This window comes from Tractidigestivibacter sp. (assembly GCF_050946515.1).
Taxonomy (GTDB): domain Bacteria; phylum Actinomycetota; class Coriobacteriia; order Coriobacteriales; family Atopobiaceae; genus Tractidigestivibacter.
In genome coordinates, this window is sequence record NZ_JBMNUX010000007.1 from 1 (window position 1) to 57,671 (window position 57,671).

The following is a 57,671-nucleotide window of genomic DNA, read 5'->3' on the forward strand; positions in this document are numbered from 1 at the left end:
CGACTGGTACTACACAGGCATCAACCAGAGGGCAGCCTAGATGAGAAGGACTACGATAGGGACACCATCAGGCATGGGCTTTCGCTAGCCAACGCTCGTTCGTGTCGAAGGATCTCAGCCAGTTCACTCCACGTGGAGGTTTCAATCCACGCGCCCGCGAGGGGCGCGACTTAATGATTAGCAGCAATCCGTCGTCGGTCACATAGGTTTCAATCCACGCGCCCGCGAGGGGCGCGACACGAGCTGCAATATCCCGGTTATCGCCTTCCATGCCATGTTTCAATCCACGCGCCCGCGAGGGGCGCGACCCGAGGCGGAGTTGCTGCTCGACCGCTGGACGCTGTTTCAATCCACGCGCCCGCGAGGGGCGCGACTCGTGCGACACGTGTCGCGCAATTGCTCCAAACAAAGTTTCAATCCACGCGCCCGCGAGGGGCGCGACGAGCTCACGGCCGCAGTGGCGCCAGCGACGATCGGTTTCAATCCACGCGCCCGCGAGGGGCGCGACGCGCGATTCCGGTCGCCCATCTCTGAGGCGTCGTGTTTCAATCCACGCGCCCGCGAGGGGCGCGACATGTAGACGTGTTGACATCCGTGCCGTTGACGAAGTTTCAATCCACGCGCCCGCGAGGGGCGCGACGAGCTGTTCTGCACAATCGAGGTGTGGGACGAGCAGTTTCAATCCACGCGCCCGCGAGGGGCGCGACTCGACGCGAGGTCGGCGGTCTTGGTGTAGGAGCCGTTTCAATCCACGCGCCCGCGAGGGGCGCGACCGGTAGACTTCGCCGCATTCGCCGTGCTGCTTGCAGTTTCAATCCACGCGCCCGCGAGGGGCGCGACGTGAGGGCTATGGAGCATTACGGCTGGACAATTGATGTTTCAATCCACGCGCCCGCGAGGGGCGCGACACGGACTCGGGCTGCTGGCGACGAGCGGGGACATGTTTCAATCCACGCGCCCGCGAGGGGCGCGACAAGAGGACACCCAGAGCCTCAACAACGACTTCCAGTTTCAATCCACGCGCCCGCGAGGGGCGCGACAAGGTCCCGGTCGCGTCCTCTCCCCACGCCTGCTTGTTTCAATCCACGCGCCCGCGAGGGGCGCGACAGGAAATAGCGAGATTGAAGTACGTGGAGGGCGAGGTTTCAATCCACGCGCCCGCGAGGGGCGCGACACGCCCAGGTGCTCGCGCTGCTCTCAAGCATCGCGAAGTTTCAATCCACGCGCCCGCGAGGGGCGCGACACGACCTGTACAGCGCGGCGGCGATCCTGCATAGGTTTCAATCCACGCGCCCGCGAGGGGCGCGACTCGCTCACGAACCCGGACACGGCACCCTGCTGCTTGTTTCAATCCACGCGCCCGCGAGGGGCGCGACGTGGTCCCCTCGTCGATGGTCGAGCGGATCTGCTCGTTTCAATCCACGCGCCCGCGAGGGGCGCGACGGGTTCCCGCCGAGAAGTGCAACATCAGGCAGGGGTTTCAATCCACGCGCCCGCGAGGGGCGCGACGCGACTCGCGCTCGGCGGCGGGGACTGACTAGGAGTTTCAATCCACGCGCCCGCGAGGGGCGCGACCGTACACGCCCAACGGCACTGACGCGCAGCAGTGGTTTCAATCCACGCGCCCGCGAGGGGCGCGACAGACGCCGAAGGACGCCTCGCCGTCCACATCGGCGTTTCAATCCACGCGCCCGCGAGGGGCGCGACACCATCATGTCCTGCATTGCAGACTACTCTCTAGTTTCAATCCACGCGCCCGCGAGGGGCGCGACTAGAACCGCTCCCCGATGAGCACTACCTCGTCGCTCAGTTTCAATCCACGCGCCCGCGAGGGGCGCGACGTTGCACCTCCTTACCAACATTCTTTTACAAGGAGTTTCAATCCACGCGCCCGCGAGGGGCGCGACGCCCTCGACCGCATGGTGAGCGCGACCGGGCGAGGTTTCAATCCACGCGCCCGCGAGGGGCGCGACACCACCACCGAGGTCTACACCAGCAGCGCAGATGTTTCAATCCACGCGCCCGCGAGGGGCGCGACCATGACCGAGCCCTTGTGCCAGTCGTCCGTCTTGTTTCAATCCACGCGCCCGCGAGGGGCGCGACCAGCGTGCGCCCGGGATACCCGCCCTTCTTCCCTGTTTCAATCCACGCGCCCGCGAGGGGCGCGACTTGGGGTTGGTCTCTCGCACCTCGTCATCATCAAGTTTCAATCCACGCGCCCGCGAGGGGCGCGACGAGAGTGAGCAGTCCGACACCGAGACGGACCAGCGGTTTCAATCCACGCGCCCGCGAGGGGCGCGACGAAGAGGAAGAACGGGATGTCGCGCGCCATGTAGTTTCAATCCACGCGCCCGCGAGGGGCGCGACCGCCACAATCGAGAGCCTGAGCGACGTCCCACGGGTTTCAATCCACGCGCCCGCGAGGGGCGCGACTAGAGGATCTTCTCGCCCTCGGCCACGATGCCATAGTTTCAATCCACGCGCCCGCGAGGGGCGCGACAGTACAGCACCAAGGACTGGCAGGGCCCCCAGCCGTTTCAATCCACGCGCCCGCGAGGGGCGCGACTCGGCAGCGAGAAAACGTCACTTGAAGCTGCGTTGTTTCAATCCACGCGCCCGCGAGGGGCGCGACGTGACGAGCGCCTTGTACTGGTCGGACTTAAGTGTTTCAATCCACGCGCCCGCGAGGGGCGCGACCTATGCGGTCGCCATCCAGCGCGACCCGTCGAGGTTTCAATCCACGCGCCCGCGAGGGGCGCGACCCATGACCGAGCCCTTGTGCCAGTCGTCCGTCTTGTTTCAATCCACGCGCCCGCGAGGGGCGCGACCAGCGAGGTCATCAGAGGACGTGCCCATGAGCGAGTTTCAATCCACGCGCCCGCGAGGGGCGCGACGAGGGTTCGTCGCGCTTGGTGCGCCCTTGAGATAGTTTCAATCCACGCGCCCGCGAGGGGCGCGACAAGGAGCACATCATGAGCACCACCACCGCAGATGTTTCAATCCACGCGCCCGCGAGGGGCGCGACTAGCCGCTGGACTCCAGCTCGTCGAAGACAAGCGGTTTCAATCCACGCGCCCGCGAGGGGCGCGACCTGCACCCACTCAGTGCCGCTCCATCGGTAGCTGTTTCAATCCACGCGCCCGCGAGGGGCGCGACCTGCGTTCTGCCAGCACGCTCCCGCGATCATGCGGTTTCAATCCACGCGCCCGCGAGGGGCGCGACCTGCTGCCGAGGAGCTGCATGGGAGACATGAGGTCGTTTCAATCCACGCGCCCGCGAGGGGCGCGACCCAGCACGTCGCGGCACGACAAGTTCTGCACATCGTTTCAATCCACGCGCCCGCGAGGGGCGCGACCCACGAGTCAGTGGCGGGAGAGTCACGCCATGACTTGTTTCAATCCACGCGCCCGCGAGGGGCGCGACCTCGGGTGCGGGTACTGCCTTATCTCGCAGCCGAGTTTCAATCCACGCGCCCGCGAGGGGCGCGACCGTTCGCCCAGAACGTCGCGGTCGCCTTCGTGTAGTTTCAATCCACGCGCCCGCGAGGGGCGCGACCACGTCGGTCTTGGTGGCGTAGGTGGCCTTTGCGGTTTCAATCCACGCGCCCGCGAGGGGCGCGACAAGGCCCAGATGCCCCACGAGCACCACTCGGTAGGAGTTTCAATCCACGCGCCCGCGAGGGGCGCGACTTGAGGCTTACGACCGCATCGAGCGGCTTGAGGCTGAGTTTCAATCCACGCGCCCGCGAGGGGCGCGACGAGCACCACCACCGAGGTCTACAGCAGCGCAGATGTTTCAATCCACGCGCCCGCGAGGGGCGCGACAAGCTTGCGAACGCCGTGAGCGACGGGCAGAACAGGTTTCAATCCACGCGCCCGCGAGGGGCGCGACCTGGTGGAATCAACGTCTACGCATTCGGCGATGACGGTTTCAATCCACGCGCCCGCGAGGGGCGCGACCTCGGCCACGTTCGGAGACGGCAGGGACGTCACGTTTCAATCCACGCGCCCGCGAGGGGCGCGACGCGGCCCGTAGACGTCAAGTCGCTGGGCGCACATGTTTCAATCCACGCGCCCGCGAGGGGCGCGACACGCGGTTCCGGCGAGGGTCGAGAGCTTGTCGAGTTTCAATCCACGCGCCCGCGAGGGGCGCGACAGTAAAAAGATACTATAAATATTTATAATATAGATATATTGATGCAATTTTCAAGGTTCCAAACAAGACCAACTCGATGGGGCGAACTGATTAAGCGTCTTATCAGGAAAATGACAAGCGCGAACCTGCTTGCTATTTGCCACAGCTTGACCTTCGCGCAGTCTCAATCTAGCCAGCGTTACTAAATAATCAATGCCTCTTCAGGATCGTAAGACACATTAAGACCGACGCTCTCGACTCGATGATGCCAGTTGTCTCCCAAGTTATAGAAACGAAGGCTGTCTCGTTGTTCATCAATAATCCTTGTGAGCTTGTGTTTTAGCTCCTCATATTGAGCCGGATTGACCTTACACTCGAAAACCGATTTCTGCACTCGTTGACCAAATTGAGTACAGGTTTTTGCAACTCTTCGAAGCCTCCTAGACCCGCCAATATCGCTGCTGGCTACATCGTATGTAACGAGAACGTACAAGCGGCATCATCTCCAAAGCATTGCGGGATAATCATCTAAATCGCCTCTTAAATATCTTGCAAGAAGCTGCGCTTGCAGAAATGGGATTAGACCGAGTTCAACCCTATCCCCCGTAAATGGGTGCAGAATTTTTTCTTGCTTTTTCTCCTGCCACAAGCCGATGGCTTTTTTCAAAGAGGTCGAAGTAAAGCGAACGTCTTCCCCCTCTTTCTTAAAGTCGCCCGAATCAAGCTGTCTTCTATTAAAGAGTGAGATCACGAAACGATCGACTACCGGCGACCTCAGCTCTTCCATCAAATCGAGCGCCAAACTATATCTTCCAGGTCTGCTCGCGTGTAGGTATCCCCTCTGAGGATCGAGCCCGACTGAGTGACACGCTGTAGCCTCATCTCTACTAAGCAGCGTATAAAACAGAGACAATGCTGCATTAACAGGGTCTCGCGGGGGACGTCGGGACCTTCCGCCAAATGCTATCTCGCTATCGGTTACTCGCAGCAAGTGACCAAATGACGAAAAGTACGACCGAGCAGCCAGTCCTTCTGTTCCTCGGAGGTTTTCTATCGTGCAAGCCGAGATAGCGGCTTGCCTCGCTTGCTCCAATTCATTCAATGTTGAATCTACTCCGACGCTCTTGAGCTCGGGGTAATCGCGCAAATAGTGCTGAAGCACAACCTTGGAGTTGTGAATCTTGGCAACGACGAAACGTCTCGCTAACGACAAGCACCATGAGTCTGAAGCCGCGACTCGATATTGCGCTTCGCGAAGCAGAATATTCCCACTCGTCGGTCCTTCGACACGCGCCTTGTACCGTCCCGCCTCATCAAGAAGCACCACGCTCAGTCCCTTGTCTGCACACGTAGCAAGGAAAGCCGTGCTGCACCCAACGTGCCCAAATAGGACTACGCCATCCAATAAATGGAAGGGGACGCTCATTGCTGTCTTGCCGTCGAGTTTTACCTCGATTGCATCGTCCTTCTTGTGAAGATAGGCCTCAGGGTTAGTGACATACAAGGTATTAAGCAAGCACCTCATAGGCAATCAATCCCCCAAGCTTTCTCCAAATGACATCCAGTATCTTGAGACATCGTTTTGAAAAGCTTCCGGCAAACAAATGTTCTTGAGTGAGCACCTTTTACATCGAGCTTTTCGGTCAGGGGGAGGGGTAAGTCCCAAATCAAACAGTTCGTGCGCCTTTGCTGATAGGCTCCTTACACGTGTCCGCAGTCCTTCGTCGATTTCGACTTTTTCCCTTCGCCTTGTTTCACCATAAAAGAGATATCCAACGGCTATTGACGTGCCGGACATCTCTTCAAGACACATGGCTTGAGCACCGAGTTGAATCCGATCCCAATCTTCCAGCTTCGGAGCTCCGACTTTGTACTCGACGGGCCACAGCTGCAAAGAATCGTTCTCGAGAGACTCGACAATATCCGCTATTCCGTAAAGACCGAGCTCATGGCTCACGAGCGAAACGGCTCGCTCAGAACGGACACCGTCGGCACATGAATAGCCGACGGTGTCCACCCTTTCATGAAACCAGCTACCCCGTAGCGTATCTGCGCTATCCTCCCACGCCTGCTCGACATGTATCAGCGCCCACTGTCTTTCACAGAAGGCAAAATGTTGAAGCCCCGACAATGAGAGAAGATCGTCATCGCTATAGTGGGCAATGCCGGAATTCACGGGATTACCGTTCTAATCAGCAGGGGCAATGTAGTCAAAAGTATTAACAGATACACCAGACGGGACGTTGTCTGTGTCGACTTCAATCTGATAGTCGGAGAAATGGCGCGCATACCCGTCAGTGACTCTTTCAGCCTTCACTAGGTCAAAAAGCTTATGAGCGGGCGCATTGCCAAGACGACTGTCATGTTTGAAAACGATAAGCTCGCGTGACGTCATAAGACCGCGCGAAGCACTCCTGTCATTCTCGAACATGTTCATCAGCGCTTCCCAAAGAATATCAAGGTCCTCTTTAGAGAACCCAGACTTCTCAGCCAAGGGAGCCGAGACAAATCCCTCGAGACGGTAAAGACCGTAAGGAATGTACTCCTTGCGCCCCATGGTCTTTGCCTTTTCGATATCTTTGATGTTCGTGACTGCCATTCTTGTAATGCTCATCTCGGAGGGCATGACGGGCTCAACCGACTGAGAGAAGCAGAGCTGAACCGGCCCGCGAACCTGGCCGCAGTTAACCTCTGTAGTCATTACGGCACCAAAAGTTCTGATGTCATAAAAGTTGTCGCACATGAACTTAGTCACAGCGATCTGGTCTTCAATCTTCTTGGGGAGCTTTTTATCAACGGGCTTCAAATTAAGACCCTCATATGCTTCGCGGTTCAGCTCGTTTAGCACAGAGCCGTTTTGGACATAGATGCGATAGCCAGTTTTGCCAAAGCGCGTAAGGTCGACATAGTTTCTAATCTTCCGCTTGATGCACACGTCGGACACAATGCCGATGCCAGTTTCAGAGTCGATGCGGGGCATATTCCCTGCATCGGGATCGCCGTTGGGATTGCCATTCTCCACATCATAGAAAAACACGAAATCGTAACGGTTGCTAATGGGCTCCATCCTAGTTCCTCTTCTCGTCGCTCGTGGTGCTGACAGGTGCATCCTTCTTCTGGTAAAGCGCCTCTTTTTGCTGGTAGTAGCCTATGTAGAATTCGCCTTGGTCGTCATATGAGAGTGTTCTTGGGAACCCTTGGTCGTTAACGCTTCCCATAACTTGAGCAACTATTCGATCGATGCGTGCACCGTACTCGCTCTTGCTAATATGATGCTGCGCAAGCCTCAATAGCTGAGGAAACACTCGAGCAGGGGTAGTAGAAGCTGCCCCCATGTAACGGTCGCGAATGCCCGCGTTAACAGAGCCAATGGCATCAGCCTGCACCTTCTCCAATAGCGCAAAAAGACGTCCAAGCAGGTAGCCCTGGTTGGTATTGTTTTCATTTAATGCCACGGTGAGTTCCCTCTCTTTCTCTCTCCCCTGCTCTGTCCCCAGAAGCCGGTCTTTTCTAATCAGGCATGCGCGAAGAATGGCCGCGCGGGTCCCCATATCCCAGGACTTTCGTGAAGCATGGTCAACACGAGTTCTCATGACAATGTCACGAAGCAGAGTCTCTGGAAATGCCGTTCCATGTAGCAGCGCCCGCATCGAGGAGGTGATGAGAGACTTCGGGATATTCTTCCCTTCGCCTTGGGCAGCGGTCTGTGCGAGATATTCTCTCAGAGAACAGTAGCGAGCCCCCACCATCTCAGTATCATTCAGGAAGAGCTGGACGTTTTTTTGCAATGATCCCAAGCTGCCAGTCTCGAAGAATCGAACTGAAAGCCTCGCTTGGTATGGGGCAATGCCGAGCATGTAGTACTGCGTATCAGGTGGAATAGTAATGGGAGGCTTCCCTTTTGCGAGAAGGCGAAGAGACTCTTGGACAGCGTCACGAACGCTAACGTCTTCACCTCTTGCAGCAATTACAGAATTGTTCTCATCAATTCCGTCTGGATCCGCATAGAAAGCAAGGCAGTCATCAATCACTGGGTTGGCAGCATTTGTCCAGAAGCAGACGAAGTCGTCTCCCAGCTTTACATAATGCCTGCTGTCCTTGAGAACATACGAAAGGGCGGCTCCTGCTTTCTCAGCCGCTTCCGCAGAGATGGGCCCAGCAGTAGAGACTTTCTGACCGTAGGAGCAGAATGCATCAGCATTGCAGCTAACGAGCGCCGCGCCCGAGCTTTGCGCACCTGGAAGACCAGTGACCTGTGGAAAGAGCTTTGCTCTAGGTGCGATTTTTCCAGTAACAAGACAAACGCCGGACTCCTGTTGCTGCTCTAATGATTCAGCGTAATGATTCCAAGCGGCGCGAATGCCCGGGCGGTCTTGCAAATAGGAGCTATCGCCGAGAAGTCGAAACACCATGTTTGATTTTGGGTCACTCGAAAGAAACTCAGCACAAGGCTCCGGCAACGCACCAGTAGGATACTTCTCAAGCATTGAAAGATATGCACGAGCCCCTTCGTCATCCACTCCTTGGAGAACATGTTTGTGTAAATCTTCATGCATCTTGCGAAGAGTGCTACGGAATTTGTTCTCGCCAATTCCAAAAACATGCTGGGCATCGTCACAAAGGAATCCTGGAGCAGGCTTCTGACCAGACCTAGAAACGTATGCCATAGGGACAACGAGACGCAAGCCGAGTTTTCCAGAGTCATTTGTAAGGGGGATACAGGAAAGAACTTCTCCGTCAGCATTAATGACAAGCTCGTACGCAACGTTCATAGGGCACCAGTGGCGCGGGGGCATCGCGTTTGGGTCCGTTTCCTGCTTAAGGTCATACAGATCGTAGAGGTCACTGAGAATCATGCGACCACCTCTGCGCGAGAAGCAGCAACGTCAATCACTCCGTTATGCATTGAAGCCCTGAAGAAGAGCGGAGTCGGCTGAGATGGAGTGGAGAAATCCATGTCGTAGAGCATGTAGCCCAGCTCATGGTTGTCTTCGTCCGCATAGTACGACTTGGGTATTTTCTCCCCATCATCGACAAGCTCAATCGTCGCGGGAAATTCTCGACAGCCTAAATATGGATGATTGAAGCATTGACCGTTCCGAAGTCGCCTTAATGCAATGTTGTAGTGCTTGGCCTCGGTATCGCTTTCGCCCGCTCGCTCGGGGATAATCTCAAAGTGAGCGTCCACGATATAGTCGACATCGACAAGATAGAGCGTGTTCCGTTGCTGACGATCAGCTGTCGCATCAATGCCCAAGAGACCTTTTTTCTTTGATATTGCAGTTTTTGCGACACGGTAGGACGCTTTTGAAGAAACCTCATTTCTCCTTATGGTGTCGAATTTGATTGGGTTCAATACTTCGATACGATCAATCACCCATCTGATAGCCGGCTTCCAATACACAGCTTCGAGAATTCCCCTTGCTGCTGAAGGAGTAATCACGTCGTAGCTCGTTCGTTCAACATGCATCTCTGGTCTTGTAAAGCAGGCTCTCGATCCACGAATGCGTACTTTTATGCCGTATCCCATATGTCCTCCTTTCGTCATTGCGAAATCTCTAAGCATGACTTAGATAATCGCTGTCTCAATCACCCCCTCATCAACATCAAGAAGTCCGAGGTTGTCGTCGTAGAGGCGACGAGCTCCATTCCGAGTTTCAAGCACGGGAACAGGGAAGGTCCCGATTCTCCTAATACACCCAGCTTCTTCGTACTTCTTGTACTCCCACATCCGGACACTAATTGAATGTCGCTGTATACGCTGATAGAGTGCCTGATCTGAAGAATTGCGGGCTTCGATTTCTTGGAGCAGCGCCTCCCCCGTGGCACCCCATGGGACAAAGATGCTCACAGTTTCTTCGTTAATAAACTTGTAGGAGTCAGAGATTTCCTTGTATGGAAATGCGCCATTGGCAAGGTGATGCTTCAAATAATCTTGCGATGTAATAAGACCGTAGATTGGTCTGCCTTGGAATCCATCAAGAGAATCATCCACATGTCCGCTCGATTGATATCGTCTTTCATAGAAATAATCGATGCCCTCGTCAGAGAACGGGTCTTTCCCAAGGTCTTTGAAGTATTGGATTGTCTCAGTGCCGAGCGCCCTCATTCTGGAGAGCCATCCAGGCTTCTTCGGACGATTAGCGTCAAAGTCTGGGCACTCAAAAACGACAACTCTCCCTGGATGCCCAAGCTTTCCCTCGCGATTGCAGCGACCGGCCGCTTGGAGTATTGAATCAATTCCCGTAATCTCCCTATAGACAGTCGGGAAATCAATGTCCACGCCAGCTTCAATAAGTTGAGTAGAGACAACGTGGCATGGAAGCCTTTCGCTTAGGCGCTGCTTGATATTTGCGATAACAAGGGAGCGATGCTCGGGAACCATCATGGCGCTCAGATGGAAAAGACCCTCAGAATCACCCTGATAGTCGCCAAGAGCCTCATACAGCATTCCAGCAGCTTTTCTTGAACTAACGATGCAAAGTGACTGCTTGGACTCCATCAGCTCTTCGACCAGCTCAGAAAGAGCAAGCCCTTCCCCATTGCCCACGTGTTCGACATTGATGGTTGCCCGTCCGTTGAACACGTCCCTGTGCTGAGCTTTATTGTCTATGATCTGAGTCACAGATGCTGTAAATGGCCAACATTGCTGAAAGCGCGGCTGAGTAGCCGTACAGAGAACCACGCTAACATTTGCCATGGAGACAAGCGCTTCGATCATCGCAAGTGTAGGACGCAAGAGCCTGTCAGGAAGGCTCTGGACCTCGTCGAGAACGATGACGCTTCCGGCAATGTTATGGACCTTTCTGGACTTTGCAGTTCGATTGGAGAATAGGGACTCAAAGAGCTGAACGTTCGTCGTCACGACAACTGGCGCGTCCCAGTTCTGGGTGAGCTCCTTCTCCCGCAAGCTTCTCTCATTGGACTCGTCATCTTGATTAGCAGAAAAGCCATAGTCATAGCTGGAGACGTGTTCGAGTACGTTATCCGCTCCAAGCACATCTTTGAATATCTTTGCATTCTGTTCGACAATGCTCATAAAGGGGATGGCATAGATGACGCGCCTCATCCCGTTGCTTAATGCATGCCTAAGAGAGAAGTCGAGCGATGTCAGAGTCTTTCCGCTACCCGTAGGCATTTCGAGAGAGAAAATCCCTGGTTTCAAGGAAGCCATGGAGCGAGCGTGATTGAGCATGTCAGTCCTAGCGGAGTTGACGGCAGATTGGGGAGCAGAAGAGGTAACGCGGGCAAGATGTTGCTCCAGCCTCTCAAGAAGCTCTTGCAGCGAAAGCTGATGTTTGTGAGCTTCCAGACGTCTGCGATAGTTTTCCGGGCTCATCATGCGTTCTGTGTCGATCCAATCGGCATCAACAAGAGCGCTAAACAATAGATGCTCGAGAAGAAACATGTTGAAGGTTGCTTCTCGATACATCTCTTGAGAATCACGAGAAGTGTTAGGTCTTGTAGCGACCCGTCCATCGCTGCTTTCAGAAGGCAGCAAATGTTTGTAGTCAGCGAAACGATCCTCTAGCTCTTCCAGACTCGTTACGCTGGCATCTTGTTCGCTACGAGCTGTCAAGTCGCCCGAATCCGGCAGTCCAGTATGATGACCAGCAATAATCGGAGCGAGGGGTAAGCCCTCGTTAATTCGATCGTTGGGGTAATAGGCCGCTGCCAGCCTTGCACCGGCAATGGAATGATCGATTGGCGGATGTTTCCCTTCTAGACGCTGTTGAAATTCCGGACACGCTTTTCCCGCATCATGAAGCACACCCGCCGTGCGTGCCCAACTTGAAGCATGAAATGGGGCAGCGAACTTGGCAGCAAGTTCTCCTACGCTAGCAAGATGATCTTCAAGCGTCTGCCAATCGCTTTTGTCAGGCATTGAACCAGAGTGAGCAAAATACATTGGATCCAGCCTCCAATGAGATGCTGATTGTTTGCTGAAACTAAGTATAGTTGTTCACGTTACTTGTTGTAAAAGGAAGAAGGCTCCCATCCGATAAACGGTAGGGAGCCTTCTCCAAGCGTTGCAAAAAATAACCACAAGCAACGTGTTTCAATCCCCGTCGCAGAAATCCTACGACGACGCAACTCATTATCCCTCAGCAACTAGCTGACCTTACTTCACGCAATACAAAGAAGAGAATCTTAAAGAAAAAGACGAGGACAGACAGCTGGAATTCTTCAACCTGAGCTATCAAAGATTGCCGGCCTCGTCCGTTTTCTCGGAGCCCGCCGCTACGACCTTCTCGTAAGCCTCCGAGCGCGGCACGCCATACTGCTTTGACAGGCGCTTGGCCAGGGCGCTCTTCGACTCGCCGGAGGCGAGGCCTTCCGCAATCGCCTCGTCAAGCGGCATGCCTGCCGTTGCGTCTGCACGGCGGCGCGCGGAGAGCTCGCCTTCGCTGGGGGCAGAGATCACGATCACGCACTCGCCCCTTACCTCGTCGCGCTCCGCAATCTGCCTGGCAAGATCCGCCGCGCGGGCGCGCACGACCTCCTCGTGCACCTTGGTGAGCTCGCGCACCAGCGCAACGTCGCGCTCGGGAAGCGCCTCCGCTATCGCGTCGAGGGTCTTTGCCACGCGCTTAGGCGACTCGTAGAGCACGAGCGCGCCGGGGACCGCGGCCAGCTCGGAGAGCCTTGCAATCTGCTGCGAGCGCTTCCGCGGCAGGAAGCCCTCAAAGAAGAAGTGCTCCGACGAGAAGCCCGACGCAACAAGCGCGCAGGTCACGGCACTCGGCCCCGGCACGACCTCGCAGCGAACGCCTGCGTCGAGCGCGGCGTCCACCAGGCGCTGGCCGGGGTCGGAGATTCCCGGCATGCCGGCGTCGGACACAAAGGCAAGGTGTTCGCCCGCAAGCAGGCGCTCTACCAGCACAGGCACGCGAGACAAGATCACGTTCTCGTCGCAGCGCTCAAGCCGCTTTGCTCGCACGCCTAGCGCCGCCAAGAGCTTTCCGGTAACGCGCGTGTCCTCGCAGAGCACCGCGTCCGCCGCCCCTAGCGTCGAAACCATGCGGGGCGAGGCGTCAGAGAGGTTTCCGATGGGCGTGCCGACAACGGAGAGGAGCCCTTCTGTTGGGCGTGGGCAGCTGCTCTCCTCTGCCATCAGACGATCATCCCGCGCTCGAAGGTGGCGAGCGTCACGCGAGCGTCCCAGCTGGCAAGAAGGCCGGACGTCTTCCACGTGTTGAAGAACCATGCCGGGCGCTTCCCATAGAGCGCAATCTGCTCGGACGAATAGATGCGCTCGAGCGCCACGCGCCCCTCGGGAGTCATGTCAGAGTCTGCAAGCGGAAGCGCAGACGACCATTTGCCCACCATGACGGGCATGCCCGTGCGCATGGCGGCGCGGATGTGCGCGTTCTGCGCGTCCATGACCTTTCGGATGCCAGAGGGTCCCCCCACGTCCACGCCCTGCGGCGGGTTGTCCAGCTGCACGTCAAGCCACACGTTCTTGTAATGCGTCTGGGCCATGAAGCGACCCCACAGCGCTGGCACGCCGCCATCGGGCAGGATGACCAGCACGTCGTCGCCGCACGCGTTGCGAACGACCTCGTATGCGTCGCGATAGTAGTTGCGAAGCCTGTGTGCCGGAACGCCGTCGGTCACCATCAGACCACGCCTGACCTGTGGCACCACTGCGTCCGCTACCTCTATGCCATAGAAGCCCATCCTGAAGGCATACCGCTTGCAGAAGGTGCCTATCACGCGAAGGATCTCGCTGCGCGGCACGTGGCAGTCGGCAAGGTCGGGCGAGATGCCGTTTCCCGAGTTCGGCGCGCCCGCGTTGATCACAAACGCAAAGATAACGTGCAGGCCAATCTCCTCGGCCCAGTCAAGCGCCTGGTCGACGTAGTCGATGCAGCCTTGGTAGGGACCGGGCTCCGGACCCTTGCGGCCAAACACGTACCACGGGACGGGAAGGCGAACGGCATTGAAGCCTCGCGACGCAATCTGGACGAAGTCGTTGCGCTGGATGAAGCTCGAGCGGTGCGCGGAGACGACGTCGGCATAGCGACGACGGCCGAGGTTTCTGGCAAGGGTCTCCTCATCGAGGGAACCAGACTGGGCGAAAAGCTCGGGGGTGACCCATGGCTCAAGGGTAAGCCAACCTGTCAGGTTTACTCCATGAAGATGACCGTCAGCCATAAGACACCTCCGTCCCGCGGCTTGCGCCGCCAATCAAGCCCAGTTCAGCTACCTAACGAGTATATTCCTTGAATCAAACTGTTAGTCAATCTCGTAGATGGCACAGTTAAGCGGGGTTTCATAAACTTCCACCCGCGAGCAGGGAAGCCCTGCCTCGTGCAGGCGGTCGAAGAAGTAGTGAGCCAAGTTCTCGGAGGTGGTCCTGAAAGGCAGCATGGTGAGCGAGAAGCCCTCCTCCTTCAGGCACTCGATGGTCTTGTCCATGAGCGTTCCCTCTTCGACGAGGAAGGTATGGTCGAGCTCGTCAGCGAGTCCGCGCAGGACGCGCTTGAACTCGCCAAAGTCCATGACCATGTCACGCTCGGTGCCCGAATCGCCCAGCGAGTCCTGGCGCAGATAGGCAACCACCTTCCAGCGGTGACCGTGAAGGTTCTCGCACTTCCCATGGTAATCGGCCAAGAAATGCGCCGAGTCAAAGTATGCCTCGCTCTTCAGTCCGTACATGGTTCTCCCCTCAATAATGAACGTGGCCAATCGCGCCTCAGAGCGATCGACCACGCCTCTCCTACTGTTCGCTCGGAGCGCCTCCGTTGCCCTTGGCGCCCTGGCTATTGTTCTCTTGACCCTGCTGGCCGCCCTTGCCGCGACCGCGCCCTCCGCGATGCCGATGGCGCTTCTTTGGAGCTCCTCCGTCCTGCTGCTTCGTGGAGTCAGCGCTCGCGGCGCCGGTGCCGGCGTCCTTTGGCTGTGCCATATGCGCGGGCGGCTTCTGTTGCCGCTGCTGCTGCGCGGCAGCGCCACCGTGATCTCCCGGATGGCGACGGCGCGTGCGCTTGGGCTGCTGCTGAGCCTGCCGCCTCTCCTCTTGCTGGCGCTCGGCGCCCTGCTCGGCTGCGGTTCCGCTCACAGAGGCCGCGCGGTGATGGCGGCGGCGCGAGTTCTGGCGAGGAGCGGGGGCCGACGTGCCAGCGGAAGGCGCGGACGCGGTCCGGGCAGCGCCAGCGCCACGCGTGGAGGGCTTGCCCTGCTCGCCAGTGGCTTCAGGCGTCGCAGCGGCAACACGGGCGGCGCGACTCTTGTGGCGGCGGCGCTTGCTTACCGGAGCGCTCACCACATTGCCAGAGCCCCTAGCGACTCTCGAGGCAGCCGCAGCGCCATTGCCCTGCTTGGGCGCATCGGCATCTGTGGCCTCGTCGCCATGAGTGGCATGGCGACGGCGCTTGGGCTTCTCGACGAAGATGTCATTCGCGTCGACGCTCTCCTCTTCGGGCACCACGCCGTTCTTGCGGTCGAGCTCGGCAAGCGCCATCTGCACGTCAGGAGAGTCGAGCTTCTCGAGCATCTCGCGCGAGACGGTGTCGGGACGGCAAGGGCAGCCGAGCTCCTCGGACTTCTTGACCGCAGCGTCAGAGGCGGTCATGCCGGCCAGGGGCACACGAATCTGCTTGCCGTTCTCAAGGCGCAGGCACAGCTCCTCCTTGGGCGTGTCGTATTCGACGATCTTGCCCTTGCCGATGGGCGTGTTGATGACGGCGTTGCGCTTGGGGGCACGGCTCTTGAAGTCGCGGTACGCCTCGAACTCGTAGCGCAGGCAGCACATCAGGCGACCGCAGGTGCCCGAGATCTTGGTTGAGTTGAGGGGCAGGTCCTGCTCCTTTGCCATGCGGATTGAGACGGGCTCAAAGGTCAGCCCGAAGCGCGCGCAGCACAGCTCTTGGCCGCAGTGGCCATAGCCGCCCATGATGGCGGTCTCCTCACGAACGCCAATCTGGCGCATGTCGATGCGCTCGTGAAGCTCGCGGGCAAGCTCGCGCACGAGCTGGCGGAAGTCCACGCGCTCCTCGGCAGCGAAGTAGCAGACGACCTTTCCGCCATCGAAGAGGTACTCCACGCCGACGGGCTTCATGTCGAGCCCGCTCTCCTTCACCAAGCGGCGGAAGGTGGGCATGGCGTCCTCGCCCTTCTGGGCAAGCTCCTCGGCCTGGGCCAAGTCCTCGTCGGTCGCCACGCGAAGGACTGGCCTGAGCTGCGCGTTGTTTGTCTCTTCGTCCAGCTCGTCCTGGCTCATCTCGCGGGCGTCGCCCGTCGCGATGCCAATCTCGTGGCCACGCTCTGTGGCGCAGATCACGTGGTCTGCCTCCTGCGCCTCGGTGCCTGCGACGTCAAACCACAGGTCACGGGCTGCATACTTGAATTTCACCGGGATGACGGTGGGCATGTAAGTGCCTCCTTGATACCAAGAAGCATGACCTCAAGGGTCAGCTGGGATGATACGTTTTTTGCAATGCTGCCAGCGGCCTGAGACACTTCGCCAAGCGCCCGCAGGACCCCTGCCGTGCTTGCCTGGGCGGCAATGCGGTCGACGATGTCAGAGGCATCCTCGTTCACGATTGGCTCGTCGACTCCCTCGATGCGCAGCAGGACGTCGCGAAGAAGCGAGTCTGCCGCTGCGAGGACTTCCATGATATCCGAACGGCCACGCGCCGTGAGCTTGCGCTTGTTGGCGCTCTCAAGGCGCTTGCGGGCTGCCGCCGAAAGGTAGTCTGACTGCTCGGCCACTTGGTCGGTCAGGTCCTTCTCGAGCAGGCTCTGCGGGACCTGCACCTGATCGAGCAGCTCTTTGGCCGAGCAGAGCACGTCCCACGAGTCGTCGCGGGCAAGCCCGTCGATGACGCGCAGCATCATGCGGCGAGACTCTCGGCGCGGCGTGGACGCGAGGAAGTCGCAGGCGCTCTTTGGGCTTCCCGTCAAGGCAAGCGCGATGCGCGCGTCTCTTCTTGGCGATCCGCTCTTCTGCATGACCTCCGCCAGAGCGTCGTCAGCGGCAATAGTACGGAAGGGGACCACCTGGCAGCGCGAGACGATCGTGGGAAGCATGGCCTGCACCGAGCGCGCGATGAGGATGAACACCACGCCCTCGGGCGGCTCCTCGATGGTCTTGAGCAGGGCGTTTGCAGAGGCTCCACGCAACAGGCCCGCCTGGCGGATGATATAGACCTTCCCTTTCGCCCGCTGCGGGGTGAGCGCGACGTCGCTCACGAGGTCGCGAATCTGCCCGAACAGGTATCCGCTCACGCCGTCCGGGTCAAGCCAGTGCACGTCGGGATGGGTGTGATGCGTCACGCGGCGGCATTCGTCGCAAGTGCCGTCGCCGCCATTGGGGCAGACGACGCACTTGGCAAGGGCGCTCGCAGCCTCCTCCATGCCAGCTCCCGGCGCGCCTACGAAGAGGTACGCGTGGCTCAAGCGCCCTTCTCGCACGGCACCGCCCAACAGCTCGCGAACGCGAGGCTGGTCGGCAAGCACGTCAAGCGCGGCGGGCACGCCTTCGGCCTTTGCTCGGACGCCCGCGCTAGCCATTTGAGCGCTCCTCCACGCAAGAAAGCGGAAGCACGTCGGCAAGTGCCTGCGAGATGCGCGAGAAGACTTCCTCGACGGTGCCCGAAGCGTCAACGACGCGCACGCGGCTGGGATCTTCGTCTGCAAGCTGCAGGTAGCTTTGGCGGACGCGGTTTTGGAAGGCAAGCCCCTCTCCCTCGAGGCGGTCTGCCCCGCCCTTTGTGGCACGCGCAAACGCGAGCGAGGGCTCGAGGTCAAGCACGATGGTCCTGAGCGGAGATACGCCACAACTGCCAAGCGTGTTTGCCAGGCGGACGAGCTGCGCGTCAATCCCGCGGCCTCCTGCCTGGTAGGCAAGCGTCGAGTCATAGAAGCGGTCGCACAGCACGATGGCGCCGCGCGCCAGAGCAGGGTCAATCACCTGGCGAACGAGCTGAGCCCGAGCGGCCTCGTACAAGAGCAGCTCGCAGTCATCGCTCATGTCGGAGTTTGCAGGGTCAAGGAGAAGGGCGCGGATCTTCTCGCCGATGGGCGTGCCGCCGGGCTCGCGCAAGCGCACGACCTTGCGACCGGTGGACTCAAGCTGTGCGGCGAGAAGCGCCGCCTGCGTTGTCTTTCCGCAGCCGTCGATTCCCTCGAGCGTGACAAAGCAGCCGCGCGATGGCTCCGCCTGCCCCATAGCCTTCCTCTGCACCTCCCGCCATAGCGTTGTCAGATGAACTTTTTTACTCTAGCAGGTTGACATGTCAAGTTGATGCGCAGGTTTCGCAATGGCCAAATCGCAAGACCGCCGCGCGGCGCTTTGCAAGCGTGCAGGGCAAGCAAATGCCCCCACGTCTCTGCTGCTGGCAAATAACGCGGGGGCATGTCAGATGACCTTACTTTTCCTTGCGGCTGCTCGCTGCCTTTCCTGCGGACTTGCGGGCGCCTGAAGACTTCGCAGCCGACTTGCCCGACGCCTTTCGGCTGCCGCTCGTCTTGCTCGCGGCCTTAGAGCTGCTTGCGCTCCTGCCGCGACCACGACCACGCACAGAGGATGCCTTCTTCTCCCTGCTCGGGCAGTCCATGTTCACGCAGATGCGCCACGGACCCCGCTGCGTCACGACCTCAACGATCGGAGCACCGCACTCGGGGCAGGTCTCGCCCGTCGCATGCAGCTCGCCTCGCTGAGGCAGCGGGTAGCTGGTGCCGCACTCCTCGTAGTTGGTGCAGCGGATGAAGCGCTTTCCGGTCTTCTCTGACTTGTGCGCCACGAGGTCGCCATGCTTGCCGGCAGCCTTGCAGGCGGCGCACTCCCCCACGATCACGTCCGGCTCGCGGTTTGTGGGGCATGCCGGGTTGATGCAGGTCTCGTAGGCACGGCTGCGGAACGGATGCACCTTGATGCGCGGGGCTCCGCACTCGGGGCACACGCCTGCGTCGCCCTCCAAGGGCTCGATGCGCCCCTTGGGAAGCGGGTAGGTGACGTCGCAGTCGGGCCAGCCCATGCAGCCGACGAAGCTCCCGCGCGTCTTGGCCGAGGTCTTCACCACCAGGTCCTTGCCGCACTTAGGGCACACGCCAATCTTGGCGTCGGCGGTCACGGCGTCGGCAATCGCATTCGAGAGGTCTTCCTTGTGGTCAATCAGCCCGCCCATCATGCCCGCGAGAAGGGCACGCGAGTGCGTAACGACGTTGGTCTGCGTGTCGGAGCCCTCGGCAACCTTGGACATGTCGTCCTCGAGCTCGGAGGTCATGTCGGGCGTGGTGATGCGCGGCGCGTACTGGGTGAGCGCATCGATGATGGCCATGCCAAGCTGGCTGGGCTCGGCGGGGTCGTTCTTCAGATACTTAACGTCGTACAGGCGCTGGATAATCGACGCGCGCGTGGACTTGGTGCCCAGGCCGCGCTTCTCCATCTCCTGGATCAGCTTGCCCTGGCTGTAGCGCGCTGGCGGCTCGGTCTGCTTGGCGTCAAGGCCAATCTTGTTCACGGCGCAGACGTCACCCTCGGCAAGCTCGGGAAGCTGGTCGTCCTTGCGCAGGCCAAAGGGATAGATGGCGCGAAAGCCGGGCTTGGCAAGCACGTTGCCCGTGGCCGTAAAGGGCTCTCCGTTGATATCGAGCGAGACCTTGGTGCCCTCGATGGTCGCAGGGCCCATGAGCGTGGCAAGGAAGCGGCGCGCAATCAGGTTGTAGAGCTTCCACTCGGCAGGCTGGAGCCTGTCAGGGCTTGCGGCCGCGGTGGGATAGATGGGCGGGTGGTCGGTGGTCTCCTGCTTGCCACGCGTCGCCGTAATCTTCTCCTGACCAAGAATCTGGCGGCAGACGCCGGCATATTGGGGTACCGAGGAGAGCGTGCGCACGCATCCACGCAGGTCAAGTGACTTGGGATAGACCGTGTTGTCAACGCGGGGATACGAAATCAGGCCGTCCATGTAGAGGGACTCGGCAAGGCGCATGGTGCGCGCTGGCGAGATCCCCTCGGAGGCGGCAGCGGCCTGAAGCGACGTCGTGTTGAACGGCGCGGGCGGACGCTGGGTGCGGCTCTTCTTCTCTACTGCCTTGACCGCTGCGGTCTTGGCGCCATCCACGTGCGAGAACGCCGTCTCCGCCGCATCGTGATCGGTAAAGCGGGCCGTGGCGTGCGTAATCTTGAAGGGAGTGTCGTCGTGCTCGGCCTCGCCAGAGATGACCCAATAGTCCTCGGGCACGAAGGCCATCCGCTCGCGCTCTCGCTCGACCACCAGCGCGAGCGTCGGGGTCTGGACGCGACCTGCGGAACGGATGTTGCCAAGGCCGCTGAAGCGCGCCATCGTGAGGTAGCGCGTCAGCACGGCGCCCCAGATGAGGTCGATGTACTGGCGGCTTTCGCCTGCGTCGGCGAGGTCTTGGTCAAGCTCGACCAGGTTGTCAAACGCATGGTCGATCTCCGCCTTCGTGAAGGCCGAATAGCGGGCGCGCGAGACCGGAACGTCCGGGGCCACAGAGCGCACTTGCTTCAAGGCGTCGGAGCCGATGAGCTCGCCCTCGCGGTCGAAGTCCGTCGCGATAACGACGGCGTCGGCCTTTTTGGCAAGGTTCTTGAGCGAGCGGATGATTTCCTTCTCGGCGGGCTGCTTCTCGATGGGTGCCCACACAAGGTATGGCAGGCTGGGAATCTTCCAGCCCTTGATATCGATGCCATTTGCAAGATAGGGCTTGCGCTTGCTCGAGAAGGGCGGCTTCTGGAGGCTGTCCGGCACGTTTGCGGGCAGGTGCTCGCCGTCGGCGGTCAGACCGTACCAGCCCTCCTCCTTGCTGTAGTCAAGCTCGGGCGGAAAGTCGGGTTGCATGATATGACCGCGCAGGCCAATGGTCACCCAATCATCGCCGCCCTTGCGGAAGCGATAGATGGGCGTGTTGTATACCTTGTCCGCCTTCGGCTTGCCCGACTCCGAGAGGAGCCTCGCAATCTGTTGGGCGGCGTCATTTTTCTCGGTGACAACCAGAATCAAAGCAAAAAGCCTTCCTCGTTACTCCTTATTGAGTTCGGCGTTCTCATAGTCCTCGCGAGTCCACTTGAGCGCCTGCTTGCCGTCACGGGCAATGATGATGTAGCGCGCAATGGCAAGCGCGATCTCATACAGGCCGATAAGGGCAGCAAACATGAGCGCCATAGTAACAGGAGAGGCGTCCGGCGTCACCATGGCAGAGAGAATCAGCAGACCGACATAGACGTAGCGCCACTGGGAGCGGAAGGTCTTGTACGGGACAATGTGCAGGATCGAGAGATAGAAAATAACAAGCGGCAGCTGGAAGGCAATCCCAAAGCCAATCTCGAGCAGCATAAAGATATTAAGGAAGTCCTCTGCGTTGTTGAGCTGGTTGGCGAACTCGAAGGTCTGGTCGAGCATCCAGCCGAAGGCTGCCTGCTGAATCACGAAGTAGCAGAAGATCATGCCGAGGAAGAACAGCACGACCATGGCCGCCACCGTCGGGACGACCCACTTGCGCTCATTGGGCTTGAGAGCCGGAAGGATGAAGGCCATGGCCTCCCAAATGATCAGCGGGCTGCAGATGATAATCGCAAAGAAGAACGCCACCTTGAAGCGAATCGTGAAGCCGCCAAGCAGGGTGGTCACCACAAGCTCAGAGTTGCGCATGGCCTCGCGGATGGGGTCGAGCATGATATCGATGAGGGTTGGCGTTGCAAAGTAGACGATGACCGCAACCGTGAGGACGGCAACGATCACGATGGTGAGCCTTCTGCGCAGCTCACCAAGGTGGTCGGTGAGCGGCATGCGTGCTGGTCCGATAGGCATATGTTTGTTGGGAGGCGGGCTCTACGCCTGCGTGCTCCCGTCCTCCTCTCCAGTTTCGTCGGTTGCTTCAGTCGCGGCAGGAGCTGCGGCGGGCTCGGGCTTGGCGGACTCTGCGGCGGGCTCGGGCTTGGCGGACTCTGCGGCGGGCTCGGGCTTGGCGGACTCTGCGGCGGGCTCGGGCTTCTCCTCGGGCTTGTCCTCGACGTTCTTCTTGGGCCTCATGGCATAGAGGTCTGCCGCCGTGGCGGGCTTTGAAGGCTCAGGCTTGGCGGCCTCGGCCGTCTTGGGCGCCTCTGCCTTGGGAGCCTCCGACTCAGAGGCAGCGGCGGACACGTCAGCATCGGAGTCGGCAGCAGCGTCGGCGTCTTCAGCAACGGCTTCCCCGGGCTGGGCATCTTCGCTCTGACCGCTTGCCGCGGCTGCGGCCTCAGCTTCGGCACGCTCGCGCTCAAGGCGCTGCTTTCGCTCGGCAAAGGTCTCGGTCTTGCGAGACTTTGGCGTCGCGGAGCCATCGTCGATATCGGCGTCATCGTCAGACTCGGAAGCGCGGTCTCGGTTGGGCTTCTTGGGCGTGTCGCTCATCGCCTCGGTGGCGGGGTCGACGATCTCAGTCTGGACGACCTTCGTGAATCCCTCCTGTGCATTTCTGAACTGACGAAGGGCGCGACCGACAGTTCTGCCAATTCCAGGCAGCTTGTCGGGCCCGAAGATCAGGAACGCAAAGAGCAGGATGATTACCAGCTCTGTTTCTCCGATGCCAAACACAGGCGATTCCTCCAGTGTCCTAAATTCGATGCGACAAAAACCAAACGAAGCCGCGCGGGCTAGCCACGCGGGCTCGCATTACTGCTGAGGGTCAATGACGTTCAGGTCGGCGCCGACGCCCAAAAGCGAAAGGACGCGTGCGACGTTTCGCTGTGGGCGCTCGACCGAGAAGGCGCAGCCGCCCTCGGCGGCGCGGTGCGCGGCGCCTACGAGCACGCCGATTCCCGTTGAGTCGATGTAGGGGACCTGAGAAAGGTCAATCGCCAGGTTCTTCACTCCCCCGTCAAGCTCTTGCGTGATTGCTTCGCGCAGCGCAGAGGCGTTCGACACGTCCACTTCTCCAGAGACGCTTACGCGCCTGCCCTGCTGAGTGTCTGCCTTCGTAATATCAATGCTCATGGTTCCCCCAATGCTTAAAGAGACGTTCCGGAGATGCTGCCGAGCGTTTCCGACAGACCCTGCGCTCCGCTGCTCGTCGTGCTGGTAGAGGTGGTCGTGCTGGTGTCGGTGCTCGTGGTTGTCGTGGTAGAGGACGAGGAGTTCAAAGAGTCCAGGCGCTCTTGTGCATAGGTCTTAGCGCCATACTCGTCGTCGGGATCGTTGTCGATGGCCTTCTGGTAAGACTCCTTCGCGGCGTCGGTGTCGCCCTGGCTTTCCTGCACCATGCCAAGGTTGGCCCAGCCGGGAGCGTAGTCAGGAGAGTTCGTGGTCAGCTCTTCGAGCTCGGTCAGCGCTTCGGTGGTATCGCCCTCGTAGAACTTGCAGAGCGCGATGTCCACCCTAACCGCATTGGAGTCCTTGAGCTCGAGATACTGGTTGTAGTAGTCAACGGCCTTCTCGAGAAGCTCATTTCCATGCGTGGTGTCTTCGTCGGTCGTCGTGCTATAGAGCACGGTGACGCCCCAGCGCATGTAGTTCTGTCCGAGGTTCAGAAGCGTTGCGAGGTTGTCTGGGTCTTGAGAGTACTTCTCCTCGAGCGAGCTCACGATGCTCTGGTACTCGTCGTCGGCGCTCGACGTGCTGGAGTCGTCGCTGGAGTCGCTGGAGTCGCTGGAGTCAGACGAGCTGTCCGAGGAGCTGCTGCTGTCCGAGCTCGAGGAGCTCTCGTCGGACTGGCTCTCCTCCTGCTGAGCGTTCGACTGGGAAATGGCAGTAGAGAGCGTGGGCAGCATCAGCGAGACCACCATGAGAAACGCGAAAACGATGGCGGCGATTTTGATGGGGGTGGAGACGGTCCCCTTCTTTGCCTTCTCCTTCTTGTCAGCTGCCTGGCTGGCGCGCGCCTTGTCAGCTGCCTTGTTCTTCTTTGCCGCCTTATTCGTAGGCTTCTTAGACATCTGCCTCGTACCTTTCCACTTTCAGCAAGAGCGTTACTCGGTGCCTCTGGTCCCGCGACTCTTTAATGTATGACACATCGCCCATGCGTAGCGAGACCGATGCGCGCGAGATATGATTCTACAAAACTCGCGTGCACAGAGGGCCCACGAGAAGAACGTTCTCGTTCAACTAATGCTAGACGTAGCAGATAGAAAGAAATAATACATTTCAAACCCGGCTTCCATATAAGTTTTATATGTAATGGCGAGAAGTCCGAACACTCTCGATGCTATCTGACGGTCTCCATCCTCCCCAGCGACGCTTCTGCAGAAAAAGCGGCGCCCGAGCAGAGCGCCCAGACGCCGCAGGATGCGTGCTTGTGGGGAAAGGTGGCGCTACTTGCGCTCTTCCATCGCCAGACGGGCGGAGACCAGCTTGACAGCCACGACGAAGACGTCGAGCGCGCTGCCCAGATCGTCGAGCGTGGGATAGGTGGGGGCAATGCGGATGTTGCTGTCGTTGGGGTCCTTTCCATAGGGCCACGTTGCGCCGGCGGGAGTCAGCTTGACGCCCAGCTGCGCAGCCAAGGCGACCGTTGCCTTTGCGGAGCCCTGCGGACCATCAAACGAGACAAAGTATCCGCCGTTCGGGTTGGTCCAAGTGGCGCAGTCAAGGCCATCCAGCCCCTCGTGAAGCTTGGACTGCACGAGGTCAAAGCGCGGTCGGACGATCTCGGCATGCTTGGCCATGTGGGCTTTCACGCCATCGAGGTTGCGCAGGAACTTCACGTGCGCAAGCTGCGAGATCTTCTCGGGAGAGACGCGCATGACCGAGAAGGCGGCGCGGATGTCTGACATGTCTGCGGGGCTCGCCGTCATGAACGCCATGCCTGAGCTGGGGAACGTCACCTTGGCCGTGGAGCCAAACTCGTAGACAAGGTCGTCCTTGCCGGTCTCCTTCAGCGCGTCAAAGATGTTGAGGAGCTCCTCGCCCTCTCCCCTGAAGGTGTGAACAACGTACGCGTTGTCCCAGAAGATGCGGAAGTCAGGCGCAGCGGGCTCAAGCGAAGCGAACTTGCGCACAACGGCATCGGAATAGACCGCGCCGGTGGGGTTGGCGTACTTGGGCACGCACCAAATGCCCTTGACCGAGGGGTCGCCCTCGACAAGGCGCTTGACCATGGCCATATCAGGGCCGTCCTCATTCATGGGGATGGGCACGTTTTCGATGCCATAGTGCGCCGTCACCTTGAAGTGGCGGTCGTAGCCGGGAGAGGGGCACAGGAAGCGGATCTTTCCCTGCTGGCTCCACGGCTTGTTGCCGCCGATGCCGTGCGTGTAGGCATGGCAAATGACATCGTGCATCAGGTTAAGGCTCGAAGACCCAATGACTACCACGTTCTTGGGGTCGACGCCCAAGATCTCTGCAGCCAAGGCCCGCGCAGAGGGAAGACCGTCGGGCGCGCCGTAGTTGTCGACGGCAACGCCTTGGTCAGTGAGGTCAGAAGAGGAGTTCAGCAGGTCAAGCATCGGCTTTGAGAGCGCCGTCTGCTGAGGGCTGGGCTTGCCGCGAGCCATATCAAGCTTGAGTCCCTTGGCGCGAAGCTCGTCGGCTTGGGACTCAAGGGCGGCAATCGCCGCGGATAGTTCTGCGTCAGACATGCGCTCGTATGCGGTTGGCATAGCTCCTCCTATAGGCCACCAGTAACTGTGTGGGAAAGTATAGCGCGCGCAAGTTAGTGAATAACGAACCTGACATCAGCTGTTACCATAGCAACATGATGAAACGACATGACACACACCAAACGCCCCGTTCGGTCACCCATGGCAGCGCTCGCTCCGAGGAGTACGGCGAGCTGCAGCGCTTGGTGAACGAGCTCTACGCGCACAACATGTCTGGGTCTATCTCCAAGATTGACATCCTGACGCGCGCCGAGATGGACGACCTTTGCGACGACCTCATGGAGGTCGTCGAGCTGCTCCCCGCCGGAAGCTACAAGCGCGTACGCCTTTGCGACCAGCTGAACTCCATCATCACGGCCCATGGCTGGGGATACGTGTACGGCACGGTGGAGTAGGCCTCTCGCTCGCGACGCAAGGCGCAAGCACGCGCAAATAGCCAGCTCATACATATATGAAGAGTAGGCCCGCTTTCGCAGACAGCAAAAGCGGGCCTCGTTATGCAAGCCGTAGCTGGCAGCCTCCTTTAGGCTCCGGCAATCTCTTCGGGAGAGCGCTTGCCGTCGTCGTGGCCGCCATCCTTCTCGCCGCCTTTCTTTCCGTTCACAATCGCGCTTGCGACGTGGACAAAGAGGAGCCCCAGGATGGCGCTCGTGACAGAGGCGGAGAGAATGGCCACCTTTGCGGCCATGACCTCCTTGGGGTCAACGAACGCAAGGCCGCTGATCAGGATGGACATCGTGAAGCCAAGGCCGCCCATGATGCCGACGGCAATGATCTGCAGCCAATCGACGTGCTTTGGAAGCTTGGCAAAGCCAATCTTCACCAGAAGGAACGTCACGAGGATGATGCCGATGGGCTTGCCCAGAACGGCGCCAAAGTAGACGCCTCGGGTGACAGGGTCGGCAACGACGGCGCCAAGGTCAACGCCCACAAGCCTGATCTGCGCGTTCACGAACGCAAAGATAGGAAGGATGACAAAGTTAACCGGCACCGAGATGTACTGCTCCATGCGCTGCAGAGGCGGGGTCACGTGGTGCATCACGCGCTCGACGCGCTTTGCGGAGCTGGTGAAGTCGTGCTGGCCAAGAACGTGGCTCTCGTCGTCGTAGTTGTCGTCAAGCTCGCGAGCGCGGGCGTCAAGCCAGCGAGAAAGGCTGGAAAGGCGCACGTCAGAGCGAGAAGGCAGGAAGAACGCCAAGATGACACCTGCCAACGTTGCGTGAATTCCCGAGTTGTACATGCAGACCCAAAGGACAAAGCCCACAAGAACGTACGGCTTCAGAGAGTAAACGCGGGCGCGGGAGATTCCCCAAAGAACGACGACGACGCCAAGCGTTGCCGCGCACCAAGAGATGTTTGGAGTCTGACCGTAGAAGAGCGCAATCACGACGATGGCCAAGATGTCGTCGGCAATGGCCAAGGTCTGGAAGAAGACCTTTGTAGCCGGAGAGATCCTGTCACCCAGAAGCGACATGACGCCCAAGGCAAAGGCGATGTCCGTTGCGATGGGCGTGGCCCAGCCATGCGTGGCGCCGCCCCAGTTGATCAGCAGGTAGATGATGGCGGGCATGGCAACGCCGCCAACGGCAGCCAGCATGGGCAAGGCGGCTTGCCTGGGCTTTCTCAGCTGGCCGACAGTCATCTCGTACTTCAGCTCGATGCCAACCAGCAAGAAGAAGATGGCCATGAGGAAGTCGTTCACAAACGACTCGACGGTAATCGTGGCCACAAACGGCCCGATTCCCACGGAGAGCGGGGTGTGAAGAACTGCCTCGATTGCCTCGTAGGCATCGGAGTTCGCCGTGATTACCGCCAGGATTGCGCCGAGCACCATAACGGCTGCGGCGATGGTGCCGTTGGAGGTCACCTTGCGCAGCGTTCCTCGACGCTCCGCGCGCCTCACGACGACGGGGTCACCGTAAATGCTTGCCATATTTGTTCTCTTTCCAAAGAGAGGTGTGACCCGAATGACGGGCCCTCGTTACCTTGTTGCGCCGCAAGTCAGCCGGCGCTTGTTGCTGCCTTCAATACTACTAAGGCGGCGGACAGTTTCCAACGTTTCCTAGTTGGAGCTGGAGTCGGTGGAGTCGGTGGCCAGAAGCTGGTCGACATAGATCTTTGAGGCAAGGCTTACGACCGAGGCCTCAAGCGTGCGCTCAAGCAAGGTGAGAGACTTTCCCTCATGCTTTGAGACAAGATGGATCTCAGGCTCGACTGCCGGAACCACAAACTCGGGGCTGACGGCAAACTGCTCGGCCAAAGAGCATTCAAGCGCCGAGCAAAGCTCGTCGTAAACCTGAAACTCGTCGACGTCCTCGCGCGAGACCATGTGAACTACCTTGGCAACCTGCGAGATGGAAAAGACGCGCTTGAAAGCGCAGACGCAGATAAGAACTGCCACGTGCTTGCGCGTGTAGCGGTGCTTGATGGGCGCCGGCAGCACATGAAGCTTGACGTAGTTGTTGACCATTGAGCCCGTCACCAACGGTCCCTCGTCGGGGAGCTGCATGAACGAGAGCTCTTGCGAGACAAAGCTCAAAAGCTGGTCAAGGTAGAGGTCAAGACGTGGCAGCTCTGACGAGCGCGAAATGTGAAGCTGGGACATGCGCTCGGCCAGGGCGCGACGACGCTCTTCGGCACGTTGGTCTTCATCGACAGCCTCTGTTCCCTCATCTAGGACGGGCGTTGCGCATTGCTCCTTCATCTGACCTCCTTAAGTATTTTTGAGAATTACATTATCTGGTTTTCAAAACTAGATGCTGTTGTTATAGTAGTACAAAGCTTGCGAGACTGCTACTGTGGTTCTCGTGAAGAAGGGTTTGGAGGGACTGTTGAACAGCCAGCGCATCGCCGTCATCACTGATTCGGGTACCGACACCCCGGCGCAGTTTGCGCGCGAGCACGACGTTCGTATCGTGCCGCTGCGCATCAACTTCTCGGACGGCTCCAGCTATGAAAGTGGCGTCACCATTACTGGTGCTCAGCTGATCGAGCGCCTTCAGCACGAGATTCCTACGACGTCTCTCCCCTCGCCGGCCACCATCCGCCAAACCTTTGACCGCGCAAAGGAAGACGGCTACGAAGGCGCCGTCTTCGTGAGCATCTCGTCTGGGCTTTCTGCCACAAACAACACTGCACGTATGGTTGCCGAGCAGATGGAGAATTTCCCCGTCGTCGTGATTGACACCAAGAGCATCGGCATCGGCGCCGGCATGCTGGTTATGGAGACCGTCCGCGAGATCGAGGCGGGCGTGCCGCTTTCGAACCTTGAGGCAACGGTTTCGCTTGTCGCTAGCAGAAGCTCCATTTTCTTCTCGGTCAAAAGCCTTGACTACCTGCGCGCCGGCGGCCGCATCTCCGAGGCCGTCTACCGCATTGGCTCTGTCCTGAACATCAAGCCTGTCATCACGTGCAACGAGGAAGGCCGCTACGTTGTCGCCAAGAAGTCGCGCGGCTGGGAGCGTTCCATCGACACGCAGGTTTCTCTGATCGAGCAGGAAGCGCGAAAGTACAACAAGGTCCGCATTGCGCTTTGCTGCTCTGACGCTTGCCAGATGTTTGACGAGCTAGAGGCAAAGGTCAGCCGCCAAGTTGACAACGCCGTCGAGTTCGTGCGCTCTGGCGTCTCGCCCGACCTTCTTGTGCACACCGGTCCCTACCTGGTGGGCATTGGCATTCAGCCGGTTGCTTAGCCGGCATTCGCAAGGCCTGACAGCAAAGCGGGACGCACCCTGACGGCTGCGCCCCGCTTTCTTTTTTGATATGGCTTTTAGCTACAGGCTTTCAACCATGCGCTGGACGATGGCAGCGCAATGGTGGGCTGCCTTCTCCTCAAAGACGGCGTACTCCACGGGCGTCGTGCTTCCCACCTTGTCGGAGATTGCCCTGACCACAACAAAAGGCACGTTGTTCAGCCAAGCCGCTTGCGCAACTGCGGCGCCTTCCATCTCGCAGCACATGCCGCCAAACTGGGCTGCCAAGCGGCGCTTGTCATCGTCGGTCGAGATAAATTGATCGCCAGAGACGACCCTTCCCTCAACGGCGTTGACCTCAGGCGCAACCTCATGGGCCGCAGCAAGAGCGGCCTCGACAAGAGTCTGGTCGGCCTCGAAGAAGCGGCGCTTAAGCCCAGGGACCTCGCCCGGCTTGTAGCCAAAGATCGTGGCGTCCACGTCGTGATAGCAAAGGTCGCGAGAGACAACCAAGTCTCCCACGTCAAGCGATGCGTCAAGGGACCCGGCCACGCCCGTGTTGATGACGCGCGTCACGCCAAGGCGGTCTACCAGCACTTGCACGCAAATGCCAGCGTCAACTTTGCCGACGCCGCACTTCACAACGACGACGTCAGTCGAGCCCAGCTTGCCCGAGACAAAGTCCATGTTTGCCACCGTCAGAGTGCTGGGGTCCTTGAGGGCGCTCTTCAGAAGGGCAACCTCAACGTCCATCGCCCCAATGATGCCAACGCGGCCCGCCTTTTCGGGGCGGTCGGCTTCAGTCTTATTGCTCATCAGTTGCCTCCGGATATGTCATGTGAGCCTCGTCGATGTTCTCCAGCGTCTTCGAAAGGTAATGGCGAGCCCACCACTTTGCTTGCACAAGGTCGGAATCGTGCCAGTTGCCACACTCCGCCGGGCGGGCGCCAGGAATCTGACCCTCAAAGTCGCGGATGAACTCGAAGCAGCGACGGACGAGCGGCACGATCTCTTTGGCGGTGCACTCGCCAAAGACAAGCAGGTAGAAGCCGGTGCGGCAGCCCATGGGGCCAAAGTAGACAATGCGGTCTTTCCACTCTTCGTCGGCGCGAAGGAACGTAGCGCCCAAGTGCTCGATTGCGTGCGCCGCTGCCGTGTCCATGACCGGCTCGCGGTTGGGAGCGGTCAAGCGCAGGTCAAAGGTGGTGACGACGGCTCCGCTAGCAGGGTCTTTGTCAATGCGGCTCACGTAGACGCCGGGCTCAAGCAACAAGTGGTTCACCGTAAAGCTTGCAATCTTCTCCATAGCTGGTCCTTCTTTCAAACCTAGCGCCTACTGACGCGCTTCTTCGTCTTGACCCTTGCAGAACCAAGGGCGAGAAGACATGGCGCGAATAAGCTTGTCCTTCTCGACAGAGAAATTTGTCCCATCAACAAGATGCATGTGAGCAGTGCCTTGGATGCCAAAGGCGGTGACTTCGCTGAACTGCACCTCGGTCTCAAAGCCTGGAGCCATCACGGAGCCGCTGACCTTCTTGGCAAGCTCGGCCACCTCTTGGGCGCAAGCGTCCAAGTCTGTCGAGGGGCTCACTAAGAACGAGACAGCGCAGTCTGTGACGGACCAATCGGTCAAGCGCGTGAGAGCCGTCTTGTTCAGAACCGAGTTGGGGATCACTTGGATGCGGCCGTCGCGGTTCTTGACCGTCGTGGAGCGCCAACTGACGTCCTCGACAACGCCATCAAAGCCGCCGACGGAAACTTTGTCGCCCGGCATAACGACATGTCCAGCCATAAGGCCGATGCCTGCCACCACATTCGAGACGGTGTCTTGAAGGCCGAACGAGATGATCACCGAGGTGACGCCCAAGGCTGCCATGAAGGCCGTCGGCTCAATTCCAAAGACGGGCTCCAGCACCGCCAGCAAGGCAAAGAGCCAAATGATGGTTCTGACGATGTTGATGAAGATGGACGCCTTTGGCATGCCGGACGCATCAAGCGCACGGCGCATGGCACGCACCACGATGCGCTGCACCAGAAGCGCGATAAGAACGACCACAACAAGGAAGATGATCTTTCCTACCAGCGCGGACGTGTCGATGTCAGCAAGCAAGTCTTCCATCTAGCCTTCAATCTTCACGATGGGCGCAAAGCCCTTCATGAGCTTCTTCGTCTTTCCCGTGCGCGTAAAGCGAACCTCGATGGTGTCGCCCTTGGCGGCAATCACGACGCCGGGGCCAAAGGTCTTGTGCGAGATGCGGTCGCCGGGCGCAAAGGTTTCTGCTGCCTTTGCGGCGTCGCGCTTTGGCGCTTGGGTGCGCGGGCGGGCGGCAGGTGCCGCAGATCCACCGGTAGAGCGCGTGTGCGAGCCAAAGACGTGACCGCCGTAGACTTCGGAGCCGCGGCCGCTGCCAAAGGTGCCATGGCGGTCGCCGCGCTTCTCCCAGCCCACGCCGCCAAAGCCGGAGGAGCCCACGCCCACAAGCTCGACGTCTGTGGAGGGAATCTCCTCAAGGAAGCGGCTGCGCGGATAGGACTGCACGGAGCCAAACATGTGCCTGGTAGTTGCATACGTCAGGTACAGGCGGCGGCGGGCGCGGGTGATGGCCACGTATGCCAAGCGGCGCTCTTCCTCAAGGTGGCCCGGGTCATCGGATGAGGTCAAGTGCGGGAACACGCCTTCCTCCATGCCCGAGACAAAGACGACGGGGAACTCCAGACCCTTTGCAGAGTGAATCGTCATGAGCGTGACGGCGCTTGAGGAGCCAGCAAGGGAGTCAAGGTCAGAGCGGAGAGCAAGCCACTCAAGGAAGGCGGGGAGCTTCTCGGCAGCGACGGGCGGAAGGTCGTTTGCGGCCGGGGCAGTGGCAGCGGCGGGCTGGCTTGCCGGCTGGCCGTCGGAAGCGACGCCTGCAGCGCGAAGCTGGTCCATGCTCTCAAGGGCCTCGACGGTGTCGTCGTGCGTCTCGTCAAACTCGGCGGCGACGCTGTAGAACTCTTTGATGTTGTCGATGCGGCTGTCCGCCTCAACGGTCTGCTCTGCCTCGAGCGCCTTGATGAGGCCGGTCTTCTCGATGACCATCTCGACTACCTTCGAGAGGTCGCCCGAGAAGTGGCGCCCGGCCTCGATGGCGCCCACAAAGTCGCCAAGGCCGCGGCGGACCCTGGGAGTCAGAAGGCCTTCCTCCCCTATGCAAGACTCGCAAGCCTCAAAGAACGAGAGGCCGTGCTGGCGCGCGAAGCTTGAGATCTTGGCAATTGAGGTGGAGCCGATGCCACGGCGCGGCGTGTTGACAACGCGCATGGCCGAGACGTCGTCGTTCGGGTTCACGACCAGTTTCAAGTACGCCATGACGTCACGGATCTCGGCGCGGTCGAAGAAGCGCGTGCCGCCCACGATCTTGTACGGAACGCCGGCGCGCAAGAACATGTCTTCGAGGATGCGGGACTGGGCGTTGGTGCGGTAGAAGACTGCGATGTCGTCGTAGCTTGTGCCCTTGTCGTGCAGCTTCTCTATCTCGGCGCCAATCCAGCGGCCTTCGTCGCGCTCGTCAGAAGCCTGGAAGACCCTGATCTTCTCGCCATCGCCGGCGTCAGTGAAGAGTCGCTTGGGCTTGCGGTGCGAGTTGTTAGCAACGACGGCGTTGGCCGCCGACAAGATGTGACCGGTGGAGCGATAGTTTTGCTCAAGCTTGACCACGTGGGCGTCGGGATAGTCCTTCTCGAAGGAGAGGATGTTCTTGATGTCGGCGCCACGCCAAGAGTAAATGGACTGGTCGTCATCGCCCACGACCATAAGGTTGCGGTACTTGCTGGCAAGCAAGTTGGTGATTGCGTACTGGACGGCGTTGGTGTCTTGGTACTCGTCCACCGAGATTTGCTTGAAGCGCTCTTGGTAGGCATTCAAGACTTGCGGGTTCTTGTAAAGAAGCTCGTAAGCCTTGATAAGGAGGTCGTCGAAGTCCATGGCGTTGGCTCGCGCAAGGCGAATCTGCAGCTCGCGATAGACCTTGGCGGCCTTTTGGTCCAGCGGAGAAGAGGAGCTTGACAGCTCGTCGGGACCAACCATGGCGTTCTTGGCGGACGAGATGCGTGCGCGGATTGAGCGAGGCGGGAACTGCTTGGGGTCGATGTCCAAGTCGTTCATGATGCTGTTGACCAGGCGCTTTTGGTCGTCCTCGTCATAAATTGAGAAATTCGGCTTGTAGCCAACCAGCTCGGGGTCGTCGCGAAGCATGCGAACGCACATGGCGTGGAACGTGCAGACCCACATGCCGCGAGTGCCGCCAGGAAGAAGCTGCCCCAGACGGTCGCGCATCTCGGCTGCAGCCTTGTTGGTGAAGGTGATGGCCAGAACTTGCCAAGGAGCCACGCCTTCGTCGGCAATCATGTGCGCGATGCGGTACGTAAGCACGCGCGTCTTGCCGGAGCCGGCGCCTGCAAGAACCAGCAAGGGCCCGCGCGTGCAAAGCACGGCGTCTCGCTGAGCAGGGTTCAGACCGTTGAGGTCAATGATGGAGGATGTTGCGTTCTGCTGCGAATCGAATGGCATGCGTCTTCTCCCAAGGGGTCGTTTTGTCCTTCAAGAGTCTAGCCGACCGGAAGGACAACAATCGGCGGTGCGCATAACCCCCATGACACTGGCCGCAAGGCCACGGCTTGCGGGGCAGGCGCTCTACCTGCGGCGATGGAGGTTATGTACGCCAACCTGAAAATGCTGGGGAAGCGCCAGCCAGCCTTGACCTGCGGATTTGCGCTTGGTTTTGCCACACTGCGGCGATATCGAGTGCGCATAACCTCCACGACAAGGCCCTTATTGCCCCCACTCGTGGAGGTTATGCGCACTGACCTTTGCAGCAAACAAGGTCAAGCGGCTCCACGGGATACGAAATGTGCTGCTGATAGATGACTCCGTTGGTCACAAGGTCCTCTTCAAGCGCAAAATGCCTGACTTCGTGCCCGGGGGAAAGGACGTCGACGACCGACCCGGCTGCCGCGCGGTTTCGGCACGCTATTTGCACCAGCCACCCGTCGCCATCGCGCTCGCAAGAGTCCACAACGCCCACCAGGGAGCGACGACGCTCGTAATCAACGCGTCCAGGGTTCTGCTGACCTTTGCCAAAGAAGAACCCCGTCGAATACGGACGGTGGCTTACCAGCTGAAGCTCGTCCAGCCAAGGCTGGACCGGCTCCCCATCAAGAACGTGACGGTACGCATTTGTGACGCAGCCGGCGTAATAGGCGCCTTTCGAGCGACCCTCCAGCTTGATCGCGTCAATGCCCGCGTCGCGCATCTGGTCAAGATGCCCGATCATGCAAAGGTCGTTTGACGAAAGAAGGTAGCTAGCTTGCTGGTCTTGCTCAAGGTCAAGCCGCGCACCGGCCTTTGCGTCCACAAGACCCCAAGCCCAACGGCAAGGTTGCGTGCAGGCGCCTCGCGCGGCGGACCTTTCGGGGCCCACAAGGTCCGCGGAAAGAAGGCAGCGACCGGAATACGCCATGCATTGCGCACCGTGGGCAAACGCCTCAAGCTCAAGATCGCTTCCGACGCGGCGCCTCAGCTCTGCAATCTGGGACAGCGTCATCTCGCGAGCAAGCACGACGCGCCGAGCCCCCAGCCTCTCCCAAGCAAGAGCCGAGGCCGCGTTCATGATGGACGCTTGCGTGGAGATGTGCGGGGCAACGTCCGGCGCGTAGCGCCGAAGCAACGTGAAGGCTCCCAAATCCGCCACGATTACGGCATCTACCTGCAGCTCATTTAAAAGAGCAAAGTAGCTTGGAAGGGCATCGATGTCTTCGTCGCGCATAACGGTATTGGCCGTAACGTGCACGGCCACGCCCCTCTTGTGCGCATACTCCACTGCCTGAGCCAGCTGGTCGTTAGAAAAGTTATCTGACGCAGCACGCATGCCCCAGCGCTTTCCCGCAAGATAGACCGCGTCAGCGCCAAAGTGGATTGCCTCTTTCAGCTGCTCAAAGCCGCCCGCTGGAGCAAGAAGCTCCATGTTCTTGCTGCCGTCAGCGCCCCTCGCCATCACAGCTCCTCGCCAGCTTGAAGCGCTGAGAAGAGTGCTTTGCAACCCGCCATGACATCATCAAATGTTGCATCAAAGTCGCCTGTGTACCAAGGGTCGGCAACGTCTCTGTGGATTCCAGCCCAATCAAGGAGCCTGCTCAGCTTGCCGTTGGGATCTCCCCCAAAGACGCGAAGAAGCGCATGCCGATTTTCGGCGTCCATGTACACGATGTGGTCAAAGCGCTCGTAATCGCCCTTGCTCACCAGCCGCGCCACGTGCTCGCCCACGGAAATCCCCTCTTCGCGCAGCTTGCGCACAGTGCCGTAATGAGGGCCGGAGCCAATCTCGTCAGTATGCGTGGCGGCAGAGTCAATCAGATAACGGTCGCTCTCGCCGGCGCGGCGAGCCATATCTTCAAGAACAAACTGCGCCATCGTTGACCGGCAGATGTTGCCATGGCAAATGAACAGTACGCTTGGCATTACGTCAAACCTCTCGATTGATATCAGTTTTACAAGAGTGTGAATATAACAATAGCAGCGCCAAAATCCCGCAGATTTGGGTCGCCCCCGCTTGCAAACAATAGGGATAATTAACCCGTCCGGGTCTTACCCGCCCCATTCCCATTCTCAAGTTGCGTCTGGAGGTCCGCATATGGCCGAATCAATGCATGCGTCGCAAGCACAGCGCGGCTTTACAACCTCCGAGCGAAAAGTTCTCAGCTTCATCCAAAGAAACAACGACTTGGTGCGGGGCATGGACGTCAGGACCTTGGCAGAGCATGCCGGCACCTCGGCCGCCACGGTCGTCAGGCTTTCGAAGAAGCTAGGCTACGCTGGCTACGCCGAGATGCGCTACTCGCTCTCAAAGTCCTCATCTTCCAACACGCAGCAAGAAGCCCCAGCTCGCAATCGCAATCCTTTCTTTGAGACAAGAACTACCCTCAGTCTTTGCAGCCTTTCCGATATCGAGACGGTCGCCGATTGGTTTGCCGAGGGAAGCGACATTGTCCTGGTAGGCGGCGGTCTCACCCACATTGCGATGGAGTATCTGCACCACTATCTCTTCTCCGCGTCTCGCCCAAACATCTGTAGCCCAAACCACGATTCCGCCATCGACACCGTCAAGTCTTCCGACCCCTCGACCATCGTCGTTTGCGCAAGCGTTTCCGGCTCAGAAAGCACCGTCAAAGTGGCTCGAGAAGCACGCCGCCGCGGAATGCGCGTGGTAAGCATCACAAGCTCCCTCGAAAGCGAGCTTGTAGACCTCTCCGACGTCTGCTTCTTTGCCGTTGCCGCACACCGAGGCGCCGATGCGGACGTTGCTTCACGCCTTGGAATAATCGCCGTGGTCGATGAGCTTGCTCGCACGTATGCGCACCGCCATCCGCACGGAAACGTTGTGAAGGAGGACCTAGCATGATCGAAGGGTTCACCGACGACGTTCTGACAAAGCTCACCCCCGGCGAGCTGGACTTTCTTTATTACACAGAGCTTCACTTAAGCCAGATCGCAAAGTCGACGCTAGACGAGGCGGCGGAAAGCGCCTTGAGCTCGCCAGCCGTCATCGAGCGCGCTTGCAAAAAGCTGGGTCTTTCCGGCTACTCTGACCTCCGTTACCGCATTGCCCGAGAACTGCGCGGAGACCAAAGCCAATCCGTCGCGACGGACGCCACCGTCCCCTTTGACCCGAAAAGCGGAATAGACCAGCTTGAAAAAGAGGCAGCGAGAACAACCTTGTCGCTGAGCGCTGAGGCCATGCTTCAGGCTGGAAGATATCTTGTGCAGGCAAACCGCGTCTTCAGCTTTGGGCGCGGGCTCTCCGAATTTCCTTCCAAGTATCTTTCCGAGTACTTGGAGAGAATCGGTCGTCCTTGTCGCCATTACCTTGACCCGCCGTTTGCCTATCGCGACGCAGCCCAGTTCACGTCAAAGGACGCCGCCGTCATCTTCTCCTCTGGCGGAAGAACTATCCCCGTAGTCAAGGCCGCCATCATTGCAAAGAAAAACGACGTCCCGCTTATTGCCGTCTGCTCGAATGTCGAGAGCCCCTTGGCAAAGCTAGCGACCCTCACCTTCTATGCTGCCAGCTCAAAGCTGCGCATGGACAGCATTGACCTCAATTCCCGATACACCCAGTTCATGGTTGCAGATTTGATGGTTGACGCCGTCATTGCTGCTCGCTCAGAGTCCGATTCGGTCTAAAGCCACCACCAGCGCAGGCAAGAGAAGGGCGGAGGATCCCGAAAGATCCTCCGCCCAATACCTGCGCCGAAGCCATGTGCCAAGAGCTACATCTTCAGCACCGAGTGAAGCTGAGTCGCGATGTTCTCCACTGCGGGGCCGTAAATCACGTGAACGTGCGTGTCGCTCATGCGCTTGATTCCCATGGCTCCAGACTTCTTCAGCATGTCCTCGTCAATCTGGTCCATGTCCTTAACGTCCACACGAAGGCGCGTAATGCAGTTGTTGATGTTCACGATGTTGTCCACGCCGCCAAGACCCTCAATGATGAGCGTGAGCTGCGGGGTAAGGGTGCCTTCTGCAACCTCGGCGGTCGTCTCTACCTGCTGGGAGTCGTCAGGCGCGTCGATAACAACATGCTTGGTCGTCAGGTACTTGTAGAAGACGAAGTAGTACACGAAGAAGTAGACAACGCCAACGGGGATGACCAAGAACCAATTGGAGCCCGGCTGCAGAACGCCCCAGATGAAGAAGTCGATGATGCCGCCGCCAGTGCCGCCGATGGAGACGCCCAGCATGTGGACGATCATGAAGGAGAGGCCGGCCATCACAGAGTGGAAGGCGTAAAGGGCAGGTGCGGCAAAGAGGAACGTGAACTCGAGAGGCTCAGTGATGCCAGAGACGAAGGCGGTCACGGCGCCAGCAATCATGAGGGCCTTGACGCTGTCGCGGCGCTCGGCGGGAGCAGCCTTGTAGATAGCAAGAGCAGCACCAGGAAGACCAAAGAGCATGAACGGGAACTTGCCCTCTGCAAGGTAGCGCGTGTAGTCGGAGAGCGCAGCGGTGCCCATGGTGTCAACGTTCGCATAGAAGATGTTCAGAGCGCCGACGGTATCGCCCAGGGTTCCGCCAATCTCGGTCGTGCGGAACAGCTGGTTGATGATGTGGTGCAAGCCGGTCGGGATAAGGCCGCGCTCCGCAAGACCAAAGAGGAAGACGCCAAAGTTGCCCAAGCTTGCGATGGCAGCGCCAAGAGCGTTGATGGCAACAGAAAGAGGGAGCCACACGAACGGCGAGACAATGCCCAAGAGCAGCATGACGCCAAAGACCACGATGGCGACGGAACGCTTGCCGCCATAGAAAGAGATGGCAACGGGAAGCTTGGTGTCGATAAAGCGGTCGTGAAGCGCTGCGGTCAGGCAGCCAACGATGATGCCGCCAAAAGCGGACATGTTGGGCACGCCCTCAATACCAAGCACGGTAGCGGTGTCAAGAGAGCTGAAGTCAACAAGACCGCTGTTGACCATTGCCGCTCCTGCAGCAAGGAAGGTGTAATAGCCGACAAAGCCAGAGAACGCGGCGATCTCCTTGTCCTTCTTTGCCAGGCCCAAGGCGAGGCAAATGGCAAAGAGCGCAGGAATCTGACTATAGACCGCGCTCGCAACGGACTTGATGGTGGCAAAGACAAAGCCCACCGGCTCCGTTGCCGCAAAAGCGGGAATCGCAGCGACGACGGCGTCCTTCGTGAGAGCGCTCATCAAACCAAGCAAGAGACCAACAACCGAAAGCGCCGCGATCGGCAGCATGAGGCTTTGCCCCAGCTTCGAGAGGTAGTTCGTTACGCTACCCCGCTCCTTCTTCTCTGCCATCTTTTCCTCTCCCTCATTGTTCACATTTACTAGCGCGGCCGCTCGGAAAGTATCCGAGCGGTCGCCTTGCCCTTACCAAGGAGCTGCCCTTCCCGACAGCTCCAAACTTCCGTTAATGAAGCTCTGGCCAGTAATCCTTGTTCTCCTCGATCAAAACGTCGAGAATTTCGCGAGCCTTGTTGGTGTCGTTCACAAGACGGTTGAGCGTAAGTGCCTGCATGACCTTGGAGTAGCTGTGCTCGAAGTAGGCATCCACAAGCAGCTTCTCGCAGGAGACCTGCTGGACGAGAAGACCCAGGTAGAACTGCGGGATGTTGCCAACGCCCATGGGACGAGGGCCATTGGCGGTAAGCTCGGCCACAACCTCAACCATTGCGTCGTCTTGCATGTTGTTGATGAGACCGTTGTTCTCGGTGATGATGATGTAGCGGCGACCGGTGTTGTGAGCGATGGCGGAAGCAACCTCGATCATCATCTCTGCGTGGGCGTCGGAGTGGATGTCGACGATGCCCTTGGTGGTGCCGGCCTCGATGCAGCGGTGGCACTCACCGAACGCGCGAGCCTCCCTGCCCTCGATGACCTCGTCGGCACGGGTCTTGTTGCCAGCGTCCAAGCGAGCCTTGTTCAGATGCTCAAACTTGTAAAGCGGATACAGGTAGTACTGGTCGTAGGTGTTGGGGAGGTAGTCGGGGTAGTCCTCCATCATCATCTGGACGTTGCCGTACGTCTCCAGCCAAGAAGGATCACGCTGCTCGGCGTCTTGCGGGAGGAAGCCCTTCTCGTGAACGAGCTTGCGGATCTTGGGCATAAGGTCCTCGCCCGTCGGCTTGTAATACATGTGCGTGAACCAGCCATAGTGGTTAAGGCCAAAGTAGACAGGCTCAAGGTCGTTCCAGTCAACGTCCAGAAGCCTGCTGGTGGAGCGAACGACGTTTTCGGGCTGGTCGCAGATGTTGAGGATGCGCTTGTCGTCGGGGAACTCGCGGCGAAGAGCCTCGGCAACGATTGCCGCAGGGTTGGAGTAGTTAAGGCACCAAGCGTTCGGCGAGTAGCTGCGGATGGCGTGGATGGCATGGATCATGTCGCCAATCGAGCGCATGCCATATGCCATGCCCCCGGCGCCTACGGTCTCCTGACCAATGATGCCGTGGTCAAAGCAGGTGTGCTCGTCAGACCAACGACCCTGCAGGCCGCCGGAGCGCATCTGCATGAAGATGAAGTCCATGTCCTTGTAGGCCTCGGCCTCGTCAGTCGTATAGCTGATCTTGGCGTCGGGATACATCTCGCGGAAGAGAATCTCGCCAAACTGGCCAACGGGGCGCTGGCGATCGCCGTCGATGTCAAAAAGGACAAGGCGATTGAGAGGGAAGTCCTTCTGCAGGCGCACGAAAGACTTGAGGAAACCAGGGGTATATGTGCTGCCGCCGCCGACGATGCAGACGTTATAACGCTTCTCGCTCATTGATGCTCACACCTTTCCGTTTTGCCGCCAAAGCGCGGGTGACGCGCTTTTGAATCGGCTTTACTTGCTGCTTGCGAATTCACCATACGTGACCGGGAAGGCGTTAAGGAGCACACGAAGGTTTCTGGTTCAGATACCCTGATATGGAATTTGTTTCATTTTATGAAACAGCATTGTATTGCTTTCTACCTGCAATTTCTTTGTATTTGTTAGTATCTGAGCTTCATTTTAAGCCACATTGACGCCAACTTGAGACGAAAAGAGAAACGCCCGGACCAGGCAATGCGGTCCGGGCGCTCCAAACGGCGCATATATAAAAAGTTTTCCTTCAGGCACTACCCCAGAAGAGCGAAGTACGCAATGACGACAATGCCCAGGATGATGCGGTACCAGCCGAAGGGCTTGAAGTCGTGCTTCTTCACAAAGTCCATGAGGAAGCGGATGGCGGCAAGAGACACGAGAAACGCGACGACGCAGCCCACAAGAAGAATGGTCACCTCGTCCATCGTGAAGGTGTTGCCCTTGACGAAGTACTTCACAAGGCGAAGCCCCGAGGCGCCAAACATGACAGGGATGGCCATGTAGAACGTGAACTCGGCAGCAACTGCTCGCGAGCAGCCCAGAAGAAGGCCGCCGATGATCGTGGATCCAGAGCGAGAAGTGCCCGGCACGATGGAAAGCACCTGGAAAAGGCCAATGCCGATGACCGTCTTCCAATCAAGCTCGTCGATGTCCGTCACGCGCGCGTCGGCATCGGCAAGCTGCGAGACGGTAAGAGGCTCAGCAGAATGGGCTACGGCAAGGTGCTTGGGCGTGTAAACAGAGCCTGTAGCTGCGGCTTTGCCCGAAGCGAGAAGCCCTGCCGCCTTGCGCTCTCGCACCGACTCGATAGCGATGAACGCAATGCCGTACGCAATGAGGGCTGCGGCAATCACGAAGGGGCTTCCAAGATGCTCCTCCATCCAGTCGTCCAGCGGGATGCCCACGATGGCTGCAGGAATGCAGCCTACGATGGCCTTTCCCCAAAGCGACCAAGTTTGGCGCTTCTCGGTGGCGTTCTTCTTAGATGAGAACGGGTTCAGCTTGTGGAAGAACAGCACCAGGACGGCGATGATGGCTCCCAGCTGAATCACCACGAGGAACATGTCCCAGAAGTCTTGGCTCACGTCCAGCGGCATGATCTGGTTCAGCAGCAGCATGTGACCAGTTGACGAAATGGGCAGCCATTCGGTGATGCCCTCGACAATGCCGTAAATGACAGTCTTTACTATCTCGATGAGATTCACAAATGCCTCCCTCACGAGGTTCGGTGGAGAAAGTCAGATTGGTCAATCTTCGCGCGAGATGACCATGCTTTCGTCTTCGCGGGCGAGCTTCCAAGGAAAAACTACGCTGACTGACAAAGGCGGTACCGTCCGCCAGTTACGTTTCGCGCTCGGCGGCGCCAAAGGGGTAGACAGAAAGCAATGTAGGTCTCTCTGAAGGGGGCACATCATGGCAGAAACGACTACGACCACTTATCAGGACCTTGGCTACGACAAGATTTTTGTCTCCCTTGACGGCACCGACAAGCAAAACGAGGTGCTGAACCGCGCCATCGTGCTGGCGGCAAATGACAACGCAGAGCTCTACATTGGCCACGTGATTGACTCCACGGCCCTCGAGACGGCCGGGTCATTCCCTGTTGACCTCATCCCCTCTCTGGAGAAGGACTTCAGGAACTCCATCGCCGACCAAGTTGCCGAGGCTGAGTCCGAGCCGCAAATCAAGAAGGTCGAGGTCATCGTTAAGGCCGGACGCATCCGCGAGACCTTGAAGGACGAGATGATCGACGTGATCGAGCCTGACCTTGTCATCTGCGGCGCGCGAGGTCTCTCATCAATTAAGTACGCAATTCTCGGCTCTATTTCTACCTTCTTGACCCGCTCCGTCCCTTGCGACGTGCTGGTTGTGAAGTAAGCGATAAGCCGTTTACCTGCGCGGATATCAAGAAATTTATAAAATAGCCAGTTTTATGCACTCTCGATTTTTACAGTCTTTTTTCGTGCCTAGGTGTTTCGCCGTGTCGCGGAAATATGCTAAAAGCGTGAGGTCATAAACTCTGGTATAAAATACGCTGTCGTAAGAGAGAAGGTGAACGCGGGCCCCTAGGGCACGCCGACAGCGGAGGTATAGCCTTGCAAGCGACTGCCCAAACAAGACCATGCTCAAGGGCGCTGGCCCTTATCGCCTTGGGTCTTGTCGCCACTATGGTGGCTGTACTGGTACGACCCGTAAGCGCGCTGGCAGAGACCATCGACGAGCTGACTCAGCGAGTGACCGAGACGAGCGCCGCCTACGACGAAGCCACTGAGCGCGTCACTGAGATCCAAACTCAGATCGACCAGAACCAGCAGCGCATCCAAGAGATCAAAGAGCAGCTGCCCAGCGTTCGCGAGCAGGCCGCCTCGAGCATCCGTTCGCAGTACAAGCTCGAGCAGAGCTCTCTTGGCATCATTGACCTGCTGCTCTCGACCGATGACTTCTACGACTTCCTCCAGGCAGTCCAATTTCTTGACTCCATCTCGTCTTACAACACCGACCAAATCACTGAGCTTGTCAGCTTGACGAACGAGCTGAACGACACTGAGGCAGAGCTTGACACCGAGCTTGCCGCTGCCCAGCAAGAGCAGCAAAATGCCGCCGACGCCTTGAAGGAAGCCCAGGACGCAAGGACCGCCCTGCAAGAGCAGATTGCAGAAGAGCAGGCTGCCGAGGAAGAGGCCGCAAAGCAGGCCCTTGAGGAAGCCGCCACTGACGCAGGCAGCACCTTCACCACCGAGTCCGGCACCGAGGCCACCGTCGAGGTTCCGGCAAGCTCCTCCGATGACTCCAGCTCTACCAGCACCGACACGAGCTCCGACACTTCGAGCAACTCCGGCAGCTCCTCTTCTGACAGCTCCAACTCTGGCAGCACCGACTACAGCGGCAGCACCGTCAATTGGAACACCGACAAGGCAACGTTTGTCTCAAGCTGGGGCTCTCGCATCAACTCGTTCCTCGCCGGCTCCCCGCTTGCTGGCTACGGCGAGACCTTCGCCGAGGCAGCTTGGACTTACGGCATCGACCCCAGGCTCTCCCCTGCCATCGCAGCCGTCGAGAGCAGCAAGGGCCTGTACTGCTTCAAGTCTCACAACGCTTGGGGCTGGGGAAGCTCAAGCTGGTCCGACTGGAACACCGCCATTTGGGCGCACGTCGCCGGCCTCTCCTCTGGCTACGGCTCGTATCTCACGTGGTCGATGACCCAGAAGTATTGCCCGCCCAACGCGGCAAAGTGGTACTCGTCGGTCGCAGCATACATGGAGCAAATCTAGCGCACAGGGCCTCTTCGGAGGCCCTGTTTCATATGCGCGCGGGCAAGGTGATACAGTCATGAAGTCCAAGTATCAAGGAGGATCACATGAGTGACACCGCATCATCTTTTCAGAAGGACTTCCTGACGCCGGACCCTTCGCTTGCCCCAGGCAGCGTCCACGCCGGGTTTGAGGTTCTTTCCGCAACGCCCGTCCCCGAGGTCTCCGGAACCATCTACGTTATGCGCCACCAAGCAAGCGGCGCTCGCGCCATGTGGATTGCTTGCGCCGACAACAACAAGTCGTTCGCAATTGCCTTCAAGACCCCGCCGGCAGATGACACGGGCGTCTTCCACATCATTGAGCACTCGGTTCTTTGCGGCTCTGACGACTACCCCGTGAAGGAGCCTTTTGTCCATCTGCTGAAGACGTCCATGCAGACGTTTCTGAACGCCCTCACCTTTAGCGACAAGACCATGTACCCCGTGGCCTCTACCAACACTGCCGACCTGGAGAACCTCATGGGCGTCTATCTTGACGCCGTCCTTCACCCGGCAATCTACCAGCGTCCTCGCATCTTCCAGCAGGAAGGCTGGCATTACGAGCTCTCCGAGGACGGCTCTACGCTCAGCAGAAACGGCGTCGTCTTGAACGAGATGCGCGGCGCCCTTTCCGACCCGGACGAGACTCTTTACCTTGAGATCCAGCGTGCGCTCTTCCCCGACACGCCGTACCACTATGAGTCGGGCGGCACTCCCGAGGCCATCCCCACCCTTACGTACCAGGGCTTTATTGACGCGCACGCCCGCCATTACACGCTTGCCAACAGCTACACGATCTTCTATGGCGACATGGACATTGACCGCGAGCTTGCCTTTGTCGACAAGCGTTTCCAAAACGCAGCAGACCGCCAGGCTGGTGCGCCAAACCCGCTTCCCGCGCAGGCGCCGCTTCGCGCAAACGACAAGAGCTTCTCGATGGCAACTACGCCGGACAACGCTTCCGTCGGCCTTGCTTACGTGATCAAGAACCCCACCCGCCAGCGCACCTTGGCAGTGGACGTTCTTCTCGACGCGCTTTGTGGCTCAAACGAAGCGCCGCTCAAGAGGCGTGTTCTGGACGAGGGGCTTGCAAACGACTTCCAGTACGCGCTGGTGGACGACGTTCTGCAGCCTCACGTGGTCTTTGAGCTCAAGGGGGCCCGCGAGGGAGCGGCCCAGCACTTCCGCAGCCTGGTCGAAAAGTACTGCTCGCAGCTGTCCAAGGAGGGGATTCCCAAGGAGAAGCTCTCCGCCTCCCTCGCCCAGGCCGAGTTCAATCTTCGTGAGGGAGACTACGGCTACTATCCCACAGGCGTCGCTCTCTCTATGCGCGCAATGTCCAGCTGGCTTTACGACGACGAGCGCCCGTTTGACTACCTGCGCTACGAGGACGCCCTCTCCCAGCTGAAGGACGGGCTCGACAAGGGCTACTTCGAGAGGCTGCTGAGCGAGCTTGTGCCCGAAAGCGACCACACGGCTCTCGTTGAGCTTGTCGCCTCCGACAAGGAAAATGGAGGAAGCGACACGCGGGAGCTTGCGGAGAAGCTCGCCGCCATGAGCCCCGAGGAGCGCAAGAGAATTTCCGACGACGTCCTGGCGCTCCGCTCAGAGCAGGAGGCTCCCGACAAGCCTGAGGACTTGGCGAAGCTGCCCACGCTGGGAGTCGCTGACATCCTCGAACCCAAGGCCGAGCCCCAGCCCGCCCGCCCCGAGGCGCCGCTCCCCTGCATCGCGCACGAGCTCGACACCCACAAGATCGACTACGTCTACCACTACTTTGACATTCGCCGCGTCGGAGCCGCCGAGCTTCCCTACGTCGGAATCCTGCTTGACCTTCTCGGCAAGCTGGACACCAAGCTCCACACGGCCTCGGAGCTAGACACGCTGATCGAGCAGAACCTAGGCGGGCTCAGCTTCTTCTGCGAGACCTATGGCGACGATGACGACCTCTCGAGCGCGCGCCCGGCGCTTGTGGTATCGGCCTCTGCGCTCTCCGAGAACGTCGAGGCACTGGCCACCATTCCGCAGGAGGTCTGGGGCAAGACGCTCTACTTTGACCTCGACCGCATTCACGACATCCTGATGCAGCGAAAAGTTGCCATGGAGCAGGACTTCATCACCAGCGGCCATGCGGCTGCGCTCGCGCGCGCAACGTCTTGCTTCTCGGCGGCCGCGCTTGTCTCCAACAAGATTGCCGGCATCGACTACTACCTCTTCTTGAAGAAGCTCCTTGCCAACTGGAACTATCGCAAGACCGTGCTGCCTGACATCCTGTGCAACCTTGCCGACCGAATCTTTACCGCCGACGAAGTCACGGTGAGCTTTACGGGATCTGCCGAGGATCGCGAGCGTTTCTGGGCGGCGGGCGGCACCCTTGGCCTTGAGGAGCAGGGCCACAACGTATGCGAGCACCGCTTGGAGATGCCTTCGTGCGAGGTCAAGCGCGAAGGATTTGCGATTCCGTCCGACGTCAGCTACGTCGTGCGTGCGAGCGCACCGGTTGACATCGACAAGGGAAACCTTGGCACCTGGGCGGTTGCGTCAAGCGCACTCTCGCTCGACTACCTGTGGAACAGGGTCCGCGTGAAGGGCGGCGCATATGGCGTCGGCTTCCGCGTCAGCGTCGACGGGCTTCGCCGCTTCTGGTCGTTCCGCGACCCAGGCGTGAGCAGCACGCTTGCCAGCTACGACCAGGCCTCCGCATGGCTTGGGGGCTGGCAGCCGACCGACGACGAGCTCACCGGCTACATCGTCTCGTCCGTCGCGAGCATCGACGCGCCCGTGAAGCCTAGGCAGCTGGCAAGGCGCCAGGACATCGACCTCTTCAACAACCGTGCGCTTGACTGGCGAAACACGATGCGCGAGCAGGTGCTTTCCGTGAGCGCGGCCGACGTGCGAGCGCTTGCTCCTGCCATCGCTCCCGGTGCGTCGCCCGAAGCCGTCTGCGTCTTTGGGCCCAAGGCAGCTCTTGATGCGTCTGACGCCAACCTCGAAGTAACGGAGCTGGTCGGAAAGGAGTAGCTCCCGGCGCACGACGCCGCATGGCGAGCTCCCGCACAATGGGGAGGCGCCCCGCGGACACGAGGCGAGCCCCACGCGACCGGCAGGCACCCCTTACGACAAGAGTCGCCACCTGCGGATGCGCCGGAGGGCCCCAAGCGGCAGGGCGGCAATCCAGAGAGGGCCCCGCGCGGCAGGGCTGGCTGTCGCGCGGGGCCCTCGTCGCCCGTCGTGTGGAGCACGCGGCGAAACTAGATCAGCACGTCCTCAAGGGAGCGCTTCGGGACGTGGTGGACGCTCTCGGCGTCGCGCCAGTAAGCAACGCCGTGCTCATCGTCCACGTCTTCCAGGACGACCTTCTCGGCAGCAACGCCAAACGCAAGGATCAGCTCGGACGAATAGCCCTGCTCCGCCGTTCCCATGATCTCGTCGACGTCCTTGTCAAAGCTGCGCAGCATGCAGCAGCGCACTCCGCGCGTCGTCGCTGCCAGCGACATGGTCTGCGCGGCAATGCCCGTGTCGATCAGGCGAATGGCGTTGTCAGCCATCTTCGTGGGAGCGCAGATGGCGATGTAGCCTTGCGGACGCTCGCCGACAGCGGGCCCGTCCCAATCCTTCAGAAGCGCCGCCCAATGCAGTCGAGCAAAAATCGCTTTCTTCTCAGCCTCGGTCTCGGCAATGTGAAAGCGCAGTAGCTGCAAGTTGTTGCCGCACGGAGCAAAGCGCGCCACGTTCACGAACGCCGTCAGGTCGTCCACGCTTAGCGGCTCGTCCTCCTGGAACCTTCGCACTGTACGCGATGCTTTCACCAGGTCCGAAAAGCTCTTCCCCATACTACATGCCCCCTCGGCATCTCGCTCCCAACGAGACGCCTGGTCACGGCGCTGCCCTACGTGAGCAAACGCCTCTGTCTATATTCCTGCCGCGGCAATCCTCCGGCAGGCCTCACGAAGTTGCTCGGGGGGCATGACCAGCGCAAAGCGCACGTAGCCCTCCCCCGACGGTCCAAAGCTTGAACCCGGCGTGACGACGACGCCGGACTTCTCCATAAGGTCAAGGACAAACTGGACAGAATCGGTGCGACCACCAGGAATCTTTGCCCACACGAACATGGTTCCGGTTCCGGTCGGGCGCTCCCAGCCAGCCTCCTCAAGACCGTCGCAAAGGGCGCGGCGGCGCTCCTCGTATTGATGGCGCTGCGTCTCAACTTGCTCGCGCGGACCAGTCAAGCAAGCGATGGCAGCATCTTGCTCGGGCAAGAACATGCCAAAGTCAACTTGGCTGCGAAGCTTGCGCGTTGCGGCAATGATGTCGGGGCGACCGACCAAGAAGGAAAGGCGCGCGCCCGTCACGTTGAACGACTTGGAGAGCGAGAGGAACTCCACGCCCACCTCGCGAGCCCCCGGATACTGGAAGAAGCTTCCGCCAGGAGTCGGGCCGTCGATGATGTCGGAATAAGCGTTGTCGTGAATGATCACGATGTCGTGAGCCTTGGCAAAGGCGATGACCTGCGCGTAGACCTCGGGCGTTCCGACGGAGCCCACGGGGTTTGCCGGCAGCGAGACAATCATGTACTTGGCGGCGTCGGCAACGTCGTCGGGAATGCCCTCCACCCAAGGCAAGAAGTCATGCTCGGCGGTCAGGGGGTAGAACCAAGGCTTTGCGCCAACGAGAAGTGCGGAGCCTTGGAAGATGGGATAGCAAGGATCGGGGACAAGCACCGTGTCGCCAGGGTTTGCAAGAGCCGAGCAAAGATGGCTCATGCCTTCCTGAGTGCCTCGGCAGCTCATGACCATGTCAGGCGTGATGCCCTCCACTCCAAAGCGGCTTGCGTAGTAATCGCAAACAGCCTTCAGAAGCTCGTCCTTGTCGTGCAAGGCGTACTTCCAGTTGTTCGGGTCAGACGCGCTTTCCCGAAGCGCATCGATCACGTGCTGGGGCGGCCTGAAGTCGGGCGTGCCAACAGAGAGGTCCATAACGTCGCGACCCTTTGCCTCAAGCTCGCGGCGGCGCGCGTTCAAAGACGCAAAGACCTCCGCTCCAAACAGGTCGACTTTCTTCGAGAACTGCATCTGAATCAAATCCCTTCCCGTGAGAGGTGCACAGGAAGAAATCTAGCCCATCCAGAAGCGAGGCAAAAAATAGGCAGCGCAATCGTTACATTCGGGAGCCGCCACGCCCGCCCCATCCCCGCCCGGCGCGCCAGAGCCTCGCCCCGTGGACAGAATGTGAAGCCGACTTGTGGCCAAATCTGGCGGGCACACAATACCTTGTGCCTTATGTGTCCTCTTGCGGTCCGACATGTGTCTTACTTTTGGGGCTGTTGGTTAAGTGCTTGATGTTTAGCCATTTCCTCACCTGCGAGAACGCAGCAATATGGCTCCGTGAAAGCCGCTCACCGAACAACAATATGTGGGGGCGATTCTCAACACAGACCACAATAGGTTGCGGTATAGTTGTCTTCGCCGCACCGCGGATAGGCGTCCCGCGGAGGCAAAAAGTAGCATTACCGCACGTCAGACGCGCTAAAAACTTTGCACGTAAGAAGGATGTGGAACCATGAAGATCATCAAGCGCAATGGCTCAGAAGTCACCTTCGACGTCACGAAGATTGAGAATGCCATCTCCAAGGCCAACCAAGAGGTCCCCGAGGACGAGCGCCTCACCGAGCGTGAGATTCGCTTCGCCTCCCTCAACGTTACCGACGAGTGCATGGAGGCCGGCCACACCGTGACCGTCGAGGAGGTCCAGGACCTCGTTGAGGACCAGCTGATGGCCCTCGATCACTTCTCCGTCGCCCGCAAGTACATCATCTATCGCTATGTCCAGAACCAGAAGCGCCAGAAGAACACGACAGATGACAAGATCCTCTCGCTGATTGAATGCAACAACGAGGAGGTCAAGCAGGAGAACTCCAACAAGAACCCCACCGTCGTCTCCGTCCAGCGCGACTACATGGCTGGCGAGGTCTCCAAGGACCTCACGATGCGCGACCTTCTTCCCGCCGACATCGTGAAGGCTCACGAGGAGGGCATCATCCACTTCCATGATGCCGACTACTACGCGCAGCACATGCACAACTGCGACCTCATCAACCTCGACGACATGCTGCAGAACGGCACGGTCATCTCCGGCACGCTCATCGAGCGCCCGCACAGCTTCTCCACCGCCTGCAACATCGCAACGCAGATCATCGCCCAGGTGGCCTCCTGCCAGTACGGCGGCCAGTCCATCTCGCTGACGCACCTCGCTCCGTTCGTCGACGTCTCCCGCAAGAAGATCCGTCGCCAGGTGTACGCCGAGATGGAGACCATCGGCTTCAAGGCCACGCCCGAGCAGATCGACGAGATCGTCGAGAAGCGCCTTCACGACGAGGTCTCGCGCGGCGTCCAGACCATCCAGTACCAGGTTGTCACCCTTATGACCACCAACGGCCAGGCGCCGTTCATCACGGTCTTCATGTACCTCAACGAGGCGCGCAACCAGCAGGAGAAGCAGGACCTGGCCCTGATCATCGAGGAGATGCTCCGCCAGCGCTACCAGGGCGTCAAGAACGAGAAGGGCGTCTGGATCACGCCGGCATTCCCCAAGCTCATCTACGTGCTTGAGGACGACAACATCCACGAGGGCGACCCGTACTTCTACCTCACCAAGATGGCTGCCAAGTGCACCGCCAAGCGCATGGTGCCTGACTACATCTCCGAGAAGAAGATGCGCGAGTACAAGCTTTCCAAGGGCGAGAAGCCGGGCGAGGGCGACGTCTACACCTGCATGGGCTGCCGCTCCTTCCTGACCCCCGACCGCTCTGGCAACGGCTTTGACAACGTCGCCAAGGCAAAGAACTACGAGCCGGGCAAGCCTAAGTACTACGGCCGCTTCAACCAGGGCGTCGTTACCATCAACCTGCCTGACGTCGCGCTTTCTTCCGGCGGCGACATGGACAAGTTCTGGGAGATCTTCGACGAGCGCCTTGAGCTTTGCCACCGTGCCCTTCGCTGCCGTCACGACCGCCTTTGCGGCACGCTCTCCGACGCTGCTCCCATCCTTTGGCAGTACGGCGCTCTGGCCCGTCTGGACAAGGGCGAGACCATCGACAAGCTTCTGTATGGCGGCTACTCCACCATCAGCCTTGGCTACGCTGGCCTTTACGAGTGCGTGAAGTACATGACCGGCAAGTCTCACACCGACGAGGAGGCCAAGCCCTTCGCCCTGCAGGTCATGCAGCACATGAACGACAAGTGCGGCGAGTGGAAGGCTGCCGAGAACATCGATTACTCGCTGTACGGCACGCCGCTTGAGTCCACCACGTACAAGTTCGCCAAGTGCCTGCAGCGCCGCTTCGGCATCGTCAAGGGCATCACGGACCACGGCTACATCACGAACTCTTACCACGTGAACGTTCGCGAGGACATCGACGCCTTCACGAAGCTCAAGTTTGAGTCCGAGTTCCAGCGCCTGTCCCCTGGCGGAGCAATCTCTTACGTCGAGGTTCCCAACATGCAGGACAACCTGGAGGCCGTCATCCGCGTCATCCAGTACATCTACGACAACATCATGTACGCCGAGCTCAACACCAAGTCTGACTACTGCCAGGTTTGCGGCTACGACGGCGAGATCAAGATCGTGGAGGACGACGGCAAGCTGGTTTGGGAGTGCCCGAAGTGCGGCAACCGTGACCAGTCCAAGCTGAACGTTGCCCGCCGTACCTGCGGCTATATTGGCACCCAGTTCTGGAACCAGGGACGCACCGAGGAGATTCGTGACCGCGTGCTGCACCTGTAGGATTTAGCGTATTTGGGGGTCGCCCCCATGTCCTATGCCGTTAGGCATTCGTGCCTCGCGACTCACGGCTTAAGGACATGGGGGCGACTTCTTGTGACCGCAACGCGCAAGGGCCTCTCTTTGCGCAAAGAGCTTTGAGGTTGGGAAGCATGAATTACGCAAACATCAAATATTGCGACATTGCAAATGGCATTGGAGTCAGGACGACGCTCTTTGTGTCTGGGTGCCGCCTGCATTGCCCCGGATGCTTCAACGAGGAGGCATGGGACTTTCAGGCAGGCGAGCCCTTTACGAGCGAGGTAGAGGACAAGATCGTCGAGTCCCTCAAGCCGGCGCACGTGGACGGCCTTTCCGTCTTGGGCGGCGAGCCCACCGAGCCCGAGAACGCCGCTGCCTTGGCGCCGTTCCTTGAGCGCGTTCGCAAAGAGCTCCCCCAGAAGAACATCTGGATGTACACCGGCCGCACGTGGGAGCAGATCACTGGCTCGGGCGACCATGCCTCCCCCGACATCGACCGCATCTTGGCTTGTTTGGACGTTCTTGTGGATGGCCCTTGGCGCCAGGATCTGTACGACATCACGCTGCGCTTCCGCGGGTCTTCCAACCAGCGCTTGATCGACGTTCCCAAGACGCTTCAGCAAGGAAAGATCGTTCCTTGGGTTGATGACCCGATCTTCTCGTCGCATGAGTGGGAATAGCGCAACGGGCGCCACAAGCTAGCAAGCGATTGAAGCCGACCTTTGGGGTCGGCTTTTTTGCGGCTCTGGGAAGGGAGAAGGGCTACGGCAAGCGCGGAGTCTGGCGAAGCTCAGCCCTGACGCGGCGCCAGTCGGGAAACGAGCGCTCTAGCTGGGCGTAGAAGGCGTCGCTGTGATTGGGCACAAGAAGATGGCAAAGCTCGTGGCAGCAAACGCCCAGAAGGCATTCCTTAGGCCTTGCGGCCAGCTCGGTTGCAAGCCAAATGCGACGGCGCTTGACGGAGCAAGACCCCCAGCGCGTCCGCATGTCGCGAACGTGCCAATCGTCGCAGCTGACGCCCACCAAGGACTGTGCCCGCGCAGAGACCTCGGGCAAGGCGCGGAGAAGCTCTTCCTTCCGCATGTGAGCGACAAGCTGCCGGCGGTATGCCACGCCCTGATCGTCCGCACCTTGGAATTTGGGCGGAACGCAAAGCGTCACAGTGCCGGCGAGAAGATCAAGCTCGTAGCTTGGGCGGCTTGCCTCTTGCAGAAGAATCGTAAGCGGTTGGCCCCAAAGGTACGTGACGTCGCCGGAAAGGTAGCTGCATTGGCTAGCCGGCGCCTCTTGCGACTGAACGCGGGCAAGGCTCTTGGCAATCCAGCCTTCCTTCTGGCGCACGAACTCTTGGGCGCTCTGGCGGGAGCAATGCCAAGGGATGCTGAGCTCAACGCGCCCGTCATGCGTCACGCGAAGGTTCATGTTCTTTACGCGCTTGCGAGAAACCCGCACGTTGGTTCCTGCAGCAGAGATGAAAAAGCCGCCGGACGCTTTGCCGGCGGCTCTTGTTGATGCCATGCAAGCTCCCCTTATGCGCGCGCCACGTGAGAGCAGCCCCAGACAAACGCGCAGATGGCCAAGATGACCGCCAAAGCTGGGACGCCGACGACGCCCAGCAGAAGCGTTCCCAGGAAGAGCCATCCAAAGACGCTGAACGTGACACGGATGGTCCAGCCAATCAGCTTGAAAACAAGACCGACAACCGCGAACAAAAGCCAGATGCCCAGCGCGACGAGCATGGCAGGGGCCAGCAACGCCGCAAGCATAACTGCCAGCAAGGTGAACATCTTTGCTCCTCTCCCCCGCTCGTTAAGCGGACAACGTGGACTGATAATGTGCGTATCCTACCCAAAGCAAGCTTATACGTTACATGTTTCGCGCGTAGAGCTGATGGAGTCCACGAAGCGTCAACGTCTGGTCAACGTGCGCCTCATGCGCAAGAAGCGGCGCCATCTGGGCCGCCAAGCTGCCGGTGAGGACAACGGTGGCCTTCTCGCCAAGCTCGTCAAAAACGCGGTCGATAAGCCCGTCAACGCGCTCGATCTCGCCAAACACCAAGCCCGACTGCATGGCCTCGCGCGTCGAGCGGCCAATCACAGACTTGGGCTCCCTAAGCTCCACGATGGGAAGCCTGGCGGCTGCCAGATGGAGCGCTTGGGCCCCCAGCATGATCCCCGGAGCGATGATGCCGCCCAAAAACGTCCCTTCGCGGTCGATGACCTCGATGTTCATGGTTGTCCCAAAGTCGACGGCGACGGTAGGGGCGCCATACGTGGCGCGAGCGGCCAGCGCGTCGGCAATCCTGTCGGGACCAATTTCGGCGGGGTCTCGATAATGCATCTTGAGCCCCGTCTTCAGCCCCGGGCCAACAACGCTAGGGCGCGTCTTGCAAGCCGCCGCCAAGCCGGCCTTCCAAGCGTCGTTCAGCTGAGGGACCACGCAAGAGAGAATTGCGCCGATTTCGGGAAGAGCAGATCCGCCTTGCTTGAGGTCGCAAGCAAGCATGCGAAGCACTTGCGTCGCTTGCATGCGAGCCTCGTCAGCCGTCAAGCGCTGCGGCGTCGTAAGCTCCCACGTTCCTATGGGCTCGTCCTTCTCGCCTGCACCTGCCGCAAACAAGCCGAAGTTGGTCGAGGTGTTTCCCACGTCGACGGCAAGCACCGGCAAGGCGTGCGCTTGCGTATTTGAGGATGGCATTTCTTTAGCACCTTCTTGTAGCTGGGACTCTGTCCGTAGAGGTCAATGGCTATACTGTACCAAGTCTGCGAGGCTTGTCCGGTCGCGCAGGCACCAGTAACCCGACTTCTCGGCTCGCGAGGCGTGCCAAGGGGAAGCGGATATACGCGAAGGAGTAGAGCATGGACAATCAGCAGGACCGCGCTTCTTGGCGCGGGCAGCTAACGCTGCGCGGAGTCATCATTGGCTGCATAGGCTGCGTCATCATCACGGCGTCTTCAGCCTATACGGCGCTCAAGTTGGGAGCGCTTCCTTGGCCTATCGTCTTTGCGGCCATCGTGTCGCTTTTCTTCCTGAAGCTTGTGAGCAAGGGAAAGACCTCGCTTAACGAGGCAAACGTCACCCACACCATCATGTCCGCTGGCGCCATGGTTGCAGGCGGCCTTGCCTTCACCATCCCTGGCGCTTGGATGCTCGGCCTTGGCGACCAAGTGAGCTTTGGAGAAGTGCTCATCGTTGCCCTTGCAGGCACCGGCCTTGGCCTTGTGGCAACCGCCATCATCCATCGCCACTTCATCATCGACACCGACCTTGAGTTCCCCATGGGCGCCTCTGCAGCAGAGACGCTGCGCGCGACCGAGGCTGGCGGAAAGACGGGCAAGCGCCTCTTTACCTCCATGGGCATCGCTGGCGTCTATGCCGTCTTGCGCGACGCTTTTGGCGTCCTTCCGCAGATGCTTGCGCAGCTTGCCATCCCCGGCGTGACCTTTGGCATCTACAACTCGCCGATGATGATCTGCGTTGGCTTCCTTGTTGGCGGCGTGGCCGTCATCTGGTGGTTTGCCGGCGCCGTCCTTGCCAACTTTGGCATCATCGTGGGAGGCAGCGCCGCTGGTCTTTGGACCGCGGACGCTGCTCAAGGCATCGTGAAGAGCTTGGGCATGGGCCTTATGATGGGCTCTGGCCTTGCCGTCGTGCTTAAGGACATCCTTCCGCAAGTGGCAAGCATTGCTCGCGGCGTCAAGAGCGACGCCTCTAGCCAAGACGGCACCCAGTCCCTTGTCACTGGCTCCGTGCGCACTGACGCAGGCACCTTTGCCGTCATCCTTGCCGCAATCGTCCTTCTCATTTGCATGGGCCTTGGGCTTGGTCCCATCGAGGCGATCGTCGTCGTTCTTCTGACCTTCGTGACCACCGCCATGAGCGCTCAGTCTTGCGGCCAGACCGGCATTGACCCCATGGAGATCTTTGGCCTTATCGTCCTTCTGATTGTTGCCGCCTTCTCCGACGTCCAGCAAGTGCAGCTCTTCTTCATTGCTGGCATCGTGGCCGTTGCCTGCGGCCTTGCAGGCGACGTTATGAACGACTTCAAGGCCGGCCACATCCTGGGCACCAACGCTCGCGCCCAGTGGATTGGCCAGGCAATCGGCGGCATCCTTGGCGCCATCGTTGCCGCTGCCGTCATGATGACCCTTTACCAGGCTTACGGCGCAGACGCCTTTGGTCCTGGCAAGGCGTTCGTCTCCGCCCAAGCAAGCGTCGTCGCCACGATGGTCTCGGGAATCCCCAGCGTCAGCGCCTTTGTGATCGGCCTTGTGGCGGGCATCGCCCTGTATTGGGCAGGGCTTCCCGCAATGATGCTTGGCCTGGGCGTCTACCTGCCGTTCTACATGTCGTTCACCGCTTCGCTCGGCGCACTTCTCGCTTGGATCATGAAGCGTGTCCGTGCCAGCAAGAACGCCAGCCTTCCGGAGGCAGAGCGCGCCGCCAAGGAGGCAGACGCGCAAGAGGCTGGGCTTGTTGTGGCATCCGGCATGCTGGGCGGCGAGTCCATCGTGGGCGTGATCATTGCCCTCATCAGCGTCGTGGCTGGGCTTGCGGCATAGCCTTTTCAAACGCAGCCAACAGCTAGAAAAGCAGACCCCCTTCTCGACCAGCGGGAAGGGGGCCTTTTTGTGCCGGACCTGCCGTGGGTCAGCCGAACGTTTACGCGTTGAAGACGTACTTGTCCAAGCGGCCGAACGCCTCTTGCACGCGCGAGAGCGGCAACGCCAAGTTCATGCGCACGTGGCAAGGACCGTGGAAGGCGCGACCGTCTTGCCAATCAACGCCCACGCGCCAGCCTTCGTGCTCAAGCCAATCGATGTCGCGGCCATGCTCCTGGCACCACTTGGTGCAGTCAAGGAACAGCATGTACGTGCCTTCGGGGCGGAAGACGTCCACGCCCTCGAAGTGCTTCTCGATGTAATCGCAAGCCCAAGCGATGTTTCCGTCCAGAACTTGGAGAAGCTCATCAAGCCACTCCTCGCCCGTCTTGCTGTATGCGCCAATCAAGGCATGCATCGAAAGCACGTTCATCTCGTTGTAATGGCACTTGGAGCTCTTTGCCACAACGCGATCGCGCAGGTAATCGCTATAGATGATGTGGTAGCTGCCGACAAGGCCGGCCAAGTTGAACGTCTTGCTGGGTGCGTACAGCGCCACGGTGCGCTGGCGGGCGTCGTCGCTCACCGACTGCGTGGGAATGTGCTTGTGACCAGGCATGATGAGGTCGGACCAAATCTCGTCCGAAATCACGACGCAATCGTGCTTGCGGTAGATCTCCATGGCGCGCTCAAGCTCCCAGCGCTCCCAGACACGACCGCAAGGGTTGTGCGGCGAGCAGAACACAGCCACGTGGATGTTGTTCTCCTCCAGCTTGCGCTCCATATCGTCAAAGTCCATGCGCCAGACGCCTTGCTCGTCCTTGACCAGCGGAGAAAGCACGATCTTGTAGCCGTTGTTCTCGATGCAGCCGGTAAAGCCAATGTAGGTAGGGCTGTGCAGAAGCACCGGGTCGCCGGGGGCGGCAAACGACGTCAGCGTAGAGATAAGGCCGCCCAAGACGCCGTTCTCATAGCCGATGTGCTTGGGCTCAAGGCCCTCGACGCCGTTTCGGCGGCTATGCCAGTCGATGATCTCTTGGAAGTACTCGTCGCGCGGGGCAAAGTAGCCAAAGGCGGGGTGCTTTGCGCGCTCGATGATGGCGTCGGTGATGGAAGGGGCCGTAGGAAAGTTCATGTCGGCCACCCACATGGGGATAGCGTCAAAGCCCTCCGCAGGAGGCTCGGGGGCCATCCCGCCGGAGCCAAGCGCGTCCACGGC

46 protein-coding genes and 1 CRISPR repeat array (1 of these 47 running past the window's edge) are annotated in these 57,671 nt (G+C 59.4%); of the genes, 10 read left to right on the plus strand and 36 right to left on the minus strand.

Annotated features, from left to right (window positions below; all coding sequences use genetic code 11):
- Window positions 1–138: 138 nt before the first annotated feature.
- Window positions 139–4,155: a CRISPR direct-repeat array (repeat unit 32 nt; unit sequence GTTTCAATCCACGCGCCCGCGAGGGGCGCGAC).
- A gap of 181 nt (window positions 4,156–4,336) precedes the next feature.
- From cas2 to ACOYJL_RS05615, 19 genes are all read right to left on the minus strand, one after another.
- A complete protein-coding gene (gene cas2, locus ACOYJL_RS05525) occupies window positions 4,337–4,627 on the minus strand; it encodes a CRISPR-associated endonuclease Cas2 (RefSeq protein ID WP_433569224.1) in 291 nt (96 codons plus the stop codon).
- Between the two features lie 6 nt (window positions 4,628–4,633).
- A complete protein-coding gene (gene cas1c / locus ACOYJL_RS05530; RefSeq protein WP_433569225.1) occupies window positions 4,634–5,659 on the minus strand; it encodes a type I-C CRISPR-associated endonuclease Cas1c in 1,026 nt (341 codons plus the stop codon).
- 6 nt (window positions 5,660–5,665) lie between these two features.
- Entirely contained in the window at window positions 5,666–6,310 is a 645-nt protein-coding gene (gene cas4 / locus ACOYJL_RS05535; protein WP_433569226.1) for a CRISPR-associated protein Cas4, read from the minus strand.
- Between the two features lie 12 nt (window positions 6,311–6,322).
- On the minus strand, window positions 6,323–7,201 hold the full coding sequence (gene cas7c / locus ACOYJL_RS05540; RefSeq protein WP_433569227.1) for a type I-C CRISPR-associated protein Cas7/Csd2: 879 nt from the start codon (window positions 7,199–7,201) through the stop codon (window positions 6,323–6,325).
- Between the two features lies 1 nt (window position 7,202).
- Window positions 7,203–8,990, minus strand: coding sequence for a type I-C CRISPR-associated protein Cas8c/Csd1 (gene cas8c, locus ACOYJL_RS05545; protein ID WP_433569228.1), 1,788 nt, complete (start codon window positions 8,988–8,990; stop codon window positions 7,203–7,205).
- Window positions 8,987–9,664, minus strand: coding sequence for a type I-C CRISPR-associated protein Cas5c (gene cas5c, locus ACOYJL_RS05550; protein WP_433569229.1), 678 nt, complete (start codon window positions 9,662–9,664; stop codon window positions 8,987–8,989). Before cas5c ends, cas8c begins: the two co-directional genes overlap by 4 nt.
- A gap of 39 nt (window positions 9,665–9,703) precedes the next feature.
- Window positions 9,704–12,043, minus strand: coding sequence for a CRISPR-associated helicase Cas3' (cas3, locus tag ACOYJL_RS05555; RefSeq protein WP_433569230.1), 2,340 nt, complete (start codon window positions 12,041–12,043; stop codon window positions 9,704–9,706).
- 291 nt (window positions 12,044–12,334) lie between these two features.
- Window positions 12,335–13,249, minus strand: coding sequence for a 16S rRNA (cytidine(1402)-2'-O)-methyltransferase (rsmI, locus tag ACOYJL_RS05560; protein WP_433569231.1), 915 nt, complete (start codon window positions 13,247–13,249; stop codon window positions 12,335–12,337).
- A complete protein-coding gene (locus ACOYJL_RS05565) occupies window positions 13,249–14,292 on the minus strand; it encodes a glycoside hydrolase family 5 protein (RefSeq protein ID WP_433569232.1) in 1,044 nt (347 codons plus the stop codon). The genes rsmI and ACOYJL_RS05565 overlap by 1 nt, the downstream gene beginning before the upstream one ends.
- Window positions 14,293–14,373: 81 nt before the next feature.
- A complete protein-coding gene (locus ACOYJL_RS05570; RefSeq protein WP_433569233.1) occupies window positions 14,374–14,796 on the minus strand; it encodes a 6-pyruvoyl trahydropterin synthase family protein in 423 nt (140 codons plus the stop codon).
- Window positions 14,797–14,857: 61 nt separating this feature from the next.
- Window positions 14,858–16,510, minus strand: a complete 1,653-nt coding sequence (gene ricT, locus ACOYJL_RS05575) for a regulatory iron-sulfur-containing complex subunit RicT (RefSeq protein ID WP_433569234.1) — start codon at window positions 16,508–16,510, stop codon at window positions 14,858–14,860.
- The gene (locus ACOYJL_RS05580; protein ID WP_433569235.1) at window positions 16,489–17,652 is read right to left on the minus strand and encodes an ATP-binding protein; all 1,164 of its coding nucleotides are present in this window, start codon (window positions 17,650–17,652) and stop codon (window positions 16,489–16,491) included. The genes ricT and ACOYJL_RS05580 overlap by 22 nt, the downstream gene beginning before the upstream one ends.
- Entirely contained in the window at window positions 17,645–18,310 is a 666-nt protein-coding gene (tmk, locus tag ACOYJL_RS05585) for a dTMP kinase (RefSeq protein ID WP_433569236.1), read from the minus strand. Before tmk ends, ACOYJL_RS05580 begins: the two co-directional genes overlap by 8 nt.
- Before the next feature lie 199 nt (window positions 18,311–18,509).
- On the minus strand, window positions 18,510–21,107 hold the full coding sequence (locus ACOYJL_RS05590) for a DNA topoisomerase I (protein ID WP_433569237.1): 2,598 nt from the start codon (window positions 21,105–21,107) through the stop codon (window positions 18,510–18,512).
- An 18-nt stretch (window positions 21,108–21,125) separates the two neighbouring features.
- Complete coding sequence (gene tatC, locus ACOYJL_RS05595) at window positions 21,126–21,914, minus strand: twin-arginine translocase subunit TatC (RefSeq protein WP_433569238.1); 789 nt, start codon at window positions 21,912–21,914, stop codon at window positions 21,126–21,128.
- Window positions 21,915–21,935: 21 nt separating this feature from the next.
- The gene (locus tag ACOYJL_RS05600) at window positions 21,936–22,679 is read right to left on the minus strand and encodes a twin-arginine translocase TatA/TatE family subunit (protein ID WP_433569239.1); all 744 of its coding nucleotides are present in this window, start codon (window positions 22,677–22,679) and stop codon (window positions 21,936–21,938) included.
- A gap of 78 nt (window positions 22,680–22,757) precedes the next feature.
- Complete coding sequence (locus ACOYJL_RS05605; protein WP_433569240.1) at window positions 22,758–23,078, minus strand: STAS domain-containing protein; 321 nt, start codon at window positions 23,076–23,078, stop codon at window positions 22,758–22,760.
- Between the two features lie 14 nt (window positions 23,079–23,092).
- Window positions 23,093–24,016 (minus strand): tetratricopeptide repeat protein, encoded by a 924-nt coding sequence (locus ACOYJL_RS05610; RefSeq protein ID WP_433569241.1) that lies wholly within the window; start codon window positions 24,014–24,016, stop codon window positions 23,093–23,095.
- A gap of 375 nt (window positions 24,017–24,391) precedes the next feature.
- A complete protein-coding gene (locus ACOYJL_RS05615; protein ID WP_433569242.1) occupies window positions 24,392–25,678 on the minus strand; it encodes an aminotransferase class I/II-fold pyridoxal phosphate-dependent enzyme in 1,287 nt (428 codons plus the stop codon).
- Between the two features lie 98 nt (window positions 25,679–25,776).
- On the opposite strand from ACOYJL_RS05615, the gene ACOYJL_RS05620 reads away from it, so the two are divergent.
- Window positions 25,777–26,073, plus strand: a complete 297-nt coding sequence (locus ACOYJL_RS05620) for a hypothetical protein (RefSeq protein ID WP_433569243.1) — start codon at window positions 25,777–25,779, stop codon at window positions 26,071–26,073.
- A 128-nt stretch (window positions 26,074–26,201) separates the two neighbouring features.
- Here the strand turns inward: ACOYJL_RS05620 and nhaA are convergent, their stop codons facing one another.
- Both nhaA and ACOYJL_RS05630 read right to left on the minus strand, forming a co-directional pair.
- Window positions 26,202–27,611: a Na+/H+ antiporter NhaA gene (gene nhaA / locus ACOYJL_RS05625; protein WP_433569244.1), complete on the minus strand. Its 1,410-nt coding sequence runs from the start codon at window positions 27,609–27,611 to the stop codon at window positions 26,202–26,204.
- Window positions 27,612–27,740: 129 nt separating this feature from the next.
- Window positions 27,741–28,382, minus strand: coding sequence for a DUF1836 domain-containing protein (locus tag ACOYJL_RS05630; RefSeq protein WP_433569245.1), 642 nt, complete (start codon window positions 28,380–28,382; stop codon window positions 27,741–27,743).
- A gap of 127 nt (window positions 28,383–28,509) precedes the next feature.
- Between ACOYJL_RS05630 and ACOYJL_RS05635 the strand changes: the two genes are divergently transcribed.
- Window positions 28,510–29,370, plus strand: coding sequence for a DegV family protein (locus ACOYJL_RS05635; RefSeq protein ID WP_433569246.1), 861 nt, complete (start codon window positions 28,510–28,512; stop codon window positions 29,368–29,370).
- An 81-nt stretch (window positions 29,371–29,451) separates the two neighbouring features.
- Here the strand turns inward: ACOYJL_RS05635 and ACOYJL_RS05640 are convergent, their stop codons facing one another.
- The 6 genes from ACOYJL_RS05640 to ACOYJL_RS05665 form a co-directional block, all read right to left on the minus strand.
- On the minus strand, window positions 29,452–30,186 hold the full coding sequence (locus tag ACOYJL_RS05640; RefSeq protein WP_433569247.1) for a 5'-methylthioadenosine/adenosylhomocysteine nucleosidase: 735 nt from the start codon (window positions 30,184–30,186) through the stop codon (window positions 29,452–29,454).
- The gene (locus ACOYJL_RS05645; RefSeq protein WP_433569248.1) at window positions 30,176–30,676 is read right to left on the minus strand and encodes an S-ribosylhomocysteine lyase; all 501 of its coding nucleotides are present in this window, start codon (window positions 30,674–30,676) and stop codon (window positions 30,176–30,178) included. Before ACOYJL_RS05645 ends, ACOYJL_RS05640 begins: the two co-directional genes overlap by 11 nt.
- A gap of 27 nt (window positions 30,677–30,703) precedes the next feature.
- Window positions 30,704–31,489: a mechanosensitive ion channel family protein gene (locus ACOYJL_RS05650; protein WP_433569249.1), complete on the minus strand. Its 786-nt coding sequence runs from the start codon at window positions 31,487–31,489 to the stop codon at window positions 30,704–30,706.
- Entirely contained in the window at window positions 31,490–33,919 is a 2,430-nt protein-coding gene (locus ACOYJL_RS05655) for an ATP-dependent helicase (RefSeq protein WP_433569250.1), read from the minus strand.
- 283 nt (window positions 33,920–34,202) lie between these two features.
- The gene (locus tag ACOYJL_RS05660) at window positions 34,203–35,402 is read right to left on the minus strand and encodes a peptidase U32 family protein (RefSeq protein ID WP_433569251.1); all 1,200 of its coding nucleotides are present in this window, start codon (window positions 35,400–35,402) and stop codon (window positions 34,203–34,205) included.
- A complete protein-coding gene (locus ACOYJL_RS05665) occupies window positions 35,402–35,866 on the minus strand; it encodes a low molecular weight protein-tyrosine-phosphatase (RefSeq protein ID WP_433569252.1) in 465 nt (154 codons plus the stop codon). The genes ACOYJL_RS05660 and ACOYJL_RS05665 overlap by 1 nt, the downstream gene beginning before the upstream one ends.
- Window positions 35,867–36,038: 172 nt before the next feature.
- On the opposite strand from ACOYJL_RS05665, the gene ACOYJL_RS05670 reads away from it, so the two are divergent.
- Together ACOYJL_RS05670 and ACOYJL_RS05675 are read left to right on the plus strand one after the other, a co-directional pair.
- Window positions 36,039–36,806, plus strand: a complete 768-nt coding sequence (locus ACOYJL_RS05670) for a MurR/RpiR family transcriptional regulator (RefSeq protein ID WP_433569253.1) — start codon at window positions 36,039–36,041, stop codon at window positions 36,804–36,806.
- Complete coding sequence (locus ACOYJL_RS05675; protein WP_433569254.1) at window positions 36,803–37,588, plus strand: MurR/RpiR family transcriptional regulator; 786 nt, start codon at window positions 36,803–36,805, stop codon at window positions 37,586–37,588. The genes ACOYJL_RS05670 and ACOYJL_RS05675 overlap by 4 nt, the downstream gene beginning before the upstream one ends.
- An 86-nt stretch (window positions 37,589–37,674) precedes the next feature.
- On the opposite strand, the gene ACOYJL_RS05680 is transcribed toward ACOYJL_RS05675, so the two are convergent.
- The 3 genes from ACOYJL_RS05680 to ACOYJL_RS05690 form a co-directional block, all read right to left on the minus strand.
- Complete coding sequence (locus ACOYJL_RS05680; protein ID WP_433569255.1) at window positions 37,675–39,216, minus strand: PTS transporter subunit EIIC; 1,542 nt, start codon at window positions 39,214–39,216, stop codon at window positions 37,675–37,677.
- Window positions 39,217–39,328: 112 nt separating this feature from the next.
- Window positions 39,329–40,678 carry a 6-phospho-alpha-glucosidase gene (locus tag ACOYJL_RS05685; protein ID WP_433569256.1) on the minus strand — a complete coding sequence of 450 codons (1,350 nt, stop codon included), beginning with the start codon at window positions 40,676–40,678 and terminating at the stop codon, window positions 39,329–39,331.
- Window positions 40,679–41,013: 335 nt separating this feature from the next.
- On the minus strand, window positions 41,014–41,964 hold the full coding sequence (locus tag ACOYJL_RS05690; RefSeq protein ID WP_433569257.1) for an undecaprenyl-diphosphate phosphatase: 951 nt from the start codon (window positions 41,962–41,964) through the stop codon (window positions 41,014–41,016).
- Between the two features lie 208 nt (window positions 41,965–42,172).
- On the opposite strand from ACOYJL_RS05690, the gene ACOYJL_RS05695 reads away from it, so the two are divergent.
- From ACOYJL_RS05695 to ACOYJL_RS05705, 3 genes are all read left to right on the plus strand, one after another.
- Window positions 42,173–42,637, plus strand: coding sequence for a universal stress protein (locus tag ACOYJL_RS05695; protein ID WP_433569258.1), 465 nt, complete (start codon window positions 42,173–42,175; stop codon window positions 42,635–42,637).
- A 290-nt stretch (window positions 42,638–42,927) separates the two neighbouring features.
- Window positions 42,928–44,031, plus strand: coding sequence for a coiled-coil domain-containing protein (locus tag ACOYJL_RS05700; protein WP_433569259.1), 1,104 nt, complete (start codon window positions 42,928–42,930; stop codon window positions 44,029–44,031).
- An 86-nt stretch (window positions 44,032–44,117) separates the two neighbouring features.
- The gene (locus ACOYJL_RS05705; RefSeq protein ID WP_433569260.1) at window positions 44,118–47,072 is read left to right on the plus strand and encodes an insulinase family protein; all 2,955 of its coding nucleotides are present in this window, start codon (window positions 44,118–44,120) and stop codon (window positions 47,070–47,072) included.
- A 230-nt stretch (window positions 47,073–47,302) separates the two neighbouring features.
- Here the strand turns inward: ACOYJL_RS05705 and ACOYJL_RS05710 are convergent, their stop codons facing one another.
- Both ACOYJL_RS05710 and ACOYJL_RS05715 read right to left on the minus strand, forming a co-directional pair.
- Window positions 47,303–47,842: a nitroreductase family protein gene (locus tag ACOYJL_RS05710; RefSeq protein ID WP_433569261.1), complete on the minus strand. Its 540-nt coding sequence runs from the start codon at window positions 47,840–47,842 to the stop codon at window positions 47,303–47,305.
- 120 nt (window positions 47,843–47,962) lie between these two features.
- Complete coding sequence (locus tag ACOYJL_RS05715) at window positions 47,963–49,123, minus strand: pyridoxal phosphate-dependent aminotransferase (RefSeq protein WP_433569262.1); 1,161 nt, start codon at window positions 49,121–49,123, stop codon at window positions 47,963–47,965.
- Between the two features lie 487 nt (window positions 49,124–49,610).
- Between ACOYJL_RS05715 and nrdD the strand changes: the two genes are divergently transcribed.
- Both nrdD and nrdG read left to right on the plus strand, forming a co-directional pair.
- Window positions 49,611–51,833 carry an anaerobic ribonucleoside-triphosphate reductase gene (nrdD, locus tag ACOYJL_RS05720; protein ID WP_433569263.1) on the plus strand — a complete coding sequence of 741 codons (2,223 nt, stop codon included), beginning with the start codon at window positions 49,611–49,613 and terminating at the stop codon, window positions 51,831–51,833.
- Window positions 51,834–51,982: 149 nt separating this feature from the next.
- Window positions 51,983–52,531, plus strand: coding sequence for an anaerobic ribonucleoside-triphosphate reductase activating protein (nrdG, locus tag ACOYJL_RS05725; protein ID WP_433569264.1), 549 nt, complete (start codon window positions 51,983–51,985; stop codon window positions 52,529–52,531).
- Between the two features lie 82 nt (window positions 52,532–52,613).
- On the opposite strand, the gene ACOYJL_RS05730 is transcribed toward nrdG, so the two are convergent.
- The 3 genes from ACOYJL_RS05730 to ACOYJL_RS05740 form a co-directional block, all read right to left on the minus strand.
- The gene (locus tag ACOYJL_RS05730) at window positions 52,614–53,369 is read right to left on the minus strand and encodes a M48 family metallopeptidase (protein WP_433569265.1); all 756 of its coding nucleotides are present in this window, start codon (window positions 53,367–53,369) and stop codon (window positions 52,614–52,616) included.
- 11 nt (window positions 53,370–53,380) lie between these two features.
- Window positions 53,381–53,638 carry a hypothetical protein gene (locus ACOYJL_RS05735; RefSeq protein ID WP_433569266.1) on the minus strand — a complete coding sequence of 86 codons (258 nt, stop codon included), beginning with the start codon at window positions 53,636–53,638 and terminating at the stop codon, window positions 53,381–53,383.
- 79 nt (window positions 53,639–53,717) lie between these two features.
- Window positions 53,718–54,548, minus strand: coding sequence for a type III pantothenate kinase (locus ACOYJL_RS05740; RefSeq protein ID WP_433569267.1), 831 nt, complete (start codon window positions 54,546–54,548; stop codon window positions 53,718–53,720).
- Between the two features lie 161 nt (window positions 54,549–54,709).
- Between ACOYJL_RS05740 and ACOYJL_RS05745 the strand changes: the two genes are divergently transcribed.
- The gene (locus tag ACOYJL_RS05745) at window positions 54,710–56,413 is read left to right on the plus strand and encodes an OPT/YSL family transporter (RefSeq protein WP_433569268.1); all 1,704 of its coding nucleotides are present in this window, start codon (window positions 54,710–54,712) and stop codon (window positions 56,411–56,413) included.
- Between the two features lie 100 nt (window positions 56,414–56,513).
- On the opposite strand, the gene ACOYJL_RS05750 is transcribed toward ACOYJL_RS05745, so the two are convergent.
- Window positions 56,514–57,671, minus strand: partial view of a MalY/PatB family protein gene (locus ACOYJL_RS05750; RefSeq protein ID WP_433569269.1) — the 3' portion only. It continues 51 nt past the right edge of the window; the window shows 1,158 of its 1,209 coding nt (coding positions 52–1,209); its start codon lies beyond the right edge, outside the window; the stop codon is at window positions 56,514–56,516.

Excerpts from the sequence above, each read along its gene's own strand:
- cas1c (WP_433569225.1), bottom strand. The coding sequence starts at position 5,659 with ATGAGGTGCTTGCTTAATACCTTGTATGTCACTAACCCTGAGGCCTAT.
- cas7c (WP_433569227.1), bottom strand. The coding sequence starts at position 7,201 with ATGGAGCCCATTAGCAACCGTTACGATTTCGTGTTTTTCTATGATGTG.
- cas8c (WP_433569228.1), bottom strand. The coding sequence starts at position 8,990 with ATGATTCTCAGTGACCTCTACGATCTGTATGACCTTAAGCAGGAAACG.
- cas5c (WP_433569229.1), bottom strand. The coding sequence starts at position 9,664 with ATGGGATACGGCATAAAAGTACGCATTCGTGGATCGAGAGCCTGCTTT.
- cas3 (WP_433569230.1), bottom strand. The coding sequence starts at position 12,043 with ATGTATTTTGCTCACTCTGGTTCAATGCCTGACAAAAGCGATTGGCAG.
- rsmI (WP_433569231.1), bottom strand. The coding sequence starts at position 13,249 with ATGGCAGAGGAGAGCAGCTGCCCACGCCCAACAGAAGGGCTCCTCTCC.
- ACOYJL_RS05565 (WP_433569232.1), bottom strand. The coding sequence starts at position 14,292 with ATGGCTGACGGTCATCTTCATGGAGTAAACCTGACAGGTTGGCTTACC.
- ACOYJL_RS05570 (WP_433569233.1), bottom strand. The coding sequence starts at position 14,796 with ATGTACGGACTGAAGAGCGAGGCATACTTTGACTCGGCGCATTTCTTG.
- ricT (WP_433569234.1), bottom strand. The coding sequence starts at position 16,510 with ATGCCCACCGTCATCCCGGTGAAATTCAAGTATGCAGCCCGTGACCTG.
- ACOYJL_RS05580 (WP_433569235.1), bottom strand. The coding sequence starts at position 17,652 with ATGGCTAGCGCGGGCGTCCGAGCAAAGGCCGAAGGCGTGCCCGCCGCG.
- tmk (WP_433569236.1), bottom strand. The coding sequence starts at position 18,310 with ATGGGGCAGGCGGAGCCATCGCGCGGCTGCTTTGTCACGCTCGAGGGA.
- tatC (WP_433569238.1), bottom strand. The coding sequence starts at position 21,914 with ATGCCTATCGGACCAGCACGCATGCCGCTCACCGACCACCTTGGTGAG.
- ACOYJL_RS05605 (WP_433569240.1), bottom strand. The coding sequence starts at position 23,078 with ATGAGCATTGATATTACGAAGGCAGACACTCAGCAGGGCAGGCGCGTA.
- ACOYJL_RS05610 (WP_433569241.1), bottom strand. The coding sequence starts at position 24,016 with ATGTCTAAGAAGCCTACGAATAAGGCGGCAAAGAAGAACAAGGCAGCT.
- ACOYJL_RS05615 (WP_433569242.1), bottom strand. The coding sequence starts at position 25,678 with ATGCCAACCGCATACGAGCGCATGTCTGACGCAGAACTATCCGCGGCG.
- ACOYJL_RS05620 (WP_433569243.1), top strand. The coding sequence starts at position 25,777 with ATGAAACGACATGACACACACCAAACGCCCCGTTCGGTCACCCATGGC.
- nhaA (WP_433569244.1), bottom strand. The coding sequence starts at position 27,611 with ATGGCAAGCATTTACGGTGACCCCGTCGTCGTGAGGCGCGCGGAGCGT.
- ACOYJL_RS05630 (WP_433569245.1), bottom strand. The coding sequence starts at position 28,382 with ATGAAGGAGCAATGCGCAACGCCCGTCCTAGATGAGGGAACAGAGGCT.
- ACOYJL_RS05640 (WP_433569247.1), bottom strand. The coding sequence starts at position 30,186 with ATGAGCAATAAGACTGAAGCCGACCGCCCCGAAAAGGCGGGCCGCGTT.
- ACOYJL_RS05645 (WP_433569248.1), bottom strand. The coding sequence starts at position 30,676 with ATGGAGAAGATTGCAAGCTTTACGGTGAACCACTTGTTGCTTGAGCCC.
- ACOYJL_RS05650 (WP_433569249.1), bottom strand. The coding sequence starts at position 31,489 with ATGGAAGACTTGCTTGCTGACATCGACACGTCCGCGCTGGTAGGAAAG.
- ACOYJL_RS05655 (WP_433569250.1), bottom strand. The coding sequence starts at position 33,919 with ATGCCATTCGATTCGCAGCAGAACGCAACATCCTCCATCATTGACCTC.
- ACOYJL_RS05660 (WP_433569251.1), bottom strand. The coding sequence starts at position 35,402 with ATGGCGAGGGGCGCTGACGGCAGCAAGAACATGGAGCTTCTTGCTCCA.
- ACOYJL_RS05665 (WP_433569252.1), bottom strand. The coding sequence starts at position 35,866 with ATGCCAAGCGTACTGTTCATTTGCCATGGCAACATCTGCCGGTCAACG.
- ACOYJL_RS05670 (WP_433569253.1), top strand. The coding sequence starts at position 36,039 with ATGGCCGAATCAATGCATGCGTCGCAAGCACAGCGCGGCTTTACAACC.
- ACOYJL_RS05675 (WP_433569254.1), top strand. The coding sequence starts at position 36,803 with ATGATCGAAGGGTTCACCGACGACGTTCTGACAAAGCTCACCCCCGGC.
- ACOYJL_RS05680 (WP_433569255.1), bottom strand. The coding sequence starts at position 39,216 with ATGGCAGAGAAGAAGGAGCGGGGTAGCGTAACGAACTACCTCTCGAAG.
- ACOYJL_RS05685 (WP_433569256.1), bottom strand. The coding sequence starts at position 40,678 with ATGAGCGAGAAGCGTTATAACGTCTGCATCGTCGGCGGCGGCAGCACA.
- ACOYJL_RS05695 (WP_433569258.1), top strand. The coding sequence starts at position 42,173 with ATGGCAGAAACGACTACGACCACTTATCAGGACCTTGGCTACGACAAG.
- ACOYJL_RS05700 (WP_433569259.1), top strand. The coding sequence starts at position 42,928 with ATGGTGGCTGTACTGGTACGACCCGTAAGCGCGCTGGCAGAGACCATC.
- ACOYJL_RS05705 (WP_433569260.1), top strand. The coding sequence starts at position 44,118 with ATGAGTGACACCGCATCATCTTTTCAGAAGGACTTCCTGACGCCGGAC.
- ACOYJL_RS05715 (WP_433569262.1), bottom strand. The coding sequence starts at position 49,123 with ATGCAGTTCTCGAAGAAAGTCGACCTGTTTGGAGCGGAGGTCTTTGCG.
- nrdD (WP_433569263.1), top strand. The coding sequence starts at position 49,611 with ATGAAGATCATCAAGCGCAATGGCTCAGAAGTCACCTTCGACGTCACG.
- nrdG (WP_433569264.1), top strand. The coding sequence starts at position 51,983 with ATGAATTACGCAAACATCAAATATTGCGACATTGCAAATGGCATTGGA.
- ACOYJL_RS05730 (WP_433569265.1), bottom strand. The coding sequence starts at position 53,369 with ATGGCATCAACAAGAGCCGCCGGCAAAGCGTCCGGCGGCTTTTTCATC.
- ACOYJL_RS05735 (WP_433569266.1), bottom strand. The coding sequence starts at position 53,638 with ATGTTCACCTTGCTGGCAGTTATGCTTGCGGCGTTGCTGGCCCCTGCC.
- ACOYJL_RS05740 (WP_433569267.1), bottom strand. The coding sequence starts at position 54,548 with ATGCCATCCTCAAATACGCAAGCGCACGCCTTGCCGGTGCTTGCCGTC.
- ACOYJL_RS05745 (WP_433569268.1), top strand. The coding sequence starts at position 54,710 with ATGGACAATCAGCAGGACCGCGCTTCTTGGCGCGGGCAGCTAACGCTG.